Origin of the sequence: Streptomyces sp. NPDC048504 (assembly GCF_043200035.1) — a bacterium.
Taxonomy (GTDB): Bacteria; Actinomycetota; Actinomycetes; order Streptomycetales; family Streptomycetaceae; genus Streptomyces.
In genome coordinates this window covers 112421-169540 of the sequence record NZ_JBICXA010000012.1, presented here as the reverse complement: position 1 = coordinate 169540, position 57120 = coordinate 112421, and the positions used below count along the sequence as shown (strand labels likewise).

Below are 57120 nucleotides of genomic sequence, written 5' to 3'. Positions count from 1 at the left end.
GACCACCCGGTCGCGTTCCTGGCCGCCGCGCGGACCGGAGCGGACAGTTTCTGCGACCAACTCGACCTGCCCGTACACGAGATCGGACCGCTGGCCGAGCGAGCGGCAGCCGAGCTGCTGGACGACCGATGGCCCGGGCTGGGGCCGTCGGTACGCCGCCGGATGCTGGCCGAGGCCGCGGGCAACCCGCTCGCGCTGCGGGAGCTGCCGACCGCGCTGAACGGCCGACAGCGCTCGGGCCAAGTCCCGCTTCCCACACTCCTGCCCCTCACTGGGCTCCTGGAATCTGCCTTCGCGTCCGCCGTCGAAGGGCTGCCCGCGCCGACCCGCAGGGCACTGCTGATGGCCGCCCTGAATGCCGACATCGGCCTGACCGCGGCACGCAGGGCGGTACGGGACTCCGCGGGCGAAGACGCCCTCGCCCCGGCACAGGCGGCGGACCTGCTCCATGTCGACGAGGCCGTCGGCCTCATGTCGTTCCGCCATCCGCTGATCCGCGCCGCGATCGTGCACCTGGCATCTCCCAGGGAGCGCAGGAGCGCCCACCACTCCCTGGCCAAGGCTCTGGCCAAGTGCCCCGAGCGCCGGGCGTGGCACCTGGCCGAAGCCGCGACCGGACCGGACGAGACGGTGGCCCGCGCGCTCGACGAAGCGGCCCTGTCCGCCTGGCGGCGCGGGGCGTCGCCCACCGCCGGGGCCCGGGCACCGGACGAGGCGGCCGTCTCCGACCGTCGGCGCGTCGCCGCCTCCGCCGCCGTGGCCGCGCTCATGCGGGCCGGCGAACTCAGCCCGCATCCGGGCGACCGCTCCCGCCGACTGGTCGAGGCCGCCTACCTCGCCACCTTCACCGGTCAACTCGAAGACGTGTCAAGGCTGTTGGCCGAAGCCGGCCAGGCCCCCGACACACCGACCGGACTGGTCTTCGCCGCCACCGCCCACCTCCTCACCAACGACGAGGGCGACGTCGACGCCGCCTACCGGCTCCTGGCCCGGGCACTCGACGACCGCACGGCCACCGCGAGAAAGGACGACTGGGGCCAGTACGGCATCCTGTACGCGCTGCTCCTCGTCAGCCTCTACACCCTCCGCCCCGAGCCGTGGCAACTCCTCAAGACCGCGATGGCCCGCTTCGAAGCCGCCACAGTGGCACCGATCAGACTCTGCTACGACGCGTACGTCGACCCCACGCACGGCTCCGACGCGCTGCGCAAGGACCTCGCCGACGCCTTCGCGACGCTGCCGGCCGACGCGGCCCCCTGGGAACTGATCCCCCTGGGCTTCGCGGCGGTCGCGATGGACGCCCTGTCGGACTACCGCTACCTGGTTTCCCGCATGATCGAACGCGAACGCGACGGCGGCGCGATCGCCATGGTCATCCCCGCGCAGCTGCTGCTCTGCCACGACTCCTACGTCCACGGCCGCTGGGACGAGGCCGAGAGCCTGGCACAGGAGGGACTGGACCTGGCGGCGGTCCACGGCTACCACTTCTGGGAGCGACAGATCCGGGCCCTGCTGGCATCGGGCGCGGCCCTGCGCGGCGACGCGGACCTCGCCCGGACCCGCAGCGAGGAGACCACGACCTGGGCGGCACCCCGCGGCATCGACGTGACGGAGGCCTACGCCCGGTCCGCCCGCCACCTCGCGGCCATGGGCCAGGGTGACTACGAGGAGGCCCATGTCCAGGTCGGCAGGCTCGATCCATCCGGCGCACCGAACCCCGGCATCCCGGGCCGGTGGATGGTCCTGGACCTGGTCGAGGCGGCGGTCCGCACCGGCCGCACCGAGGAGGCCCGTGCCCATGTCACCGCCGCGCGGAAGGCGGGCATCCACCGGATCTCGCCGCGCACAGCGATGATCTCCGCTGGAGCCGAGGCCGTGGCCGCCGACGAGAACGAAGCCGGGCCCCTGTTCGAGGCAGCCCTCTCCCTGCCCCAGGCGGCCCGCTGGCCGTGGGAACACGCGCGCATCCAACTCGCCTACGGGCAGTGGCTGCGCCGCACCCGGGACCACCGAGCCCGCCTGTACCTGAGCGCCGCTCTCGAAACGTTCCACCGGATCGGCGCGAAGGCCATGGCACAGCGGGCCCGCAACGAACTGCGCGCCACCGGCGTCGCCAGCACCAACGGGCCCGCCGCGCCGACCGTCGCGTTGACCGTGCAGGAACGGCAGATCGCCGAGCTGGCGGCCGTGGGCCTGACCAACAGGCAGATCGGCGAGCGGCTGTTCCTCTCCCACCGCACGGTCGGCTCCCATCTGCACCGGCTGTACCCCAAACTCGGCATCACCTCACGCGCCGCGCTCCGCGTCGCCCTGGAGGCGGTGTGCGAGTGAACACCCGGCGCCCGCGAGGCGGTGGTCCCGTGCCGAGGCGCGGGCTGCCGGTCCGGCGGTACCGTGGACACGAGACCCCTTGAGCGGCGAGTCGGAGAAGACATTGGTCGACAAGGAGATCAGAGTCCTGGCGACCGTGCTGCTCGAACGCGTCGGGGAGCTGGCGAAGGAGATGGCGGCACGGATCCGCGCCGGCTCACGGGAGTACCACTACGACGCGGTGCCCGAGGAGGACCTGGAGGAGGCCTGCCGGACCCACGTGAGCAACGCGCTCCAGGCGCTGTCCGGACAGGTGCCGCTGGACACCGAGGCCGCGGCCGACATCGGCCGCCGACGCGCCCGGCAGAACGTGCCGCTGCCCACCGTGATGACGGCCTACCGCGTCGGCGTGAAGTACTTCTGGGAGTCGGTGGTCACCGAGGCCACCACAACTGCCCTGGTGGGCAACGACATTCTGGTCGCGGCCGCCTCCGCCATGTGGGAGATCCAGGACGGCATCACCGAGGCCATGGTCACCGGGTACCACGACGCCGTGGCCCAACGGCTCCTCGCCGGCGACCAGGAACGCTCGGCGCTGGTGGAAGCCCTCCTGGAGGGCAGGAGCATGGACGCCGACGCCGTGTGGTCCGCGGCGGAGGTCCTGCGCGTGCCGCGCGGCGGTCCGTTCACCGTGATCGCCGCCGAGGTGCCGCAGATCGGCCGACAGGCCCTGCCGGACATCGCGGCCCTCCTGACCCGGCGCGGCATCCGCTCCGCCTGGCGACTGCGCCCCGACCTCCAGCTCGGCATCGTGCACCTGCGCACCCCGCGCGATCTGCCCGACCTGGTCGAGGTGTTGCGGGACCACGCGGAGCGACGCGTGGGCGTGAGCCCCTCCTACGACGACCTCAACCGCACCGGCGACGCCCTGCGCTTCGCCAGGGTCGCGATGCGCGGCGGCGACGCGGAGACCGGCGCCGTGACCGTCTTCGACGACTCACCGCTCGCGGTCGCCACAGCCGGCGCACCCGACGTCATGGCCCGCGTCGCCGCCAAGGTCCTCGGCCCCATCGAGTCGCTGCCCGCCGACGAACGCGCCCTGCTGCTGGACACGTTGGACGTCTGGTTCGACTGCGGCGGATCCGCCGAGGAGGCCGCCAAGCAGCTCTACGTCCACCCCAACACCGTGCGCACCCGCCTGCGCCGCATCGCCGAACGCACCGGCCGCTCCCTGACCGACCCGCGCGGCATCACCGAACTCGCCCTGGCCCTGCGGGCCGTACGCCAGACTCCGAGGCCCCCGACCTCGGAGCCGACAGACGCCACGAGGAAGTCCTAGGCGGCGGTACCGCCCGCGTAGTCGCTCTTGAAGGTGGTCTCGATGGTGGTGGCGACGGACTGGGCCACTCCCGTGCCGGTGAGGATGATGCCCAACTCCCGGTTGTTCGACAGGGAGTTGCTGCTGATGTTCATCGAACCCGCCTCCACCTCCTGGGTGGACAGGCCGTAGTCGGCGACCATGGCCTTGGCGTGGATGTAGAAGCCGTCGGGGTCGGAGTAGCCGACGACCGTGCCGCCGGCCGCCTTGATCGCGGACACCTCGCTGGAGTAGTCGCCCGGGGTCTCCAGCACCACCCGTACGGTCACGCCCGCCTTCGCTCTGGCCACGATCGCGTTGACCACCGTGCTGTCGCTGAACTCCAGCTCCTCGACGTCCAGCGTCGTGGTGGCCGCGTTGATGACGGTCAGCAGACGGCTGCGGGAGTCGGTGGGGGACCAGAGCAGGTGGTCGCCGTCGGTCGGGGTGACCGAGGTGCCGGCGTAGTCCGCGTTGAACACCTTCTCGATCGCGGCGACATCGCGGGTGTCGTCGGTGAAGACGCCGTAGTCGCGGCCTGTCGAGTAGTACTGCGAGGTCAGATTGCCGGTCAGGACAAGGGACTTGGTGGCGTCGACCGTGATCGTCTTCTGGTGGGTGTAGACGAAGCTGGACGGCGACCACACCACGCCCACGCCCGCGTTCGTCAGCGCCGTGTACGCCGAGCTGTTGGCGGACTGGTGCGCGCGGTCCAGGACCACGCGCACGGTGACGCCCTTCTTCTCCAGGGCGATCAGGTCGTTGACGGCCGTGGTGTCCTCCAGCTCGTACATCGTCATGTCGAGCGAGGAGGTGGCCGAGTTGATGAAGTCGTAGATGGTCGGCTGGGTGGTGCCGGCCTGCGAGAAGGCGAAGGCGGTGTAGGTCGCGGCGTTGGCGGGGACAGCCGTGACGAACAGGGTGGCGCCGGCGGCCAGCGCGACACCCGCGCGGCCGAGGAACGTCCTCAACATGCGTGACTCCTAGTCGAGTTGATGCCCACGTGGGGGGTGGCGGGCAGGTGCATGACACCACGCGCGTAGAACGCGGTGGAAGAGCAGCTCGGTGAACTCGGCGTTGCCTGCCGTGAGTACGGCCGGACAAAGGGGACTTCGTGCAGGTGGGACCCGGTTCATGAGGTCCCCGCGAGTTAGCAAAAACTTCGTAGCCGGTGAATTTGGCGGTGGGGAGTGTGGGGCTCTGGGCGGGTCGGTGAAGTGAGCCGCGCGTCGGCAGCGCCCAGGCTCGGCAGTGCCCCAAAGGGGCGCGGGGAACTGCGCGCCCAGCCACGACGGCGCGGCAGCGAAACGATGGCATATCGGGGCACTTCCAGCGGAGCGCTTAGGCTGCGCCCCGACACCCCGCATCGACCATAGGAGCGCCCTCGTGTCCAACCCTCCGTACCCGGATGCCCACCACCCGGATGAAAAACCCGCCCCCCACCCCCTGCTCACCCCCGTACTCGCCCTCCTGGGCCACTGGCACGGCCGAGGCAAGGGCGAATACCCCACCCTCGACGGAGACTTCACCTACGCCCAGGACGTCACCTTCACCCACGACGGCCGCCCCTTCCTGCACTACGAGGCCCGAGCCTGGATCCTCGACGCCGAAGGCACACCACTCCGCCCGGCCGCCCGCGAGAGCGGCTGGTGGCGCCTGCAACCCGACGGCCGGATCGAGGCACTGATCACCCAGCCGACCGGCATCGCGGAGATCCTCGTAGGAAGCGCCTCCGACGGCACGGTCGACCTCGCCACCCACGAGGTCGCCCTCACCCCCACCGCCAAGAAGGTCACCGCCACCCGCCGCCGCTACACACTGACCGACGCCGCCACACTCACCTTCGCCCACGACCTGGAAGCCGTAGGACAACCGCTGCAACACCACCTCGCGGCGCAGCTCCACCGCACGGGCTGAAATGGACTGATCAGAAAGCCTGTTCACGGCGTTGCTTTCCGAATATCCGATCGTTGATCTCCTCAGGCAGTGAGCGGTGCCCGAGCGGCATGGAGGCGTGGATCGACAGTGGTGCCCGGCGGCCTCCCGTGGGCAGGCGAACGGAGAGCCCTGTGCGCATGAGTGACCTTCAGCGGTGCGAGATCCGTCCCGGACGACTCGTCGAGTGGACGCTGCACCCGACGGCCGTGGGGGCGGCGCGGGAACTCCCGGACGACGCGCGGCCACCGGCGTACGTGCAGGAGTCCCACATCCGTACGGCGCGTTCCGTGCGCGAGGACGGGCTGTTCGTGCCCACCTGGCTCGGTACCGCCTTCGACATGCCGGGGCGGATCGAACTCGACGTCCTCCAGGGCGCGTTGCGGTCCTGGATGCTCCGGCACGAGACGCTACGCAGCGGCTTCCGGTGGGCCGGTGACGAGATGCGCCGCTTCACCCTGGACGCCGACGCCGTGGCCCTGCACCGCGAGGACGTGGGGGAGTTCGCGGACGCGGCGACGCTGACCCGGTACCTGCAGGACCGTTTCGATGTGACAGCGGACGCGCTCACCTGGCCCAACTTCCTGTTCGCGGCGGTCGTCCGGGACGACGGCACGAGCGTCTACCTGGCGTTCGACCACAGCAACGTCGACGCCTACTCGCTGCATCGCATCGCGGGTGAGGTCCACGAGCTGTACGCGGCCGGCCTCGCCGGGAAGGCCGCCGAGTCGGCGCCCGTCGCCAGCTACATCGACTTCTGCGCGGGCGAGCGCACCGACGCCGACCAGATCGACGACACGCACACCGTCGTCTCCCGCTGGCGCGAGTTCATCGCCCGCTGCGACGGCAAGCTGCCGAACTTCCCCGTCGACCTCGGCCTCGACCCCGAAGGCCCGCTGCCCACCCAGAAGTTCCTCCAGGAGATGCTCGTCGACGACGTGGACGCGGCGGCCTTCGAGGCCTACTGCCGCCCCTACGGCGGAAGCCTTGTCGGCATCCTCGCGGCCGTCGCCCTCGCCGCCCGCGAGATCAGCGGCCTCGACGTGTACCGCACCGTCGTCCCCTTCCACACCCGCGCCAAGTCCCGCTGGGCCGACTCGGTCGGCTGGTACGTGGGCGGCGCCCCGATCGAGATCCCCGTCCAGCACGCCACGGACTTCGACCACGCCCTGCGCATGGTCCGCGCCACCCTCCGCGAGAACCGCCCGCTGGCCCGCATGCCCATCGCCCGCGTCCTGCGCCTGCTGGGCGCCGACTTCAGGCCCACGTCCCCCGACCTGTACTCGATCGTCTCCTACGTCGACTCGCGCGCCCTGCCCGGTTCGGAACGCTGGCATGAGCTGAAGGCGTACGGACTGATCAGGGTGTCGTACGGCGACCAGGTGTGCGCGTGGGTGACCCGGGTCCACGAGGGCCTGCAGTTCGCGTGCCGCGTCCCCGACAACGTCATCGCGGACAAGAACATGCGGCTGTGCATGGAGCTGGTGCGGGAACGGCTCGTCGAGGTGGCCCGGCAGGCGTCGGCCGTCCGTCTCTAGCTCCTCCTCGTCCAGTTGGCGAGGCCGCATCCGACCTGGGGCACGTGTACCGACCTGCGCACGCGCGCCCCATGTCCGAACAAACATGGTGCAGCACCGTTGACCGACCGGACGGACGGGACCTACGTTCTCTGCAGGCGAAAGCGCTTGCCATACCCCCGCCGTTCATCCAGCACGGCCCGATGGGTCGCGCTCTCGTGCCACGTCGTCCGTCCGTTCCCCCCCACTCACCCCCGGACCGGGCAACAACTCCTGACCTCAGACAACGATGTCCACGCCCCACTCAGGAGGCATCGCCATGACGCCACCCAGCTTCCGGAGACGAGCTGTCCTCGGCGCCGCCGCGGGCGCCCTGTTCGCCCCCCTCCTCGCCGGCTGTTCCGACGGCAGCGGAGCGAGCACGGCGGCAGGCGGGAAAGTGACACTCACCTTCGCCTGGTGGGGCAACGACGACCGTGCGCAACGCACCAACGCCGCCGTGGCCCTGTTCGAGAAGCGTCACCCGAACATCACGGTGCGCACCTCCTTCGCCGGCTACCCGGCGTACGTGCAGAAGCTCGCCACCCAGGCCGCGGGCGGCGACCTGCCCGACGTGGCCCAGCTCGACTACCGGCAGATATCCCAGTACGCGGGCAGCGGCACCCTCCTCGACCTCGGCCCCTACGTCAAGAACGGCACGCTCCGGACTGCCGACTTCGACACGACCCTGACCCGCACCGGCGTCTATGACGGCAAGCAGTACGCCCTCCCGATGGGCAAGGGAACGACCGGAATCGTCTACGACACCGCCGTCTTCAAGAAGGCCGGAGTCGCGACGCCCCAGCCGGGCTGGACCTGGGACGACTGGGCGGAAGCGGGCAAGAAGATCACAGCGCTCGGCATGAAGGGCCCCAACGGGCATGCCTACACCGGTCTTTCCGACCTCGGTGTGAACGAGGACGCCTTCGAGACCTGGCTGCGCAGCCGCGGCAAGGAGTTGTACGCCTCCGAGCACCGACTCGGCTTCACCGCCGACGACTTGACCGCCTTCTGGACCTTCACCGACAAGCTGCGCCGCGCGGGCATCGTCTCGCAGGCCAGGGACACCGCCCAGATCGGCGGCGCCGTCGAGGACACCCCGATGGGACGCGGCATCGCGGCGACCGACTTCAACTGGGACGCCCCCTTCCTCGGTTACCCGCCCCTGCTCGGCGACCAGGTCCACTTCGCGCCCGTCCCCACGACCGACGGCAAGGTGGGCCAGTACTTCAAGCCGACCATGCTCATCGGCGCGGGCGCCGGGACCCAACACCCCAAGGAGGCGGCCGAGTTGATCGACTTCCTGCTCAACGACCCCGCCGCGGGCAAGATCCTCGGCGTCACCCGCTCCACACCCCCCAACGAGAAGATCGCCGCGGAGATAGGCAAGACCCTCACCGGCCCGGAGAAGGAGGTCTACGACTACGGCCGCAAGATCGCCGCCCACGGCACGGACGCGCCACCGATGGCACCACCCCGGGGCGACGTAGTCCTCCAGGTCTCCTTCCAACGCGACTACCAGCGCGTCTCCTACGGCATGGAGAGCCCGCGAGGCGCCGCAGAGGAGTACGTCGCCGAGGCGAAGCGGGAGCTGCGATGACCACCACAGCGACCCCACCGCCCCGCACCGCACCCGCCACCGCGACACCACAGGTGAGCCGGAAGCGGGGTCAACGCGGCGGCCCCGCCTACATCTTCCTCTCGCCATGGATCCTCGGGGTCGTCCTCCTGACGCTCGCCCCCATGGCCGTGTCCCTGTATCTGTCGTTCACCGACTACAACCTCTTCGACCCGCCCAAGTGGGTCGGACTGCGCAACTACAGCGACATGTTCACCGCGGACCCGAGGTACTGGCGCTCGGTGGGCACCACGCTCCTCTACGTCGTGGTCGCCGTCCCCCTCAAACTCGCCATCGCACTCGGCGTCGCCCTGCTGCTCAGCAACACCCGCAAGGCCAAAGGTTTTTACCGCTCGGCCTTCTACGCCCCGTCGCTGCTCGGCGCGAGCATGGCGGTCGCGCTGGTGTGGCGGGCGCTCTACAACGACGGTGGCACCGTCGACGAACTGCTGTCCTCCATCGGCATCCACACCGGCGGCTGGGTCTCCGACCCGCACCTCGCGGTGTTCGTCGTCGCACTGCTCTCCGCCTGGCAGTTCGGCGCCCCGATGGTCATCTTCCTCGCGGGGCTGCAGCAGATCCCGGCCGACCTGTACGAGGCCGCGGCACTCGACGGCGCGGGACGCCGGCGGCGGTTCGTGTCCGTGACGCTGCCCATGCTGTCCCCGGTGGTCTTCTTCAACCTCGTCCTGGAGACCATCCAGTCCTTCCAGGTCTTCACCCCCGCCTTCGCGATCAGCGGCGGCAGCGGCGGACCGGCCGACTCGACCGAGTTCTACACGCTCTACCTCTACGAACGAGGCTTCACCGCCTCGCACATGGGCTACGCCTCCGCCATGGCCTGGGTCCTGCTCCTGGCCATCGGCGCGGTCACGCTCGTCCTCTTCAGGACCTCGCGTTCCTGGGTCTTCTACGCCAACGAGGGGGCCTGATGGCCACGACCGCGCCCGACTTCAAGAGCGCCGCCGGCCTCAAGACCAACGCCGGCCGCACACGCACCGCGGCGATCGCGAAACATGTCGGCCTGGTGGCCGTACTCCTCGTCCTGCTCTACCCGTTGGTCTGGCTCCTCGCCACCTCACTCAAGCCGGCGAACGAGGTCCTCACCAGCCTGAAACTGCTGCCGAGCCACATCGAGTGGTCGAACTACACCACCGCCCTCGACGGAATCAGCGGCGTCTCGATCACCCGCCTTCTCCTCAACTCCCTGCTGATCAGCGTCGGTTCGGTCATCGGGAACGTCGTGTCCTGCTCGCTGGCCGCCTATGCCTTCGCCCGGCTGCGCTTCCGTATGCGGGGCCCGATGTTCGGCTTCATGATCGCCACGATGATGCTGCCGCACCACGCCGTGCTGATCCCGCAGTACATCATCTTCAACAAACTCGGCATGGTGGACACCTATTGGCCGCTGATCCTGCCCAAGTTCCTTGCCACAGAGGCCTTTTTCGTCTTCCTCATCGTGCAGTTCATGCGCGGCCTGCCCCGCGAACTCGACGAGGCCGCCCGCATCGACGGCTGCGGACCGTTCCGCATCTTCTGGTCGGTCGTCCTCCCGCTGACCCGGCCGGCGCTGATCACCACCGCGATCTTCACCTTCATCTGGAGCTGGAACGACTTCTTCACCCAGCTGATCTACCTCTTCGACCCGGAGAAGTTCACGATCACCCTGGCCCTGCGCAACTTCGTCGACCAGTCCAGCACCTCCGCCTACGGCCCGATGTTCGCGATGTCGGTGATCTCGATCGTGCCCATCGTGCTGTTCTTCTTCGCCTTCCAGCGCTACCTGGTGGAGGGCATGGCGACCTCCGGACTGAAGGGCTGAGCCGATGAGTTCCTTCGCACCCCAACGCCGGGAACCCAGCGAGCTGTTCGGCCCCCGCTTCACCCTCTTCGCCGACATGCTCGCCGTCGGCCTGGCGGCGGCGGTCGCCTCCCTCCCCCTGATCACGGCGCCTACGGCGTTCGCCGCGTCCTGCGCGGTCCTGCGCCGGTCGATCCGCGAGGACCGGCCGGTGACCATGGGGGAGTACGTCGCCGAGTTCCGCGCCCATGGACTCCGCCGCGTGCTGCTGGCGGGCGTGACCGTGTTCGCGGCGGTGACCTTGGTCGTCCTCGATCTCGCACTCGCGGGGGCGGGACTCCCGGGCGCCCGGCCGGTGTCGTGGGCGCTGATCGCTGTCGCGGTGGCGGGACTCGTCGCGGCCCTGCGTGCCGCCGCCGATCCGGAAGTGGCACGCGGTTGGCGCCCGGCCCTGAGCAGGGCCGCGGCACGGTCAGTCACAGATCCGAGGGGCTGCGCGCTGATCGTGACGGCGGTCGGGCTGTGCGTCGCGTTCGTGTGGATGCTGCCGCTGCTCGGCCTGCTGCTGCCCGGGCCACTGGCCTTCGCGATCACGGCCGTGGAACTGCGTATCGAGCCTCCGGCCGACCTGGATCCAGGAAGGTGACGGGCGGTGGCGGGATCCCGTCGGCCCCTGTCACCGAGTCCTCTGGTTGCCTCTCTCACCCCCTTCTACCGTCGAAGGAGAGGCCGGTGGTCCGCCGGTGTCGCCCTTCTACGGAAGACGCCATATGCACGTCCAGATCGTTCTCTTCGACGGCTTCGACCCGCTCGACGTCATCGCCCCCTACGAGGTCATGTACGCGGGGGGCAGCGCCTCGGACGGCGCTGTCACCGTGGAACTGGTCTCGGCCGAAGGCCCACGGGACGTCGTCAGCGGTACCGGTGGTCTGGTGTTGCGGGCCACCGGCGCCCTCGACCCGGCCCGCTCCGGCTTGGTACTCGTGCCGGGAGCGTCCGGCCGGGTGGGGGAGCCGGGCGAGGTGCCCGACATCGACGCCGGTGGTGAACTGGTGTGGCGGCAGGACGAGTTCATCCCCGTGCTGCTCGGCCGCACGCTGACCACCGAACTGCCCGGGCTGCTGAAGGCCGCCATGGACAATCCGCGGATCACCATGGCCGCGGTGTGCGGTGGCTCGCTGGTGCTGGCCATGGCCGGACTCATCGAGGGCCGCAACGCCACCACCCATCACCTGGGCCTGGACATGCTCGAAGCCACCGGCGTCCGGGCCGTTCGCGCCCGTGTCGTGGACGACGGCGACCTGGTCACCGGCGCCGGCGTCACCTCCGGTCTCGACCTGGGCCTCTATCTGCTGGAGCGCGAGATCGGTCCGCGGATCGCCCACGCCGTGGAGGAACTGTTCGCACACGAACGCCGGGGCACCACCTGGCGGGCCCAGGGGCCGACACCTGCCGCCCTGTAATTGCCGCCCAACACGAGAAAGAACCACTCATGCCCATTGAAGGCGTCTGGGACCTGACCATCGCCACACCCGTCGGCCGCATCAAGCCCGTCGTCGAACTGAGCCGGGAGGGCGACGAGTTCACCGGAGTCGCCCACGGCGTGGGTGAGGAAGTGCCCCTCCGTGACGTCGTCGTCGACGGCGACCGCGTCAGCTGGAAGCAGGCCGTCACCAAACCACTCCTCCTCAACCTGACCTTCGCGGTCACCGTCGACGGCGACGCCCTCACCGGCACCTCGAAAGCCGGTCGCCTCCCGGCCTCCAAGGTCACCGGCCGACGCCGGGTCACCGGGACGGATTGACCTGCTTGGCCCAGCCGCTCCAGTCGGGGATCGCCTCGCACGCCTCCCGCCACGCGGACGGTATGCCGCCCGTGCCGGTGCGGGCCGCGACGACACCGCCCGCGATCGCGCAGGTCGTGTCCCGGTCGCCCCACCCGGCGACGGTCTGCCACAACGCCTCGGGCAGATCGTCCAGTTGACCGGCCGCGGACCACAGGGCGAACGGCACGGTGTCCGGAGCGGAGATGAGCGTCCCCGAGCCCAGCACGGACGCCGCGTGCCGTACGGACGTCCGCCCGGAGAAGTTCGCGGCGACCAGCAGACCGGAGCGGACATCGCTCTCCGGCACGTGTGAGGCGACCTCCCGCAGGAACTCGGCGCGTGGGGCGGCCTGGTGACCCGCACCGGCGGCCACCAGCGCGGCGGCGACCGCCACGGCCACCGCCCCCGCGACGGCCTCCGGGTGAGCGTGAGTGGTCAGCGCGGACAGCCGGGCCTGCTCGGCGGCGGTCACCACATCGTCCCGGAACCAGGCTCCCAGCGGCGCCACCCGCATCGCGGCACCGTTGCCGTAGGACCCCTGCCCGCCGAACTGGCCGGTGGTGACCGCCTGCCAGTCCTCGCCGTCGCCGATCCGGCGCAGGATGCCGTGCATGGACGGGCCGTACCCCCGACTCGGGTCCCGCTCGTACCCGGCGGCGAACTCCCGTGCCAGCGCGTCCGGTCGGACCTCGCCATGGGCCACCAGGTGGGCGAACAGGACGAACGCCATGGCCGAGTCGTCCGTCCACAGCCACGGCGCGGGGCGCAGTTCCCGCGCTGCCCACAGCTCCTCGGCGGGCTCGTCGGACCGCGTGAACCAGCCGTCGCCGAAGGCGTCGCCCATCACCAGCCCGTCGAGGGAGGCGTGGGCGTGGTGCGGACTGCTCATGGCGGGGCTCCTGCTGATGACCGGTGGGCTCGGCACATCGTAGTTAAGGTGCGTGGATGGAGCGGATCTTGGTGGTCGGGGTGACAGGCGCGGGCAAGTCGACGCTCGCGCGGGCCGTGGGCGAGCGGCTCGGCGTGCCGTACCACGAGATGGACGCCCTCTACTTCAGCGGCCCCGACTGGACCGTCAACGAAGGCCTGGCCGACGACGTCCTGCGCCTCACATCGGAACCATGCTGGATCATCGACTCGATCGGCTCCCCCGAAGTACGCGATCTGCTCTGGGAGAAGGCCGACACGGTGCTCTGGCTGGACTACGCGAGACGCGTGATCATGCCGCGCGTCCTGCGCCGCTCACTCCGGCGCACGGTCACCCGCGAGAGCATCTTCGGGGGAAACAGGGAGACTTGGGCGGGCTGGTTTAGCCGGGAACACCCGGCCTGGTGGGCTTGGGCGCAGTACGCGGACCGGCGCCGCGAGATCGAACGCCGGACCGGTGACCCCCGGTTCGCTCCGCTCACCACACACCGATTCGCTCAACCCGCCGGCACCGAGGCCTGGTTGGCAGCCCTGGGCTGAAGCTCACAGGAACGGTGTGCCCGCGTCGAGTCCGGCCAGCACGCGGCCGTACAGCTCCAGGTTGGTGGCGGGGTTGACGAAGGAATGCAGGTTGAGAGCGTGCAGGTCCCGTACCGCACGCTGGACGGGGACCTCCCGGTGGAGGGAGGACGCCCCGGACGCGGATGCGACGAGGTCCACGGCTTCCTTGCACAGGCGGGCCGTATAGCCGCTCTGCGCCCGGATCCTGGCCCGGTCCGCCTGGGTGTACGGCTCGTCGTGCTCGGCCCCGGCCTCGATCCGGGCGACGAACTCGCGGGTGAGCAACTCGGCGCAGGAGATCTTCATCGCCGCCTCGGCGGCCTGGAGGTGTGTGACGCCCGCCTCGTACTGCCGCTCGTGGAACGTGTAGGTGATGCCCCGATGGTGGATGCGCTCGGTGAACTCCGCGAGGGCCGCCCGGGCGAGCCCCAGCGCGTTCGGCGCCGTCCAGGCACAGAACAGCAGCAGGACCGGCATCCGGTAGAACGGGTCGTCGGCGTTGGCCTTGGAGGCCAAGTCGCCGCGCAGCAAAGGCCCTACGGGCAGCACGCGGTGCGCCGGCACGAACACATCCCGTGCGACGACGCTGTTGCTGCCGCTCCCCGCCAGCCCCGAGACGTACCAGTCGTCGAGGATCTCCAGATCGGACATCGGTACGGCGGTCCACAGCACCTCGGGCGGGCCGCCCCCGGACTCGACCCGGGTGGTCAGGAGGTGCCAGTCGGCGTTCTGGCAACCGGTGGCGAAGCCCGAGGTGCCGTTGACGACATAGCCGCCGTCCGTCGCGACCGCGAGGGCATCCGGGATGAGCGTGCCGCCGACCCGCACGTCCGGACCGGTGAAGATCTCGTCCTGCGCCTCGTCCGGAAAGAGCGCGGCTATGTACGAACAACCGGCCTGGATCAGCGCCATGAACCCGGTCGAACCACACCCGGCGGCGATCTCGCTCAACACCTCGACCTGCGTACTCAGCCGAGTCTGGTAACCGCCGTACCGCCGTGGGACGTTCATCCGGTAGACCCCGGCGGCCGTCAGCGCCGACACCACTTCCCCCGTCACCCTTCTCTCCTGCTCGGTGCGCAACGCGTGCTCGCGGACGAGGGGTTGGATCTCCCGCACGCGCTCGACGAGACCGGCATCTGACGGGGGCGCTGCGGACGGAGCCATGGACGACCTCCGGGCACGACGGGCCCTCACCGTGACGCGGATCGTGTGAGGTGTCAACGCCCTTGTGCACATGGGTTGTTCACGGGGGAGGAGTTCAGGGAGCGGTAGAAGTCGAGGTGGCTGCGGGCCGCCGCGTCCCAGGTGTGGCGGGCGGCGAGGGCACGTCCGGCGGCGGCGCGGGCGGGGTCCTCGGTCGCGAGCGCGTGGGCGAGGTCGGTGGCCAAGTCCTGGGGAGTGGCGGCGAATTGAGCCGCCGCGCCGAACACCTCCCGCAGCACGGGCAGATCCCGCACCACCAACGGAACACCCGCCGCCAACGCCTCCATGGCCGCGAGACCGAAGCCCTCCTGGAGAGAGGGGAACGCGAACGCGTCCGCCGCCGCGACCAGGGACGGCAGCTCGTCCTCGTCCACCTGCCCCAACACCACCGGTTCCACGGCGAGTTCGGCGACCCGCGCCTCCCAATCCGCCCGGTAGTCGCGGTAGTCGAAGAGCGTCTCGCCGCCCGCGATCACCAGCCGGACGTCGGGACGGGCGGCGCGCAGCAGGGCGTAGGCCTCCAGGAGGTCCAGTGAGCCCTTGCGGGGTTCGATGCCGCCGACGGTGAGGATGTACGGGCCGAGGCGGGAGCGCCAACTTGCCTGCGCTGCCGGGTCGGTGGCGGCGAAACGGTCGTAGGCCACGCCGTTGGGAATGACCTGTGCCTCGATGCCCCAGCCGGCCGCCAGTTCACCGGCGACGGCCCCGGAGACACAGACGTGCGCGTACGGCTCGACGATCGCGCGTTCGTGACAGGCGGCCAGTTCGGGGGTGGTGAAGTGGTCGAGGTGGTGGACCGTGCGGACGCAGCGGCCGGCCGCGTTGGCGCTGATGCAGTCCTGGGCGTGGACGACGTCGTAGGGCGTGGGGTCGAAGGCGGTGCGGAGGGTCGCGATGGAGCGGAGGATGCGTTCGCCGACGGTCTCCGCGGGCGGGCCGTCGGGAAACGGGACGATCTGGAGGCGGACCGCCGGGTGCACCGGGCGGAAGAAGCCCGCGTCGCCGCCTCGGCCCAGCGTCCACACCGTGACGTCCTCGCCCAGGGCCGCGAGGGCCTCCGCGAGGGCGAGCGTGTGGACGACGCCGCCGCGCGGCTTGGTGGAGTAGCTGAGCAGGGCGATCTTCACGTACGGGACTCCCGGTAGGCGTCGGGGCGGCGCTCGTCGAGGTGGCGCAGGACGCGCCGGGCGCGGTCCGTCTCGGCGGCGACGTCGATCTCGGCGACCGCGAGACCGGCCTTGGACCAGGTGCGGGCGAGGATGTCACCGCCGGGGCCGACCACCTTGGCCTGGCCGAGGAAGCGCATGCCGCCCATCGCGCCGGTCTGGTTGGAGGAGGCCAGGACGACCTGGTTCTCGGCGGCGCGCGACTGGTCGTACAGGTCGAAGAGGCGGGCCTGGCGGTCCTGGGCCATGCGCGGGGCGCGGTTGGTGATGCTGGTCGGCCAGGCGGAGAGACAGGCGAGGATCTCGGCGCCGTCCAGGGCCAGCGAACGGGCCGACTCGGGGAAGGTCTTGTCGTAGTCGATGAGCATGCCGAGGCGGCCGACAGGGGTGTCGAAGGCGTCGAAGCGGTCACCTGCCGTGTACGCGGCCACCTCGCCGGCCGGGAGGTGGACCTTGCGGTGCCGGCCCAGGATGCCGTCGCCGCTGACGCAGACCGCCGCGTTGTAGCGCTCGGTTCCGCCGTCCTCGCAGTAGCCGACGCACACCACCATCTCGGCTGCCAGACGGGCGACTTGGAGGATCAGCGGGTCGTCCGGCTTGAGGGCCGGGGGCAGTGTCTGGGGGTCGGGGTGGCGCAGGTCGGCGAGGTAGCCGCCGAGGGTCGCGTCGGGCAGGACCAGCAGTCCGGCGCCGTTGCCGCGGGCGTCGTCGATGAGTTTGGCGACGCGGGCCAGGTCGAACTCCAGGTCGCGGCCGAAGTGGGCGGCCGCGGCCGCGATCCGGATGGTGCTCATGCGGTGACTGCTCCCGGGGCTGGTCCGTAGGTCTCGGGCCGCCGGTCGCGCAGGTGTCCCATCGACCGGCGGGCGGTCTCCAGGGCCTGTGCGACGTCGAGTTCGGCGACGGCGATGCCGGCCGTCACGCCCGTGTCGGCGAGGATCTCGCCGCCCGGGTCGACGACCTTGGCACTGCCCACGAAGCGTAGCGACCCGAACGTACCCGACTGGTTCGCGGACAGCCACACGATCTGGTTCTCCAGCGCGCGGGCCCGGTCGAACAGGTCGAAACGCCGCTTCCAGCGGTCCTGTTCGAGATCGGCGCTCGCCTTCGTGCGAGCGCCCGGCCAGGCCGACACGCACACCCCGATCTCGGCGCCGTCCAGCGCCAGAGCCCGCGCCGACTCCGGGAACGCCTTGTCGTAGCAGATCATCATCCCGAGCCGACCGACCGGTGTGTCGAAGGCGTGGAAACGGTCGCCCGAGGCATAGCTCGCGTCCTCGCTGAGCGGCTGGTGGACCTTGCGGTGATTGCCGAGGACACCGTCGCCGGTGACGCAGACGACGCTGTTGTAGCGGGCATCCCCATCTGCCTCGCAGTATCCAGCCACGACCGTCAACTCCCCGGCCAGGGCGGCCAGTCGGCGGATCTCCGGGCCGTCGAGGGCGAGCGCGGGCGGGCCCTCGTCCAACGCGCTGTCGTCGTCCAGGCTGAGCAGATAGCCGCCCAGGCAGGCCTCCGGGAGCGCGAGAAGTCGTACGCCCTGCTCGCCGGCCTCCTTGATCAGGCGTTCGGCGATCGCGAAGTCCTCTTCCAGGTCGCGGCCGAACTCGGCGGACACGGCGGCCATCCGCAGCGTGCTCATGCCGTCCCCATTCCGGTCACCGCGGAGGCGACCGCCTCGGTGATCTCTCCGTCGGGCCAGCGCAGCCCGACCCCTCGCCCAGCGGTCAACTCCCCGCACACAGCGCCTGTTGCGGGCCCGGCGGGCAGCGGCGGCGCGTGCGGCTCGTCGGCGGTGAGCATCGCGAAGCCCGGGAAGCAGGTCAGCCAGTCACCCATCGAGGCGTTCGTGGGACGCGGCACTTCGGCCACGTCGAGCACCGCCCCGCAGCCGCTCGCCTCGACGAGCATTCCCAGCGTGCCGGCGATCCCGGCCATCGACACGTCCTTCGCGGCGGCCGGTCGCGCGGCGCCCACCGCCCTTGTCATCGTGAGGAGTTCGTCGGTACGACGACGGGTGGTCGAGTCCCACTGGCGGCCCCGGTATCCCGCGCGCCAGCCGCCGCCGAGGTCGGCCGTGAGGCGTACGGCGTGCCCTGGGCGCCCGCCGCCACCGGGCACAGGCCGGTCGGTGCGGCCGAGGGCGGTCACCGACAGGGCGGCGGGGACGCCGAGTTGGGTGTGACCGCCGAGCACCGGGACGCCGTAGGCCCGCGCCGCCCGGGCCAGTCCGGCGAGGACCAGCGCGGCGTGCGCCGCATCGCGTGCGCCCAGCGCGTCCAGCAGTCCGACCGGTGAAGCACCCATCGCGGCAAGGTCGTTGACGTTCACCAGGACCGCGCACCAGCCCGCCCACTCCGGGTCCCGCTCGACCATCGACGGCATGATCGCGTCGCACGCGGCGATCACGTCGGTACCGGGGACGGGCGCGCCGTCGTCACCGATGAAGCCGGGCGGTGCGGGGAGTTCGGCGAGCAGGAGACCCAACGCGGCTTTCATGGCCGCGACTTGGGCCGCGATCCGCGTGATGGGCCGGTGCATCAGGACGTGTGGCGTACCGGCGACTTCCGTGGCCCGTACCGACTGCCAGCCGAGCCGTCGGAAGAGCACCTCGTTGCTGGCCTGTACGGTCGCGTCGAACCGCAGGACACCTTCCGCCTCGGCGCGTGCGCAGGCCGCCCGGACCAGTGCCGCGCCGATTCCGTGCGGGCCGCGCGCCTGCGGGGCGACGACCAGTCGACCGCCCTGCCACCAGCCGAGGTCCGGACCGTTGTCGACGGGGCTCAGCCGCACCCCGCCGATGACCGTGCTGTCCGGGGCCCGGGCGACCAGGACGACGGTACGGGCGTCGGCGTCACGGTCGTCGAGGTCGTCGCCGGTGAAGAGCCCCTGTTCGTGGACGAAGGTCTCGGTGCGCAGGCGTCGGTAGGCGGCCAACTCGGCTTTGTCGACGGCCTGTTCGATGTGGAACGCGGGGCGGCGGGCGAGGGTGCTCCGGTCGCCGAGCAGCGCCAGGATGTCGACCGGCCCGTCCGTCACGAGGGGTGCCGCGGAGCCGTCCAGGTACATCGACATCACCCGCCCGCCGACTGCAGGACACTGCACGCGCCACAGGCCGCGCAGCCCGCCTTCTGGTCGGCGCCCGTCATCCCGGCGGCGCGAAGTTTCGCCGCGACGCGCTCGGTGACGTACGTGAGGAGTTCGGCGCTCGGTGCGGGGATGCCGTCGCGGGCGGCGAGCGTGCCGGCCATCGGGCGGAACGGGACGACGAACGGGTACACGCCCCGGTCGATCAACTCGCCCGCACCCGCGACGAGTTCGTCCGGGTCCTCACCGAGTCCGACGAGCAGATACGTGGAGACACGGTTCGGCCCGAAGACCCGCACCGCCTCGTCCCACGCGGCCTCGTACTCGGTCATGGGGACGGTCGACTTGCCCGGCATCCAGCGCCTGCGTACCTCCTCGTCGAGGGACTCGACGTGGATGCCGATCGAGGTGGCCCCGGCGTCGTGCAGTTCGCGTATCCAGGCGAGGTCGCCGGGCGGTTCGCACTGGACCTGGATGGGGAGGCCGGGCACCGCTTCGAGGACGGCGCGCACGGAGCGGACGAGATTGCGCGCGCCCCGGTCGGGACCGGTCGTCGTGCCCGTCGTCATGACCATCTGCCTGACGCCGTCCAACCGCACCGCCGCTTCGGCGACTTCGGCGAGCTGCGCCGGGGTCTTGGCGGCGACCGCGGCGCCCGAGCGCAGGGACTCCTCGATGGTGCAGAAGCGGCAGCGGTCGGACTCGGCGTAGCGGATGCAGGTCTGGACGACGGTGGTGGCGAGGACGTCGGCGCCGTGGAGGCGGGCGATGTGCTCGTAGGGGGTGCCGTCGGCGGTGGTGAGGTCGTAGAACCTCGGGCGGCTCACGGCCGTCAGGGCCAGGCCGGTGTCCTGGTCGCCCAGCCACACACTGCCGTCGCGTACGCGGTAGGGGCTGGCCGGGTTGGTGGGCAGTGCGGCGTTGGCACCGTCGACGAGGACGTGGCCGTCGCCGCTCGGACCCGCGCCGTCGGGCCGCCGTACGGGGGCGTCCAACGCGACGCCGTGCAGGGCGAGTTCGGCGCGGGTCATGATGCGCACATCCACCGCCGTACTCGTCGATTCGGTGCCAACGCTCACAGCGGCCCCCTTACAGCTGGTAGGTGGAGTTGATGATGGCGCCCTTGCGCGCGTAGTGGATCAGCGCGTCCTGGACGTCCAGCGGGTGGGTCGGGATGACACCCTCGATGAGGTCCTCCTCGCGAGCCCCGTGCAGGGACAGGCCGAAGCGGCAGCAGAAGACCTTGCCGCCCTCCGCGATGAACGTCTTGAGCTGGTTGTTGATGTTGTGCTCGCCGGGGAACGCCGAGTTGCCGGTGGTCGGGAAGCCGCGTGTGGCAAGGCAGTTGAGGGAGCCGGGGCCGTAGAAGTAGATGGCCGTCTCGAAGCCCTTGCGCAGGGCGCGGGTCGCCTGGAGGACGGCGACGAAGGAGACCGAGGACTCGTGGGCGATGCCGTGGACGAGCGTGAAGTACGTTTCGCCGTCCTCGGCCTTGTAGTCGGGGAAGACCTTGGTGGCGCCGTAGATGCTGGTGCCGTCCGGGAGGGACGGGTGGGGGATCTCGTTGAGGGACTGCTGCTCGATCTCGCTGAGTTCGACGGTTTCGGACATGGCTGTCTCCTTGTGCGTACCGGACTTGAGAGGGGAGTCGGTCAGTCGTAGAGCGTGGCGAAGGTGTCCCGGAAGACCAGGTCGCCGAGTTCGCCGCCGCCGGTCGCTTCGGCGAGGCGGGCGTACTCGCCCGTGAAGTCGCCCCACGGCTGGTCGCTGGCGAAGAGCACCCGGTCGTGGCCGGTGCCGCGGCGCTCGATCTCCCGGGCCAGCCAGCGGGGAGTGAAACCGATGGCCCAGGAGAGGTCGGTGTAGACGTGCTTGCCGGCGGTGATCCAGTCGAAGAACCGGGAACCGGCGAGCTTGATGTGGCCGCTCATCCCGCCGCCGAAGTGCACGAGATGGACGGGGACCTGGTCGGCGTACCAGTCGACCAGGTGGCCGACCTCGTCGATGTCGGAGGCGGCCCCGGGGGAGGTGTGGACGTGCACCACCAGCCCGTGCCGGGCCGCCTCGGCGAAGATACGGTCCAGGTGGGGTCGGCAGGCCGGGTCGGTGGGTCGGCCGCCGAGCAGGAAGCTCAGCTTGAGGGCCTTCACGCCCCGCTCGCCCGCCAACTCCAGTGCCTGGGCGGTGAGGTGCTCGTCCTCGGGGCGCGGGGAGACCCAGAGCCCGGCCCGGATGCGGTCGTCGATCTGGGCGGCCTCGATCGCCAACTCGTTGAAGGAGAAGGCGATCGCGGGGTCCGGTACGCCGTAGTTCGGGATGACCAGGGCGCGTTCGGTGCCCTCCGCGTCCAGGTCGGCGATCAGCTGCTTCACGGTGGCGCGGGCGGTGGTGTCGGGGTTGACCGGCGGGCCGCCGTAGAAGGGATAGGCGGGCAGGACGCCGATGTGGCGGTGTGCGTCGTAGACCATGTGTCGTCCCGTTCCTTGTCCTCTCCTCTTCCTCCGCCTCAGCCGATCGGGAGGGCGGAGGCGAGGTCGGTGGGGGCGCCGGTGAGGGTGCCGCAGACGTCGGCCACGCGGCGTGACGCCTCGATGTGGTTCGCGAGGAACTCCGCGTCCCTGCCCACCGCTTCGAAGCGTCCCGAACCCCACGAGTGCTGCCAGGGCAGACCGAGGAAGTACAGGCCGGGGACGCTGGTGGCGCCGCGCCAGTGCATCGGGTAGCCGCGGCCGTCGAAGACCGGTGCCTCTATCCAGCGGTGGTCGCGGCGGAACCCGGTCGACCAGACCACGGACGTGATGCCGGCCTGGGCCAGGTCGAGTTCGCGCGGCTGGTCGTCCGGCTCCCACACGGGTACGTAGCGGGGCTCGTCCGGTGCCGCGATGCCCTGGGCGGTGATGTGGGCGTCGATGGCGTCCTTGATGCCCTCCGCCACGGCGTCCGCGTGGTCCAGGTTGACCTTGAGGTCGTCGGCGAACTCCAGTGCGCTGCCGCCGACTTCGGTCAGCCGGCCGTACAGCCGCATACCGTCGCGGGCGAAGGCGCGCAGGTCGATGTCGCGACCTCCGTCGCGTCCGGTGACGTAGTGGTTGACGCGCATCCGGACCGCGCCGGCGTCGTCGAAGTCGTCGATGCTCTTCGCGTAGTGGCCCATCTCGTCGAGCCACGCCACACAGTCACGACCGCGATAGAAGCGGGCCACGCGCGGCGCGCTGCCGACGGCCAGATGGACCTGGCGTCCGGCGAGGTGCAGGTCCTCGGCTATCTGGCAGCCGGACTGGCCGGTGCCGACCACCAGGACGGCGCCAGCGGGGAGTTGGGCCGCGTTGCGGTAGCGGGAGGAGTGGACCTGGGTGAGGGAGTCGGGCAGCCGCTGGGCCATCGGCGGGAGGGAGGGGGTGTGGTAGGGGCCGGTCGCTATGACCACTTGGTCGGCGCTGAAGTCCCCTTCCGTCGTGGCGAGTTCGAAGACTCCGCTCGGGGAGCGGCGCAGCCGGGTGACTGTCACGCCCTCGACGAGCGGTGGGCGGAAGTGGGCGACGTAGCCCTCCAGGTACCGCACGATGTCGTCGCGGACCATGAAACCGTCGGGGTCGTCGCCCTGGTAGGGGTAACCGGGCAGCCTGCACTGCCAGTTGGGGGTCACCAGACAGAAGGAGTCCCAGCGGCGCTCGCGCCACTCGTGCCCGACCCGGTGGGCCTCGATCACCACGTGGTCGATGCCGCGTTCGCGCAGCTCGTGGCTGACGGAGAGTCCCGCCTGGCCACCACCCACCACGGCCACCGAGTAGTGCGCGCCGGCCAGCCGTGTCGCCGGGCTCATCGGGGGCTCCCGTCGGCTCCGGTGAGGGCCTCGACCGTGACCTTGGCGCCGCCGATGTCGCCGTACGCGGCGGCCGTCCGCTCTATCCGTGCGAGTTGGCCGGAGGCGCCGGTGCAGAGGAAGCCGAACTTCTCCCGTACCCGCTCCCCGGCGATACCCAGCGCCGTACGGCTGCGCTCGACGAATTCGGTGAGCTCGTATTCGGCGCCCGGGGTGAAGTAGTCCTCGACTATCGTGGAGGGTGAATAACAGCGCTGGGTCAGTCCGTCGGGCCAGCGCACATCGAAATACATCTCGGGCATGACATCCTCCATGCCGCGCGCCGAGGTCTTGCCACCTCGCCGCTCTCCATGGCGACCAACTTCAGCCCTGCGGATTTCCGAACGAAGTCATCGGGAACAAAGGGGAGTTGCGAAAACCTCACCGCGGCTCGGGGGCGGTGTCAGCTATTTGTCGCCGCCCGTCGACGTTTCGGCGGGCGGCCAATGGGCGAGCGAGATCATCCCCATCACCCGGCGTATCAGGTAGAAGGCCAGCGGCAGTTCGACGAACAGTGCCAGCGCGGCCGACCACCAGACCTCCGACGTGCCGAAGGCGAGGGACACGTCGAACCACGCGTCGCAGATCAGCAGGACCGACGTGGTGAGGGCAGCCAGGATGACGGCGCGGTGCCGCCGCCAGCCGAGCAGCGCGGTGGACGCCATCGCGACCACGAGCAGGGTGTCGAAGCCGACCCAGGTCAGGCGCCACTGATGGACCTCGTACCCGGACGGCAGTGTCACCGCCAGCAGGACTGTCCACGGGATCAGTCCCACGGCGCAGACGGTCAGCAGCTCCAGGGTGTGGCGCCGGTGCCGGCGTACCCGCTCCAGCACGTCGGGCGTCGGAGAGGGGGCCTCGACCCGGTTGCGGGTGTCGGCGTTTATGGCGTCGCTCACCTCGACTGCTCCGTTCTCAGACGTCCGCTGGTGATCCAGTACTACTTCCAAGCCAACGCCCCCTTCGGCGTCGTTTCTTCCCGAGGCGGCGGGTGCGGATTCCACGCTTCCGGATCCCGTCAAAACGGATGGATCGTTCCGATAGCGGAGAAAGTGGGCTGCGGGCTAAACTCGCGCAACCAACGATCCGGGGAAGGTCCGGCATGCGACGGTGGGCCGAATTCGTTCTGCGGCATCGCAAAGCGGTGGTGGCGTTCTGGGGCCTCGTGCTGGTCGCCGGCATCCTGCTGGCCGGTCGCACCACGGACCGGCTGACGATCGACTTCTCCCTGCCCGGCCAGCCCGGCACCGTGACCGCGCACAAGATCGAGGACGCCTTCGGCAGCGGCGGCGACACCAATCCCTATCTGGTCGCGGTCACCCTGCCGGCCGGGCAGACGATCACCGGTCACGAGTCGGACGTCGGGAAGGTGTTCACGGCCGTGGGCACAGCGGTACCGGGCGTGCGGCTGATCGATGAGGCGAACACCGGGGACAAGGCCTTCCGGACCAAGGACGACCGCACCGCGTACGCGCTGGTCTTCTACCGGTTCAACCCGTCACCCAGCCAGAAACCGCTGACCGATCCGATCCGCGCGGCGGCCGAGCAGGCAGGGCCGGCGGGCGCGGTGGTCGGGGTGACCGGCGAGGACCCCCTGGCCTCCGGCGGCGACAACGGTGGTGGACCCGGGGTGCTCGGCGAGACGCTCCTCGGCGCCGTCGGCGCACTCGCCGTCCTCGCCTTCGTGTTCGCCTCCTTCCTCGCCCTGCTGCCGCTGCTCGTGGCCGCGGTGTCGATCCTCGCGACCTTCGTGATGCTGCTGCCGCTCACCTACGCCACCGACGTGTCGTTCATCGTGCAGTTCCTGGTCGCCCTGATCGGCCTGGGCGTGGCGATCGACTACTCGCTGCTGTTCGTCACCCGCTGGCGCGAGGAGCGCGACCGCGGCCGGGACAACCACGAGGCGGTCGTGGTCGCGATGGAGCACGCCGGGCACGCGATCGTGTTCAGCGGCGTCACGGTCGCCATCGGCCTGCTCTCCCTGGTCGTCCTGCCGGTCCCGTTCCTGCGCAGCATGGGCTACGGCGGCGCGCTCATCCCGCTCGCTAGCGTGCTGACGACGCTCACCCTGACCCCCGCGATCCTCGGAGGCATCGGGCCGAAGGTCGACTGGCCCAAGATCCGGCACGAGAACCGGGCGAGCCGGTTCTGGAGCCGCTGGACCGCCGCCGTCGTACGGCGCCGCTGGATCGCGGCCGCCGCCGCACTGGCCGCGCTCGCGGCCCTCGTCGGCGTCTTCCTCGGCATCAAGATCGGCCTCGCCTCCTCGGAGTCGCTGGCCAAGAACGGCCCGGCCTACGACACCCTGCAGACGCTGGAACGGGGCGGCGTCCCGACCGGCGCGCTGACCCCGATGGAGGTCCTGGTCAGCACCGACCAGGCGAAACCCGTCGCCGCCGCACTGGCCAAGGTCGACGGTGTGACCAGCGTGCTCGTGCCGACCGGGCCCGCGGGCAGCCGGGGCGGACAGAGCATCGTCGTCGTGATCCCCGACACCGAGACGGTGAACTCGAAGAGCGTCGACGTGGTCAGACGGGTCAAGACCGCCACCGAGCACCTGCCCGGAGTCGTCGGTGTCGCCGGTGTCGGCGCGGCACAGATCGACTTCCTGCACGCCGTCTACGGCAACTTCCCGCTGATGCTCACGATCATCGCGCTGCTGACGTACGTCCTGCTCGTGCGCGCCTTCCGATCCCTGCTGCTGCCGCTGAAGGCGGTGCTGCTCAACCTGATCTCGCTGGCGGCGACACTGGGCCTGATGGTGCTGTTCTGGCAGGACGGCCACGGCTCGAACACGATCTTCGGCATCGCCGCGACCGGGGCCGTCACGTTCTGGATCCCGATCATGATCTTCGCGTTCCTGTTCGGACTGTCCATGGACTACGAGGTGTTCATCCTCTCCCGCATCCGGGAGGAGTACGACGCCGGCCTCTCCACCGACGACGCGGTCGTCGAGGGCATCGGCCGCACCGGCCGACTCGTCACCAGCGCCGCCCTCATCCTCTTCCTCGCCTTCGCCGCACTGGCCTCGGGACCGGGCACCGACCTCAAGACGCTGGCGACCGGCCTCGGCATCGGCATCCTGCTCGACGCGACCGTCGTGCGGATGCTGCTCGTCCCCTCCCTCGTCTCCCTGTTCGGCGGCTGGAACTGGCACCTGCCCGCCTGGGCGGCGCGCCCGCTGCGGGTACAGCCGTCCTATCCGCACCCGGAACCTTCCGCGCCCGAGCCGACGCCACCCGCGGACTAGGCCCCTGCCCAAGACCCCCTGCCGAAGCGGAACGGCGTGAGTGCCTCGGGGCGGTGGCCGGTGCGGACGTACTCGGCGAGCCGGTGCCCGGTGACGGGCCCCAGGGTGACGCCGAGCATGCCGTGCCCGGTCGCCGCGAGGCCGTGTCGTGCCCGGGGACGCGGTCGATGACCGGAAGCCCGTCGGGGAGGAAGGGCCGGCCGCCCACCCACGGGTCGCGGATGAGGCTCACCAGGTCGTCGGGGTCGTCGAACCAGCGGCCCAGATAGTGCCGGCTGGCGAGCGCGACGGCGACGATGCGGCGCCAGTCGAGGCGGTTGTTGTTGCCGCTCAGCTCCATCGTGCCGCCGACGCGGGTGGTGGGGCCGATCGGCGAGGCGACGGCCCTGCGCTCGCCGAAGTACAGCGTGTGCCGGGGCTCCGGGTCCAGGTCGACGGAGAAGCTGTAGCCCTTCCCCGCCTGGAGCGGCAGGGGATGGCCGAGCGACCCGAGCAGATCCGAGGAGCGCGTGCCGGCCGCGATGACGACGGCCGAGCAGGGGATCTCGCCGGTCGCGGTGCGCAGCGCGGTGACGCGGTCTCCCTCGGCGCGGAACCCGGTGGCCTCCATGTTCTCGTGGATCTTCACGCCGGACGCGGCGAGCGCCTCGCCCAGCGCACGGGCGAACGCCTCCGGATCGACCACGCCCTCGCCCTCGACCAGATAGGCGGCGCGGACGCGAGGGGACAGCGCCGGGTCGAGGAGGCGGGCCTCGTCGCCCGTGACCACGTCGTCGGGCAACGGGTAGCGGCCGTGCGCCATCTGCCGCTGGACGGCGAGGTGATGGCGGGCCTCGGCGGGGGAGAGGAACGCGTGCACCATGCCGGGCCGGGTCAGACCGGTCTCGACCCCGGCTGCGCGCAACCCGTCGAAGAGGTCGAACGTGGTGCGGTTCAGCTCGGCGATCGCCGTGTAGCCGCGCCGGAACGCGGCCGGTGTGCTGCTGCGCCAGAACCGCCACAGCCACCGTACGAACGCCGGATCGGGCAGCGGCCGTAGGTACAGGGGCGAGTCCGGGCGGCCCAGGGAGCGGAGCGCGTAGCGCACCACGCCGGGGGCCGGGACCGGTGTCGAATGGCTGAGGCAGACCCAGCCCGCGTTGCCCCGGGACGCCCCGGAACCCAGGGCGCGCCGCTCGACGACCTCCACCTCCAGGCCGGCCTCGGCCAGGTAGTAGGCCGTGCACAGGCCCACGACGCCGCCACCGACCACGACGACCGGACCGCCGTGCCCGGTCATGACGTCGATCCGTAGGAGGCGAGGAACTCGCGGGTGCGGGCCTGTTCCGGGCGGTCGATGACCTGGTGGGGACGGCCCTCCCCGACGATCCGGCCGCCGTCGACGAAGACGACGCGGTCCGACACCTCGCGGGCGTAGGGGAGTTCATGGGTGACCAGCAGCATCGTCCTGCCGTCCGCGGCGAGTTCGCGCATCACGCTGAGCACCTCGCGGGTGGCCTCCGGGTCGAGGGAGGAGGTGGCTTCGTCGAAGAGCAGCACCTCGGGCCGGAGCGCCAACGCGCGGGCGATGGCGACGCGTTGCTGCTCACCGCCGGAGAGCCGGTCGGGCAGGGCGAGGCCGCGGTGGGCCACCCCGACCCGGCGCAGCAGGGCACGGCCCGCTCCAGGGCCTCCGACTCCGGTACGCCGGCCTTGCGTTGAGCGACCACGACGTTCTCCACGGCCGTGAGATGGGGGAAGAGGTTGAAACGCTGGAAGACCATGCCGACCGTGCGGCGCAGCCCGGGCAGGTCGCGGCAGACGATGCGGCCGTCGCGGTGCACCACCTCCCCGGCGACCTCCACCGTGCCCCGGTCGGGGCGCTCCAGCAGGTTCACGCAGCGCATCAACGTCGTCTTGCCGCCGCCGCTCTGCCCGATGACGCTGACGATCCGGCCGCGGCCGACCTCAAGACTCACGTCGTCGAGCACGAGCCGGCCGTCGAAGGACTTGCTCAGCCCCTCGATCCGAACGATCGCTTCGGCAGGGGCAGTTGGGGTGGTCTTCGCCGTGGTGACGGGTTCGGTCATACGGTCGGCTCCCTCAGGTTGGCCCCCGTGCCGAGCTCAGCGGCGAGCAGCGCCCGCGCCGTACGCATCCGGCGCCGTCGCCAGGGGGACAGCGGGACGCCCGCGCGCACCTTGCGCTCCAGCAGCAGAAGGAGTTGGGAGAGCGGATAGCACAGGGCGAAGTAGATGGCCGAGATGACAGGTACACCTCCAGCGCCCGGAAGGTCACCGGCCGCTCCCTGCGGGAGTACCGGACGGCCATGGCGCTCTATCTCGCGTGCCTGGCCGACCGGTTGGGTGGTGGAGCGGTCCGCTGAGCGCGTCAGGCCGACGTGCTCCGGGTGCGGAGCATCCGGCTCACCTCGTCCGAGCGCTCCAGGAGCGTGAGACGGACCACCGGGACCGCCTCACGGGAAGCCTCACGGGCCCGCTCGATGTACGTCGGGTCGATGCCGTGCAGCGGGAAGAGGCGGTGCGTGTAGCTCATCGCCAGGATCATTCCGCCCTGGTGCAGCTTCGGGACGGCCTCCAAGTAGCGCTCGGCGTAAGGCGCGAGCAGCTCGTCCTGGCCGGGGCGCCAGAAGGCCGCCGCGACCAGGCCGACCGAGTTGATGGGGACCGTACGGTCCACGACCAACTGCTGCCAGACCTCCGCCTTCGTGGCCGCGTCGGGCAGGGCGGCCCGTACGGTGAGGGCGCGGAGCCAGGCGTCGGGGTCCGGGTCGCGGGCGAGCAGACGGCCGGATTCCGCCGTGACGTCGCCGCCCAGTTCCGCCTCGCGGATGAGCGCACGCCAGTGCAAGTCGACGTCGTCACCGGCCTGTTGGCGCAGCCAGCGGAGATCGTCCGCGGTCGTCGCGGTACGGGCGAGCCCGCGCAGCGCGACCTGACGGCGGCCGGGGTCTCCGGCGAGGCTTCGGCAGGCGGCCGCCACCGCCGCCGACAACTCTTCGCGCTCGGCGGGCGGCGCCCACAGTTCCGCGACGTTCGCGGCGAGGGTCAGATACGGCTCGATCACCGCGTCGGACGTCTCGGCCGTCAGCACCGAGGTGAGGCACCGCCCGGCCTCCGCCGCCGTGGCCTCGCCGGTCGTCAGCATGTCCCACACGGTGGCAGCGGCCACACCCCGGGAGATGGCCGTGGGCAACTGCGCCGCCGTACGGAAGAGGGCGTCCCTGGTCGTGGGATCCGGGCGGGTCGTCGCGAACGTCAGATCGTCGTCGTTGATCAGCAGGACGTCGGCGTCGGACGGAAGGCCGGTGACCGCGGTGCGGGGCTCCGTCACCTCGACCCGGACCAGCGCCCGGCGTTCGAGCGCGTCGCCGTTCCTGTCGTAGGCGCCCACCGCCAGGACCTGCGGACGCGGGTCGGCGGCGGCCACCAGGGTGACCGTGTCGCCGTCGCGCTCCAGGGTGAAGCGGTCGGTGCCCGCCGTCTCCAGCCAGGCGGTGCGCCAGCTGTCCAGATCGCGGCCGCCGGCCTCGGACAGGGAGTCGATCAGGTCCTGGAGTGTGGTGTTGCCCCAGGCGTGGCGGGCGAAGTAGGCGGCCATGCCGGTCCTGAAGTGCTCTTCGCCGACGTACGTCTTGAGCTGCTGGAGGACGGACGCGCCCTTGGGGTAGGTGATGTTGTCGAAGATCGACGCGGCCTGGGCGACGTCGTGGATGGGCTGGTGGATCGGGTGCGAGGCCGGGCCCTGGTCGGACAGGTACGCGCTGATCTTGCCGATCATCAGGTGGCTCGCCCACGCGTCGGTGTGCCGGGTGGCGCGCTCGGCCGCCCAGTGGCAGGCGAACTCCGCGAACGCCTCGTTCAGCCAGAGGTCGTCCCACCAGCGCATGGTGACGATGTTGCCGAACCACATGTGCGCCATCTCGTGCAGCAACACCCGTGCCAGCAGCCCGTGTTCGGCCGGGGTCGGCGCGGCCCGCCGCAGGAACACGTCCGACCAGGTCACACATCCGTAGTTCTCCATCGCCCCGCCGAACTCCGGCACGAACACCTGGTCGTAGCGGCGCTGCGGGAACGGCATCGCGAAGACCTCGCCGTAGAAGGCGAGGCCCTGACGGGTGAGGGTGAAGATCTCGTCGGCGTCGCGGTCGAGGACCTCGGCGAGTGAACGGCGGGCGTACAGGCCCAGGTTGTGGCCGTCGGCCTCGCGGCGGACCTCGTGGAAGGGGCCCGCGTTGATGACCGTGTTGTAGACGGACAGGGGCGGGGTGTCCGGGAAGGTCCAGCGGCGGGCCGCGGCCAGCTCCTCGACCTCCGCGTCGCCGGAGTTGCTGGTGACGGTCCACGCGGAGGGGGCTGTGACGGTGAAGGCGTGCGGGGCCTTGAGGTCGGGCTGGTCGAAGCACGCCCACACGAAGCGGGCCTCGTCCGGTTCGAAGCTCATCCACACGTACACCTCGCCGTCGGCGGGGTCCGTCGCCTTGTGGACGCCCTCGCCGGCTGTGGTGTCGGCCTGCACGCTCTCCACCCGCAGCACGTTGCGCTCGGCGAGGTCCGGCAGTTGGATCCGCCCGTCCTCGGCGGGAGCGAGGGCGATGCCGTTCAGCGTGGCGCTCAGCACCTGTGCCGCACAGTCCACGAACGTCTCCGCGCCCGGCTCGCGACAGGTGAACACCACGGTCGATACAGCGCGGACCTCCGGCCCGTCGGGCAGCGCGGTCAGATCGACATCCACGTCGTACCGCTCGACCGCGATCAGTTCGGCCCGGCGCTCAGCCTCGATGCGGGTCAGGCTTCGGATCCCCATGCGTCCTCCCTCGGCAGACAGCGGCCGTCAGCGTACGACGGAGATCGACGGGGGGTGCAAGGGTTTTCGGCGGCCTTTGACTTCGGCCACCGTCGGATCGGCGCGCGTCCGGAGCCGGGGCCGTTGACCGGCCATGACGACCGGACAGCGGCCGACCGGCCACGCCGAACGACACGCCGGGCGCTCGTCCCCCGCCCGAGCGCCCGGCGTGTGCGAGGACGGGGCCGGCGGCGCGGTGGGTGCTCGTCCCCGCCCGAGCGCCGCGCCGCCGACCCCGTCGTATCACCGCCCCCGCAACCCCGCGCTGATCACCCGCCCCGTCCGGCGCGCGGTCTCCGCGAGCCGTTCCAGGTGGTGCGCCGGGTCGGTGAGGACGCACAGGGCCGCCACGGGAGTGCCGCGCACCCCGAGCAGCGGAACTGCCGCGCAGCACACGCCAGTCACCACTTCCTCCGGGTCGAACGCGGCACCGCGCTCCCGTATCGCCTCGGCGTCCCGCGCCCAGGACGCGGGAAGCGGCCCCAGCGGGGGTGCCGGCGCGGCCGTGGCCACCAGGACCTTGCCCGCCGCTCGGCGGAGGGGCGCGTGCTGGAGGTGGGCCCGCCCCAACGCCGCACCGTGATGGCCACGTTGGCCGTGGACGTCGGCCGGCCCGTCGACGTGGTCATCGAGCGGGTCTGGGGCCCGCACGCGCCGGACGGCGCGCGCGGCGCGGTGCACGCCCATGCCGCCGCCCGGATACCGCGGATGTGCGAGCAGGCCGCCGAGACCGCGCGGGAACCCTTATGGGCGATACGCCTCCACGACCTGCTGCGCGTGTACGCCGGGGAACTCGTGACCGCGTACGACCACGAGTGGGAACGCCGGTCGGCGGTGCACCGGATGATGGACCACTACTTGCACTCCGCGCGCGGCCGACGTGCTGGTGACCCCGCAGGCCAATCCGGTGGAGTCGCCCGCGCCCAGACCCGGCGCGAACGCGGTCGAGTTCGAGGACTACGGCCGTGCGCTCGCCTGACTCGTCGCCGAACACCCGGTGCTGCTCGCGCTCGTACGGCAGGCCCAGCCCGGCTTCGACGCGCACGTGTGGCGGCTGGTCACCGTACTGACCACGTTCCTGGACCGGCACGGATACTCGCAGGCGCTGCTGACCGCCGGGCATCGCGCGCTGGCGGCGGCCGAACGGGTGGGCGACCTGGCAGGCCGGGCGGGCGCCCACCGCGGACTGGGCCTGGCCCTGGGCCGGTTGAAGTGCCCGGAACCCGCCCGGGAACACTGTCTGCGGGCCCTCGAACTCCTCGCTGCGGTCGGCAGCGACGCCGGACAGGCCCGCACCCATCAGCATCTCTCGCGGATGCCGGGGGCCAGGGCAACGCCGAACTCGCCCTGGAACACGCCTACCGGAGCCTGGAGCACTACCGGGCCGCGGGCGACCGGGCAGGGCAGGCCGCCGCGCTGAACCACATCGGCTGGCGGCAGGCACACCTCGGCGACCATCTCCGCGCGCTCGGCCACTGTGAGCAGGCCCTCGAACTCGCCCAGGCGGCCGGTGACGCGGACGGGCAGGCCCACATCTCCGACAGCCTCGGCTACATCCACCATCAACTGGGCCGCTATCAGCAGGCAGTTGACCGCTACCGGCAGGCGGCCCAGTTGTTCCACGCCACCGGGGAGCGGCACAGCGAGGCTGCCTGTCCGACCTGCCTCGGCGACAGCCATCGCAGTGCGGGCCAGTCCGACGCGGCCCACGAGGTGTGGACCCGCGCGCTCGCCCTGACCGCCGAACTCGGCCTGCCCGACGACGATCCCATCCGTGCGGGGCTGCGGGAGCGTGTCGGGGACGGTCCGCTGTCGTAGCGGCTGGTGCTCTCGACTCAGGTGCATGGTGCTGCCGTTGGGTCCGGTACCGGGGCTTTGACCCGCGGCCTCAGGCGACGGCTGAGGGCGATGCCCGCGGCTGCGCAGGCACAGGTCAGCCACCAGGTGGAGTGCCAGTCGCCGGTACGGGTGGCCAGCCATGCGGCGGCGGTGGGGCCGACGAAACTGCCGGTGTTGAACAGCTGTTGGATCAGGCCCATGGTGGCGGGAGCGGAACCGCCGGCCGGCGTCAGCTCACCGATCATGCGCAGCAAGGTCGCCGGTATCGCACCGCCGGTCAGCGAGAAGACCGTGACGCACCCGAACTGCCCAGCGGTACCTGCCGGGAGGCCGTGCCAGTCGACGGCGAACGCCAGCACGGACGTGACGGCCATGAGGACGAACGCGGGGACGACGAGGGCGCGGGTGGGCAGGCCGCGTTTCATGAGCGCCGCGGTGGCGACCGAGCCGACGGCGTTCGCCGCACCGACCACCGCACTGAGGACGCCCGGCCAACTGCCCGACATCCCGCCGTCGCGGTAGATGGTGGGCAGGAACCCCACCACGGCCATCCACGGCAGCGTGTAGCAGGCGAACACGAGCCCGGCCGTCCACGGACCCGGCGCCCGGACGGTACGACCGATCCGGGTCAGGGCGTTCGCCGCGCCCCGCACACCACCCGCGTCGTCCCGGGGAACCCTGGCCAGGACCCACGCCAACGGCAGCAGCGCGATCACGGCCATGCCCCACCACCACACCCGCCATGGCATCACCTGGAGGGCCAGCGCGCCGATGATGAGACCGGCGAAGGTGGAGATGCCCTGGTAGGCGCCCCAGAACCCCATCGCCGTGGTGAAGCGGGTGGGTGGAGCGGTGCGCCGGATCAGCCCCGGCCCGGTTACCGCCACCAGGATGAAACCCGCCCCCTCGACCGCTCGCGAGGCCAGCAGAGGCGCCGCCGACCAGGCGAATCCACCGCCCGCCGAACCGAGGAACAGCAGGACCAGCCCCGCGCTCAGACAGCGTCGCTCACCGATCAACTCGGCCAGCAGCGAGACGGCAAGTCCCCCGAGCATCCCGGCCAGTTGGACGATCCCCAGCAGGGTCCCGGCCTGGACGAGACTCAGCGACAGGTCGTGCCGCAGGAACGGGAGCGCGGGCGGCACCTTCCAGACCTGCAGCCCGGCGGCCACTCCGGCGGCGACGATGACGCCCCAGGAGCGACCGGTACCGGAGGGGTGCGAGCTCAAGGCCATGGCGGGTGGTCCTTCATCAGGGCGGAGGCGTGGAACGGCTCACCACCTTGACCACACGGCAGGGCATCAGCGCAATACAGGTTCTACTCGCTGCGACAGATGCTCAATGGTTCAGGGATCTGGTGGCAGAATGCATGTCATGACGCTGATGGACTCCTTGGACGCCCGTATCGTCCTGGCACTGGACGACGACCCGGACGCGACGATCCTCGCCCTGGCTCAGACCCTGGGCGTGGCCCGGAACACCGTTCACGCGCGGCTGCGGAGGATGGCCGCCGACGGCGTGTTCAAGCCCGTCAGCCGACGCGTCGACCCCGCCGCCCTCGGCTACGGCCTGGTGGCGTTCATGTCGCTCGCCGTGAGCCAGGCCGAGCCCGAGAGTGTGCACGAGGGACTGCTCGACCTCCCCGAGGTCATCGAGGTGCACTACACCACCGGCGACGCCGACCTCCTCGCGCATGTCGTCGCCAAGGACACCGCGGACCTGCACCGCGTCACCAAGGCGATCCTCGCCATCGACGGAGTCGACCGGACCAGCACCGCCATTTCCCTGGCCGAGGTCATCCCGTACCGGCCCCGGGCCCTCCTGCACCGCCTGGCGAAAGGGCGAACCACCTAGAGGTCCAACTCCAGCACGGGGGAGTCGCAGCGGCTCACGCAGATCATCATCGTGGTGGCGGTGGGGCGTTCGGACGGCTCGATCACCGTGTCGCGGTGGTCCGGGACCCCGGCCGTGACCCGGGTCTCGCAGGTACCGCAGTAACCCTCCTCGCAGGAGAACGGCACGTCCGGGAGTTTCTCCCGGACGACGTCCAGCACGGAACGATCGGCGGGCACGGTCAGCCGCAGGCCAGAACGGCTGAGCACCACCTCGAACTCCCCACTCGTGGCGGCGAGTTGATCCAGGATCCCGTCGGTGGCCGCGGTCGCGGTGAAGCGTTCCAAGTGCAGTGATCGCGCCGGGTCGGCCGAACGGCACAGGGCCGACACCGCGTCGAGCATCGGTTGGGGGCCGCAGGCGTAGACGGCGTGCGTGGGCGGGGTGGCGGCGAGTTCGGCGGCCAGGTCCGGGAGGCCCGCCTCGTCCTGTGGCAGGAGCAGCACGCGGTGGCCGCCCAGCGCCACCAACTCCTCGGCGTACACGAGCCGGGACCGGTCGCGGGCGCCGAGGACCAGTCGCCAGGGCAGGCTTCGGGCGGTGAGTTCGCGGGCCATCGGCAGCAGCGGGGTGACGCCGATGCCGCCGGCCAGCAGCAGATAGCCCGGCGCGGGCACCAGCGGGAAACGGTTGACCGGTCCGTGGATTTCCAACTGTCTACCCACCAGGGCGGTTTCGTGGATCTCCCGGGAGCCGCCACGTCCCTCGTGCACGCGGTGCACGGCGATCGTCCACGTCTCGGTATCGGTCACGTCGCCGCACAGCGAGTAGGCGCGCCGCCGCCCCGAGGGCAGGGTCAACTCCACATGCGCGCCCGGTTCCCAGGTCGGCAGGGCGGCGCCGGTGGACCGGGTCAGCCGGAGTTCCAGCACGTCGTGGGCGATCCAGCGGGACTGTCGGACCAGGAGCCGTTCGGTCGTCGCGCTAGTTGTAGAAGGCGGGGCGAGGTCAGAAGACACGGAAGTACTCCCGCTGTTCCCAGTCGGTCACCTCTTGGCTGAAGCGGGTGATCTCGGCTCGCTTGATGCTCGTGTAGTACGCGACGAAGTCCTTGCCGAGCCGGTCGGCGAGCATGCGGTCGGACTCCAGCGCGTCGAGGGCCTCGCCCAGGGAGCGGGGGAGTGGTTCGGCGCGTGCCGCGTAGGGCTCGTCGGCGGCCGGTCCGGGTTCCAGGCCGCCCGCCACGCCCTCGAGTCCGGCGGCGAGTTGGGAGGCGAGGTAGAGGTAGGGGTTGGCGGCCGGCTCGCCGATCCGGTTCTCCAGACGGGTGGATGACGGTCCGTCACCCAGCACCCGCACCATCGCCCCGCGGTTGTCGCGGCCCCAGACCGCACGGTCCGGTGCCAACGACAGCGAGCGGAAACGCTTGAAACCATTGAGAGTTGGCGTCGAGAACGCACTCGTGGCCCGCGCGTGCCGCAGCAGCCCACCGAGAAACGCCGTCCCGTACGGCGACAACGGCGGCCCGGACGCGGTGCGTTCGGCGCTCTCCGGTGCGAAGACACCCACCCCGTCCCGCAGCATGCTCTGGTGCAGATGCCAGCCGCTGGAGAAGACGCCGGGGAGATGGGGGCGGCACATGAAGGTGGCGTGGTGGCCGTGGCGGGCGGCGACCTGCTTGACGGCGCTGCGCAGCAGCACCATCGCGTCGGCCGTGCCCAGGCCGTCGGCGGGCTGGAGTGTCAACTCGACCTGGCTCGGGCCGAATTCCACCTCCAGGCTGCGCAACGGGAGGCCCAGGCCCTCGATGTTGGAGCGCAGGACGTCGAGGATGGGGTCGAGTTCGTCGTAGCGCAGCTCGCTGAGGTACTGGTAGCCGTGGTTGAGCATGCCGACCTCGGGCGCGGCGCCGGGCTGGCCCTGGTCGCCGGGGCCCAGACGGGGATCGTCGAGCCGGAAGAGATGGAACTCCACCTCAAGACCGGTGCGGTAGGTCAGCCCGTCGGCCTGGTCCAGGACCGAGCGCAGCAGCCCACGCGTGCACAGCGGGACCGGCGCGCCGGTGGTGAAGCGCAGGTCGCACAGCAGCCAGCCCGTGCCCGGGGACCAGGGCAGCATACGGAAGGTCAGCGGGTCGGGCACCATCACCATGTCGGCGGCGCCGCGCAGTTCGGGCAGCCCGAGCGGCGTCTCCTTGGTGAACAGCGGGAACACGGTCCGCCCCGAGGTGTCCTTGGCGAGCAGGGACGAGGCGATGCCGCTGCCGTCGCGCAGTACGTTGGGGAGTTCGCCCATCGTGACGGTCTTGCCGCGCAGCAGACCGTGCTGGTCGGCGAAGACCAGCCGTACCACCGTCATGCCGCCGCTCTCGGCGCGCTCGCTTATCTCCCGTGCGGCGGCGGCCTGTTCGGCGTTCCACAGGCCATGCCGTTCGATGAATCCCACGCGGCTCAGCCGTCCGTTCCCAGCGGCTGCGCCCAACTGCTGTCGGCGCGCTGCTTGTCGGTGACGGCCGTCCAGTGCTCCAGCCAGCCCTCGGTCGGACCGATCCCGTCCAGCGCGACCGGCCCGTGCAACCGCCCCGCCTCCTCGGCCGACAGCACCAGCGGCGGGTCCTCCCCGCGCTCGACCGCGCCGATGGCCTCGCCGAGCATCCGCCGGTACATCACAATGGCCTTGTCGGAGCGGCCCAGATGCTCGCGGGTACGGTCCTGGACGGCTCCCTGTCCCTCGACTGCCCACTGGTCGTGCACGTTGATGTCGGTGCCGAGCCCGGTGTACGTCGTCGTCCGCTGCTCCATCGGGTCGTAGCCGTAGCCGTTCGCGCGGCCGAAGCGCGGCCGGTAGTCGGGCAAGGTGACCGCGCCGACCCGCTGCCGGCGCATCTCCGCGTGGTCCACGGGGCCGCCGACACTGGTGAACAGGGCATACCAGTAACTGGAGTTGTCGTCGATCGGCACATGCCACTGGGTGATCGCCGTCTCCGCGTCGAGCGGGATGTGGAAGGCGTGCGGGAACACCTGGTGGGTGATGCGGACATGGGTACGGCTGCCGTCCATCGGCAGGCCCTGGGTGTCCGTGCCGTCGAGCGTGCGCCGGGCGGTGATGCGGATGCCGTACGGGGTACGGGCGGCGTCGATGTCGGGGCGGCCGTACTCGCGCAGGATCTTCGTCATCGGGAGGTCGGTGCCCTGGGAGGCCGCGCGGAACTGTTTGCCGTAGCTGTCGGCGGGGTCCTCGTCCTGGAAGAAGCGGTGGAGGTAGGAGGCGTGGGCGGGGTCGATGCCGACCTCCAGGGCCTGGAGCCAGTTGCACTCCAGCAGGCCCTTCCAGGCGAAGGCGTGGTCGGCGGGTGCCTGGAAGCAGTCCAGGGCGGGGAGTTGGGGCGGTTCGCCGGGGCCGAGGTAGCCCCAGATGATGCCGTTGATCTCGCGGACCGGGTAACTGCCCAGCCGGACACGGGACTTCAGCGGACTGTCGACGGGCTCGGCGGGCGTGTCGAGGCAGGAGCCGTCGCGGGCGAAGAGCCAGCCGTGGAAGCAGCAGCGCAGTCCGCCGTCCTCCAGCCGGCCGAGGGCCAGGTCGGCGCCGCGGTGCGGGCAGCCGCGGTCGACGAGGCCGAGTTCGCCGTGCTCGTCGCGGAACAGGACCAGGTCCTGGCCCATCACCTTGGGCGCCACCAGCGGCCGTACGCCGTCGAGTTCCTCGCTGAGGGCGATCGGCTGCCAGTAGCGGCGCATCCACTCACCGGCCGGGGTGCCGGGCCCGGTCCGGGTGAGCCGTGTGTTCTCTTCCTCGCGCATGGGACGCCTTTCGTGGGAGGGCGGCGTGGTCAGCCGCAGCAGTGGTCCGGCGCTGAAGGACTCGGCGTATGGCAGGAGTTGGGGGCGGGCACGTCCAGGGCCGGGTTGCGGTCGAAGAAGCCGTCCGGCTCCAGTCGCAGCCGGGCCTTGGCCACCGGCATCACCGGCCACTCCTCGGGGCGCGGGAAGTGGTGCGAGCCGACGGTGGCCCACAGCACGAGGTCCGTGCCGTCCAACGACCGGTTCTCCTCCTGCCACTTGTGGACGCCGTCCGCTCCCGGCTCGGCCTGGTTCGGGTACTCGCCGCCGACGAAGCGCCGCTCCGCGTCGTAGGCCGTGGCCCACAACTGCCGCCCCACGAACGGGGCTCGGCGGGCGCACACACTGTCCTCGCGCACCGGCAGCACGGCCGCGTTCTCCAAGTGCACGCGGTACGCGGTCGGTTCGCCCATCCGGTTGCGGGACTCGGTGCTCTCCACCCGCCAGTGCAGCCCGCGGGACGGATCGGTGCGTCGGGCGCCCTCCGCCTCGCTGAGGATCGGACGCAGCACGGTCCGGGCCGCGTTGCCGTACGGGTCGAGGACCGGGTCCGGCTCGTGCTCGGCGGTGACCTCGACCAGCCGGTTGGGATCGCCGTCCACCGCCATGTCCAGGCGGACGCTGAAGAAGTGCTGGTGATTGGTGACCGCGACGTTCGGCGCGACCCGGCGCGCGTACGGTGTCGCCTCGTCCTCCTCGACGCCGGTGGCGGAGAGGATGCCGGTCATCTTGATCTCCAGCATCACCGAACCGTCCTGGTACAGCGACCAGTAGAAGCCGTAGTCGTAGTTGGCGACGGTGGCGAACGCCGAGATGATCAGCCGGCGCGAACGGCGCACCTCCGTACGGCCCGTGCGCCCGTCGTGGTGCTTCCAGAGGATGCCGTCGTCCTCCTCGTGCACGCACACGGCGTTGGGGATGAGCCGGGGGACGCCGTCGCCGCCGAGCACCGCCGCGTCGAAATACTGGATGACGCCGAGGCAATCGCAGCCCAGGGCAAGGGAGTTGGTGAGCGGGCCCGCGCCGTACTCGCCCCAGTCGAAGAAGTTCTTGCGGTACTGGGTGGAGGCGGTGTCGAAGTACGGGACGTACATCTCGTTGACGGCCGCACGCCGGATCACCTGCCGAGGACCCTTCCCGGCCGCGGCGAAGGAGAGGTCGTGCAGCACGAGCCCCTCGCGATGGCTGAAGCCGACCCGCACCGACCACCCCTGCCAGTCGATGCGCTGACCGGTGACGGTGAAGCTCGGCCCCTTCGGCTGGACGACCTCCAGCGGCTTCAGCCCCGGTCGCTCGGCCACCGTCCCGGCCGCGAACACGCCCGACTCCTCCGACAGCGGCACCACCCCGTGATCCTCGATGCGCAGGATCTCCATGGTCTCCATGTCGATGATCGGCACCACTCCCTGCACCGGGCGGGCGTAGCCGTTGTCGTCCTCGGAGGTCCGGTGCCAGACACTGCCCCAGGTCAGCCGGCGTCCCGCGTACTCGGGCGGCTCGAAACCGCCGATCGACTCCGGGTCCACCATCACCAGCGACACGTCGTGGATACCGCGCAGTGCCAGCGCCTCCCGGAAACGCGGATCAGCCCGACAGGCCGCAGCTGCCTGCCGGGCCTCCTCGGAGGAACAGCCCGGACTGCGTACGTCCAACTCCCGCCAGGCGGTGGTCTGCGGCTTGTCGCCGAGTTCGAGATCGACCTCGAAGGCGTGGCGCGCGGAGGTGGAGAACACGACCGCGCGGGCCCGCCGGTTGTCCCCCGGCGCGGCACGCCGGGCGTGGTCCTCGTCCAGCGCCACACCCCAGAAGCGCGCGTCGTCGGGAACCCGGGTGTCGGCTCTCAACACGCTTACGGCGGTGGCCAGTTCGGTGACGGTGAGGGGGTCCAGCGGGTGGGGTGCGTCGGCCGGTGCGGGTTCGGGGGCGAGAGTGCTCACAGCGGGTTTCCTTCCAAGGTGGTGCCGCCGTCGGCGCGGGGATCGGAGGCGCCGTCCAACTGACCGGTGGCGGACAGTCGTACGGCCTGGGTGTGACCGGCCAGATCGGTACGGACCGGTGCCACGACGACCGGAACCACCGACGGGAACGCGCCCGCCGGAACGGACCCGGGCTCGGCCAGCAAGGTCGGCGCCTCGAAGCCGATGTCGCGAGCGCCGATCACCCAGCGCGGCCGGTCGAGGACGGCGACCGGATCGGCGGCCGGGTCCATCAGGTCGGGCACGGTCTGGGCGAGGATCTGCGGCTGCGCCCGGCCGCCCTGGCAACCGGCCGCGAGCAGCAGCTCGGCGGACCGGCCGAGCACTGGGCACAGGGTGTGCGGGGGCCGCAGTCCCGGTCCGATCAGAGCCGGATGGCCGGGCAGCAGACTGAACGCCGAGCCCCGGTTGTGCAGCACGATGCCCGTCTCCGGTTCGCAGATGCCGGAGCCGAAGGTCTGGTAGATGCTCTGGATCAGCGAGACGGCCAGCCCGGACGCGTCCACGGCGGTGATCGCTACGGTGTCCCCGGCGGGCCGGAAGGACGGCTCGGGCGCTCGCGCACCGGCGAGGGGGGCCGGGCGCAGCAGTCCGTCCAGGTCGACGGGCGAGGGGCCGAGCGGGTCACCCAGCAGCAAGTCCCGTGCTGCAGAGGCATCTTGGCAGCGAGCGGCCAGCGCGCCGGTACGCTCCGGCTCGGACAGCTTCGCCGCCGACGCGGCGGTCTCCAGTACGGCCAGCAGACTCGCCCCCTGGCTCGGCGGCGGCGCGGTCCACCAGCGAGTTCCGGCCACGTCCAGCGTCAACGGCTCGACGCTCTCCGCCTGATGGGCCGCGAGATCGCTCGCGGTGAGCGGACTTCCGGCCCGGCGCAGCCCGGCTGCCAGCGCCTCGGCGACCGCGCCCCGGTAGAAGGACGACGGATCGTCGGCGAGTGCCCGTAGTACGGCGGCCAGTTGGGGCTGGGGGAGGGAGTCGCCTTCGTCGAGCGGCGCGCCGTCGGGGCCGGTCAGCAGAGTGGTGAGCCCGGGGTCCGTGCCGATCTGCGGGGCCCGCTCACGGATGGCGCGCGCCAGACCGGCCGACACGGTGGCCCCGTCCTCGGCCAGTTCGGCGGCGTCCCGCAGCGCCTCGGCCAGGGCACCTGGCGTGCCGTGGGCGTCGGCGAGCGCGGCCCAGCCCGCCACCACACCGGGCACGGTCACCGTCTGCGGCCCCTGCGCGGGCATCCGAGCGTCGGCGGCGCGCAACGCTTCGACGTCTACGGCCTCTGCCGCGGCCCCCGCCGAGACCACCGCGCGCACCGAACCGCCGGGCGCGTGCACGAGGGCGATCAAGTCGCCGCCCAGGGAACACTGGTGGGGGTAGACGACGGTGAGGGCGGCGGCCGCCGCCAGCGCAGCGTCCACGGCGTTGCCGCCTCGCTCGGCCGCGCGGCGGGCCGCTGTCAGCGCCGCCGGGTGCGGCGCGGCCAGGATCAGCGGGGAGGCGGCTGTCACGCGGCGTCCCTCGGGAGGAGCACGGTGCGGGAGGGGGCGGCTTCGGCGCCCTGGAGGGGCAGGGGGAGGGAGAGCATGTCGTAGACCCCGGCGGGTGTGTGGAGCAGGTCCACGACCTCCAGGATCAACACCTCTGCGGCGCACAGGAGTTGGTGGGTCTCCCAGTGGGTGGTGTAGGCGACCGCCTCGATGCTCAGATAGTCGATGCCCGCGGTGCGCACCCCGGCCTCGATGAGGCGTTCCGCGCCGTCCGGGGCCAGTCCGACCCACTCGCGGGCCTTCCACGGGCTGCGCAGGACACCCTCGGAGTTGCTGGTGCGCAGCAGCACCCGTTCCTCGGTGCCGAGGCCGGCCGCGTCGAGGTCGGCGGCGGTGATCCGCTCCTTGACGTGGGTGAGGTCCAGCACCCGCGCGGTGCCGTTGAGGGCGGACAGGTCGAGCCGGTCGACCGTCATGCCGCCGTCGATGAAGTGGGCCGGAGCGTCGATGTGGGTGCCGGTGTGGGCGCCGATGCGCCAGCGGCTCACGTTGGAGGGATCGCCGGCGGTACGGGACTCGACGATCTCCACCTCGGGGCGGCGGCCCCAGTGGAGCATGCCGGGATGGATGGGAACGGACACGTCGATCGCCTTGGCGAAGTCCAGATTCATGCGGCCCTCCTATTGGATGCGGATATCATGGAAGTGGATCCAAAAATGAGCGGCTGTGGACGACCCCGGCCGCGTGGGAAACTGCTCCACCACCGCGCAGCCCCCGACCGCCCCCGAGAAGGGTTTGACCGACTCCGATGACGCCTCAGACTGACGAGAGTCCCCTCGTCGACGACATCGCGGCCCGCATCCGCGCGCGGATCATGAACGGCGAGCTGGCGATCGGCAAACCGCTGCGCCAGGCGGCGCTGGCCACCGAGTTCGGGGTCAGCCGCACACCGGTGCGCGAGGCGCTGCGCCAGCTGCAGAACGGCGGGCTGATCGAGATGCAGCCGAACCGCGGTGCGGTGGTGCGGGTGCCCGCGCCCTGGGAGGTGCGCCAGGCCTACGAGGTGCGGGCCGAGCTGGAGGGCATGGCCGCCAGGCGTGCCGTTTCCCGCATCACGGAACGCGGGCTCGCCGCGCTGCGCGAGCACAACGCGGTTCTCTGCGAGGCGGTGGGGCGGGCCGAGGACGGGGTGAGGGGTGCGGGCGGACTCACCACCACGGCTGCCAACGACTGTTTCCACACGGTCATCTGCGAAGCGGCCGACAATCCCTGGCTCACCCGGATGATCGACCGGATCAACGAGAGCTTCCCGCGCAACGTCTCCTCGCTCGCCCTTGCCGGCGACGAACGACACCGGCAGCTGAACATCCGTCAGCACGAGGCGGTGATCGACGCGTTGGCCGAGCACGACGCCGACCGTGCCGACGCGTTGATGCGCGAGCACGTCATCAGTTCCGGCGAGCATCTGACGGCCTGGTACGAGCGCCGTTCCCAGACGGTCTTCCACGGCTGAGCGGCGGGCCCTCACAGGGTACCACCGGGGAACAGGCGGGCCGGGGAGAGGAAGTCCAGGTCCGGGCGGGCGATTCCGCACACGAGGTCGGCCAGCGCCTCGCCGATCGCCGGTCCGAACTTGAATCCGTGGCCCGAACACGCCGACGCGACCAACGCCTGTGGCACGCCCGGCACTTCGCCGACGATGAAACGCCGGTCGGCGGTCATCGTGTAGAGGCAGGTCAGGCTCTCGGTGACTGGTCCTGCGCCGGGCAGCACTTGGGCCACCGCCTCGGCGAGCAGGGCCAGTTCGTCGGCGGTCGCTTCGGGGCGGGGGGCCTGTGGGTCCCAGGGCGGGCCGCTGTCCAACCCGGCCTTGAGGCCGCGGCCGTCGGCCGCGGGGAACCCGTACAGGAGGCCCTGCGTCAGGTCGACTGAGAAGCTGCCGAGTCCGGAGGCGCCGAGCGGTCCCGCCGGGTCGGCGGCGAAGTAGGCGTTGACGATACGAGTGACCGTCAGATGCGGTGCCAGGGACGGGACGTGGGCCGCCGTCCAGGGGCCGGCGCACAGCACGAGGCGCCGCGTGCGCAGGACGGCCTTGCCGGTGCGGACCACGACCTCGTCGCCGTCCGGTTCCCAGCCGAGGACGGGGGCGTGGTCGTGGATGTGCGCGCCGGAGCGTTCGGCGAGGGTCAGTTGGGCGCGCAGTGTCTCCTGCGCGTCGATGATGCCGGCGTGCGGGTCGTGCACCGCGGTGAATCCGATGGGGAGCCGCAGTCCCGGGAAGATCCGTGCCGCTTCCTCGGCATCGACTTCACGGCAACCGGGGCCGCGTAGAGGATCGGGTCGGTCCTTCGGCGCCGCGTACAACCCGCCGGTGATGTCGACCAGTTGGGCCTTCGAGGCGCCCTCCAGCTCCGCCCAGGCCTGGTAGGCCGTGTCGACCAGGGCGTCCCAGTCGGGGTGCGGATAGGCGCGGCGGATCATCCGGGTCGCCCCGTGCGAGGAACCCAAGTCGTGGTGCAGGCCGAACTGTTCGAGCCCGAGGACATCGAGCCCGCGCGCGGCCAGATGACGTAGAGCGCCGCTGCCGTGCACGCCCAGGCCGACCACGATCACGTCGTGGCAGCGGGAGTTGGGGCGTGGGGTGTGCGGGGTGGAGGCGGGGACTGGTCCGGTCGCCGGGGCTGGGGCTGTGGGCGCGGGCGCAGATTCCGAGGACGATCGTGCGGGCCCGATGCCTGGTGCCGCGTCCGGCGTGGTCGCGGGTGAGGGGGTGGGAGCTGCTGGGTTGGTGCCCTGCGCCGGGTTCTCCGAGTTCGTGGACGTGGGTGTTGCGGTGCTGTGGCCGGGCGGGTTGTCCGGTGTGGCGGTGGCGGGTGTTGTCGGGCCGGTGTCCGATTCCTGGGCCCGCGAGTCGGTGGGCGTGGGCTCAGTCCGGGATGACGCGGGCGATGGTCTGAGCGCTGCGGGGTCAGAGCTCGGCGCCAGGCCCTGTGCGCTCGTGGGCGTCAGCGTGGGCGTGGGTCGAGGAACCGGGAGCGACGGCACGGGTGTTGAGGGATCGCTGCCCGGCTTCGAGGCCTCTGAGCCTGAATTTCCTGACCGCGAAACCTCCGGCCCTGAACCTTCCGACCCTGAGGTCTCCGCCCCCGCATCCCTCGACCCCGTATTCCTTGCCCCCGCGTCCTCCGCCCCGGAGCCCCGCCGCCCCATGGCCGGCGCCGTGCCGCGTCCGTGCAGGCAGACGATCTCCCGTACCGCCTCCACCAGCGCGTGCAGATCGTCCTCGTCGTTGTAGACGTGTACGGACGCCCGGATCACCTTGGTCAGCCCCCGGTGGTCCATGTCCCAGCGGCCGTGGCCCGCCGGGACGGCGATCAAGTGGACACGGCGGTAGGCGAGTTGGCGTTGTACCTCGGAGGCGTCCAGACCGTCGATCACGAAGGTGACGATGGCGCCGCCCGCGGCGGGCGGGTCGGTGACGTGGACGCCAGGGAGGGCGGAGAGATGTTGCCGCAGGGTGGCGGCGAGGGTGGCCAGGTGGCGGGCGACGGTGTCGACGCCGAGCGTGCCGAGGTCGGTCAGGGCGGCGCCGAGGCCGAGGCGCAACGCGTGGGCGGCTTCCCAGAGTTCGAAGCGTTTGGCGTCCGGGACCAGTTCCCAGCTCCGCTCGGCGGTCCATCGGGCGCCCCGGACATCGGGTGCCTCGGGGGCGAGCCGGTCCAGGAGCGGGCGGCGTACCGCGAGCAGGCCCGTGCCGCGCGGGCCGCGCAGGAACTTGCGGCCGGTGCCGATGAGCAGGTCGCAGCCGATGACGCCCATGTCCACCGGCAGTTGGCCCAGCGACTGGGTCGCGTCCAGGAGGTAGGGAACCCCGTGGGCAGTGGCCAACGCGCCTATCGCGGCGGCGGGTTCGACCAGCCCAGAGGAGGTCGGCACATGCGCGGCCGTCACCAGCGCGGCCGGTCCTGCCCGCAGTGCGGCCTCCAGGGCCTCCAAGTCCACTGCTCCGTCAGAGCCGTTGGGCAGCAGCTCGACCAGGACGCCGTGGTCGCGTTCGACCGACAGCAGATGCAGCGCGCTGCTGACGTAACTGGAACGGGCCGCCAGCACCCGGTCGCCGGGCCGCAGCCGCAGCGCCGACACGGCCCGCTGCCAGCCTGCCGTCGCGCTCTCGACGAGGGCGACCTCCTCCAGCCGGGCGCCCAGGAGTTCGGCCGTACGCGCGTAGACGGCCTCCAGGGCGGGAGCCGCGTGTCTCGCGGCCTCGTAGCCGCCGGACAGGCTCTCCGCGCGCAGGTGGTCGATGACCGCCTCGACAGTGCCGTTGGCGAGCAGGGCCGCACCCGCCGAGTTGAAGTGGTGGCCGGTGAACGAGCCCGGCGTACGGGCGCGTTCGGCCGCGACGTTCAGGGTGCGCGGGGGCGGAGGGTTCGGGGGCGAGGCGGCCGTCCCGGCCGTCACGGGCGCGCTCACAGGGCGATCGTCACGCTCTTGAGCTCGGTGAACCCGTCGACGGCGGCGTCGCCGAGGTCCCTGCCGAGGCCTGACTGCTTCATCCCGCCGAAGGCCACGGCGGGGTCGAACTCGTTGTACGTGTTGACCCACACGGTCCCGGCCTCCAGCGCGGCGGCCGTGCGATGGGCCCGGGCCAGACTGCCGGTCCAGACGCCGGCGGCGAGGCCGTACTCGCTGTCGTTGGCCAGCGCGATCGCCTCCTCCTCGCTGTCGAACGGCATGATCGTGGCGACCGGGCCGAAGATCTCCTCCCGGGCGATCCGCATGTCGGGGGTGACCTCGGTGAACACCGTCGGTGGCACGAACCAGCCCGGGCCGTCCGGGAGTTCACCGCTCACGGCCACCTCGGCTCCCTCGGCGCGCCCGAGTTCGACATAACCCGTGACGCGGTCGAACTGCTCCTGCGACACCAGAGGACCGATGTTGATACCGCCCGAGAGCCCGGGACCGATCCGCAGTGCCTCCACTGCCGGCACCAGACGGTCCAGGAACTCCTTGACGATCGTGCGCTCCACCAGCAGCCTGCTGCCCGCAGTGCACATCTGCCCGGAGTGCCCGAACACCGCGCGCACGGCGTTCGGTACGGCCGCGTCGAGATCGGCGTCGGCGAAGACGATGTTGGGGGACTTGCCGCCCAGTTCGAGCGTGAGCCGCTTCAACGACGGTGCCGCAGCGGCCATGATGTGCCGCCCGACCTCGGTGGACCCCGTGAAGGACACCTTGGCGACACCGGGATGCGCGACCAGTTCGGCCCCCGTACGGCCGTCACCGGTAAGGACGTTGACCACGCCCTCGGGCACGCCCGCCTCCAGACAGAGCGCGGCCAGCCGCAGCGCGGTGAGCGGGGTCTGCTCGGCGGGCTTGACGACGACCGTGCAGCCGGCGGCGAGGGCCGGAGCGAGCTTCCACGCGGCGATCATGAAGGGGAAGTTCCACGGCAGCACGGCGGCCACCACGCCCACCGGTTCCCGGACGCTGTACACATGCCGGTCGGGCCCGGCCGCGTGCACGGTGCCCTCCAGCCGGGTCGGGGTACCCGCGAAGTGACGGATGGCCTGCAGACCCAACTCCACATCACCGCGAGCGCGTTCGATCGCCTTGCCGTTGTCCAGGGTGTCCAGCACCGCCAGTTGCTCGGCGTCGCGCTCCACCAGATCGGCGAGACGCAGCAGGACGTCACGGCGCTGCCGGGGCGGCAGCCCGCGCCAACGGCGGTCCCGGTGCGCGGCGTTGGCGGCCTCGACCGCCGCCGACACCTCGGCGGAGCCCGATTGGACGACGGTGGTCAGCTGCTCCCGGGTGGCGGGGTCGAGCACCGGGATGCGTTCCGTCGCGGTACCGGTGGTCCACTCGCCGCCGATGAGCATGGGCTCGCAGTCCGGCAGGTGGGGGATCACGATGCTGGGGTCCACGGTGTTCTCCTTCACGCCTGGCGTCCGGGACGGTGAGTGGGGTCGGGCCACGGCTCGCGCACCGCCGTGGACACCGCCCGGGCTGTGGTCAGGACGCAGCGGTCGAACTCCGCCTCGCCGTGCTTGGAGTTGGCGTCGGTCACGTCCCTGCCCCAGACCCCGGTCTCGCTGACCTGGTCCATGCGGTAGTCCCAGAACGAGTCGACGTCGACATGGGAGGTGGCCCGTTCCATCCGGACCAGCTCCGGCGCGAGGTGCAGCATCACGGACGTCTCGAAGAAGTTGGCGTGCATCAACGCCCGGCCGTAGGTGACGTGTCCGTCGACCTCGGGACCCGGGTACATCGTCACGTACCCCAACGCCCTTACCCGGGCGTCCCGATGACGCACCCTCAGTTTTTCAGCGGACACGTCGAGCGCGCCGTTGTTCCAGATGTGCCCGTTCAGCAGCACGAACTGCCGTACCCCAGAGGCGTAGAGCGAGTCGATGACGTCCTCGACGACGGCGATCATGGTCTCCGGCCGCAGCGCCACCGTCCCGGCGAAGTCGCCGTGCGACGCGGACACCCCGAAGCTCAGGGGCGGGACGACCGGCACTCCGGTCAGGGCGGAGACGCCGAGGGCGACCGCCTCGCAGATCCTGGTGTCCACGGCGAGCGGGAGATGCGGGCCGTGCTGCTCGGTGGCGCCCACGGGGATGATGACGGCGTCCTGGGCCGCGGCCGTGGACTCCGCCTCCGCCCAGGTCAACTCCTCCCACAGCACCGGCGATCCGGAACCGCCCAACCGCGCGGCGAGTTCGGGGACATCGAGCCCGGTGGGGACGGTTCGTCCGGACGGACCGGTGACGAAGACGGACGACATGGCTCTCCTCTCCTCGGGACCGATGGCATTCGTCATCGGCGTGCACTCTTCTCGGGAGCGACGGCGTTCACCATCGGCGTCGGCTCTTCTCGGGCAGCAGATCCAGGGCACGCAGCGGGACGGGCTCGTCCCCGTCGACCGTGGTGACCCACACGGTGGCGTCCGGGCAGTAGTCGCTGATGAGTTCACGGCACACCCCGCACGGGGCGATGATCCGGAACCACCCCGCCGGCTTGATCTGCACCGAGACCACCGACGTGATGTTCAGCTCCGCCCCGGCGGGCAGGGCGCCCCGGGCGGTGCCCATGGCCACCCCCTCGGCACAGATCGAGCTGCGCCGGCAGGACCCCTCCACATGGACCCCGGTGTGCACCCGGCCGTCGGCCGTACGCAGCGCGGTCGCGACCTCGTGGCGGCCCGACTGCCACACCTTGGCCAGCAAGTGCTGTGCGACGGCGAGGAGTTCGACGTCGTCCTCGTCCATCGACGCCGGTACGGAAACGGGCCGCACATCCACGGCGCTCATACCGGCAGTCCCAGCAGGCGGGCCATGTTGCCGCCCTCGACCAGCGCCCGGTCCTTCTCGTCCTCGACCGCCTTCGCGATCTTCATGCGCTCCAGGTCGAAGTCGGAGCCGGGCCACTCGCTGCCCATCAGGATCTTCTCCGGCCCCAGGCGCGCATAGGCCCGCTTCACGTCGCTCATCAGCGTCGCCGACGTCTCCAGGTACACGTGCGGCTGCCGTTCGGCCACGATGATCGCCTCCGGCACGTTCCACACCGCCCCCATGTGCGCGATGATCGTGGGGACTTGAGGGTGGTCCCGGGCTATCTCCTCGATGGCCAGCGGCGCGCAGAACGCGTCGTCGAGCGCGTTGATCAGCACCAGCAGCCCGCGCCGCGCGCACGCCTCGAAGACCGGGTCCAGCAGGCCGTGGTCGGCGACGTGGTAACCGTGCAGGCTCGGGTGCAGCTTCAGCCCGACCAGGCCCGCGTCGGCCATCCGGTCGATCTCGTCGAGCGCGTCGTCGGCCTGCGGCATCACCTGCCCGAACCCGAAGAACCGGTCCGGGTACGAGGCCACCAGCGAGGCGATGAAGTCGTTCTCGATGCGCTGCGCGAGCGAGCACACCATCGCCATGTCCACCCCGGCCGCGTCCATCCGGTCGAGGATGCGGCGCGGCTCGAAGGGTTTGTACGGCGGCGGGGCCTGGCCCTTGCGGGCGCCTGTGAGGTAGTCGGAACGGCCGCGGACGTCCTGAGTGGTGTTGTACGCGTCGATGATCAAAGCGGTTCGTCCTTACTCGCTGCTCGCGACGTGCTGCTCGCTTGAGACCAGGGGCAGATGGCAGCGCACACTGCGGCCCGGCGCGATCTCACGCAGCTCGGGCGCGTTGGTCCGGCACCGTTCCGTGGCGATCGGACACCGGGTGCGGAACAGGCACCCCTCGGGCGGGTTCGCCGGATCGGGCAACTCGCCCTCCAGTACCTGCTGTTCACGGATCTCTCCGGGACGCAGCACGGGAACGGAGGACAGCAGTGCCCGGCTGTAGGGATGCGCGGGGGCGGCGAAGAAGGCGTCACGGGAGGCGACTTCGATGATCTGGCCGAGGTACATGACCGCGATCCGGTCGGCGATGTGCCGTACGACGCCCAGGTCGTGCGAGATGAACAGCATCGTCAGGCCCCGGTCGCGGACCAGGTCCGACAGCAGGTTCAGCACCTGCGCCTGGATCGACACGTCCAGCGCGGAGACCGCCTCGTCGGCCACCACGAACTGCGGTGACGAGGCCAACGCCCGTGCGATGCCGATGCGTTGACGCTGGCCGCCGGAGAACTCGTGCGGCCTGCGCCCGCCGGCCTCCGCGCCGAGACCGACCAGGTCGAGCAGTTCGGCCACCGCCTTCGCGGCCTCGGTGCGGGTGGCGCCGCGTGACCGCAGGAGCGGTTCGGCGACGATGTCGGCGATCCTGCGGCGCGGGTTCAGCGAACCGAACGGGTCCTGGAACACCATCTGCAACTCGGCCCGCGTACGGCGCAGTTGGCTGCCGCGCAGCCGGGTGAGCTCGGTGCCGTCGAACTCGATGCGGCCCGAGGCGGGTTCGATCACGCGCAACAGGGCGCGACCCAGCGTGGACTTGCCGCACCCCGACTCGCCGACCAGGCCCAGGGTCTCGCCCTGAAGGATGTCGAGATCGACGTCCCGCAGCGCCCTGACCCGGCCGCCCGCCCGGCCCGGGTACTCGACGCGCAGCTCGCGGGCCTGGATGAGCGCGGCGGTCATGCGATTCCTCCCTGGGAGCGGGCCGTGGCGCGGGCGGGGGAGGGCAGCACGCAGGCGTCGAGGTGACCGTCGTCGCCGTGCCGCCGGCGCAGCACGGGCCGGTCGGAACACGCGTCGTGGACGAACGGACACCGGGGCGCGAACGCACAGCCGGAGGGCCGGTCCACCCCGGTCAACGGGCTGCCCGCGATGGTCGGCAGCCGTCGTACGACAGGACCGTCGATCGGCGGGACGGAGCCCAGCAACCCCATGGTGTAGGGGTGTTGGGGCTGGAACAGCACTTCCTCGCGCAGCCCCTGTTCCACGATCCGGCCCGCGTACATCACCGCCACACGGTCGGCGACCTCGGCGACGATGCCCAGGTCGTGCGTGATCAGCAGCACGGAGGTGCCGTGGTCGCGCTGGACGCTTTTGAGTACGGCGAGGACCTGCGCCTGGATCGTGACGTCGAGGGCGGTGGTGGGTTCGTCGGCGATGAGTACGGCGGGGTCGTTGGCCAGGCCCATGGCGATCATCACGCGTTGGCGCATGCCCCCCGAGAGTTGGTGGGGATAGGCGCGGGCCGTGCGGTCCGGGCCGGCGATGCCGACCTCGCCGAGCAACTCCACGGCGCGGGCCGTCGCCTGACCCCGCGTCACATCGCGATGGGCGCGGATCATCTCGGAGACCTGGGCGCCCGCCCGGTGCAGCGGGTTGAGCGCGGCCAGCGCGTCCTGGAAGACGACCGCGATGTCCTTGCCGCGCACACTCCGCAACTCCCGCTCCGACGCGGCCACGAGGTCACGGCCCTTGAAGGTCGCCGCACCGCTGATGTGGGTGCGCGGACCCCGGTTCAGACCGACCAGGCTCATCGACAGGGCGGACTTCCCGGACCCCGACTCGCCCACCAGCGCGAGGACCTCGCCCTGGCGGAGGGTCAGGTCGACGCCGTCCACGGCGGGCAGCCGGCCGCCCGGGACGTCGAACTGGACGCGCAGGTCCCGGACTTCGAGCACCGGCGCCGACGTCATGAGCCCTCGCTCACGGCCACGGCAGCCGTGTGGATCAGGTCGGCGACACGCTCCGGCCACACGAGGGTCGTGTAGTGGCTGCCCGGCACGTGCTCGACGGTGGCCTTCATCCGGGCCGACATATCGTTCTGGATCTCGGGGCGGAGTGTGCGGTCGTCGTCGGCGACCAGGTACCAACTGGGCAGGGTGCGCCAGGCGGGTGTGCCGGTCGGCTGCGTGAAGATGAGGTTGTCCGCCTTGCGCCCCTCCGCCTCCACCACGGCACGCTGCTCCGGCGAGAGATCGGGGCCTATCTCCGCCCAGAACTCCTCGCTCGTCTCGGACTTCCACTCACCGTTCGGGCCGCGCCGCATGTACTTGGAGATCTCGGCATCCTCATACCGCTCGACGATCTCGCTGACCGTCTCGCCCTCGTCCGGCCCGAACGCGGCTATGTAGACAAGCCCCTTGACCCGCGGATCGCGCCCGACATTGCTGATGACCGCGCCACCGTAGGAGTGCCCTGCGAGCAGCACCGGGCCCGTCGTCTCCGCCAACACGGCCGCCGTGTTGGCGACATCGTCCTCCAGGGAGGTCATCGGGTTCGTGACGGTGAACAGCCGGTGGCCGCGGGCTGCCAGCAGGGGCTGCACCGCCGACCAGGTCGTCGGCCGTCCGCCGGCGCCGTGGACCAGCACGATGTCCATGCGGGTCATCCTTTCCGTAGCCGCGGATCGAGGACCGTGTACAGCAGGTCCACCGCGTGGTTGACCAGGGTGAAGAGGAGAGCGATGGCGAGGGCGGCGCCCTGCACGACGGGGTAGTCGCGTTGCAGGACGCCCTGCACGAGCAGGCGGCCGACCCCGGCGTACGAGAAGACGGTCTCGGTGATCACCGATCCGCCCAGCAGCGAGCCGAATTGGAGCCCGAGGACGGTCACGATGGGCAGCCAGGAGTTGCGGAGCACGTGGTGGCGGATCACCACGCTCTCGCTGAGGCCCTTCATCCGGGCGGTCCGCACGAAGTCGTCGTCGAGGACCTCCAGCACGGAGGCGCGCACGATGCGGGTGATGAACCCGGCCATCGACAGCGCCAACGTGACGGCGGGCAGGATCAGATGCTGGATCCAGGGCCACACCAGCTCGGGTCGGTTCTGCAGAATCGCGTCCAGGAGCACGAAGTTGGTGGTCGGGTTGTAGTCCAGAGAGCTGGGCAGCCGGCCCAGGACCGGGAGCCAGCGCAGCCACACGCCGAACACGACGATGCCGAGCACCCCGAGCGCGAACCAGGGCAGCGAGAAACTGACCGTGGCCACGGCCCGCGTCGACTGGTCGATCCAACTGCCCTTGCGCAGCGCGGCGATGACACCGGTGACGACCCCGAGCAGGACCGCGATCATCATTGCCGCGAGCGTCAACTCGATGGTGGCGGGGAGCGCGTCGCCGAGCAGACCCAGGACGCTGTTGGAACCGTAGAACGAGGTGCCGAGCCGGAGATGCACCAGGTCGTTGAGGAAGCTGCCGTACTGGACGATCAGCGGTCGGTCGAGGCCGAGTGCCTTGTTGACGCGTGCCTCGTTGGCGGCCAGTTGGGACGCGGAGAGATTGTTGCCGCCGGCCGCGAGCGAGGTCGCCGGTGAGCCGGGGAGCAGGCGCATCGCGAGGAACACCAGGCTGGCCAGCGCGAACAGGACGACGGGGATGACCGCGAGCCGTCGTAGGACCAACAGGGCTGTTCCCGCCGCCCACTTGGGCCGGGGGAGGGGGAGCAGGACGGTGGTCACGCCGGCCCCCGTACGTCGAGCGCGTCGCGGAGGTCGTCGCCGACGAAGTTGCAGGCGACGACGAAGAGGAGCGTGAACGTCGCAGGCAGGACGACCAGTCGGGGTGCCGTGTAGAGGAACTCCTGGCCCGCCTGGACCATGTAGCCCCAGTCGGGCTGCGGGGGTTGGATGCCGAGGCCGAGGTAGGAGAGACCGGCGGCGAAACCGGCCGCGATCGAGAGCGTCATGACGACCTGCGCGAGCATCGGTCCCGCGATGTTCGGGAGGAGTTCGCGGGCAAGGATGCGCGGGGTGCTGGTGCCGCCCAGCTTGGAGGCGACGACGTAGTCACGCGCCGCCTCGCGGGCGGTCAGGGCGCGGGCCAGCCGGGCCAGACCGGGCGCGAGGGACACCCCGATGCCGAAGACCAGACTGACCGTGCCCGGCCCCGCTGCTGCCACGAGCAGGATCACCAGCAGGATGGACGGGAACGCGAGCGCGAGGTCCACGATCCGCATCAGGACCTGCTCCACGACACCGCCCGCGTACCCGGCGACGAGTCCGATCCCGGTGCCGGCGACCGCCGCGAGCGCGGTCGCCGCGAACGCCACCAGCAGCAACGGGCGGGCGCCGTGCACGAGTCTGGCGAACTCGTCCCGGCCCAGGTCGTCCGTGCCGAACAGATGCCCCGCCGAGCCCATCGGCAACAGCGCCGACGAGGTCTGCCGCAGCGGATCCGCCTGCACGAGCAGCGGCCCCACGACGGCCACCAGGACCAGCGCGATCAGGACGAGCCAGGCCAGCACCGCTGGCCAGGACCGCGCCAACCGGCGGCGACGCCATACGGCGAGGACCATCCGCCCGATCGACGGGGACGAGGAGGTCCCTACGGTCGCCACGGGTGGTGGAGCCGTCGTGGTGTCAGACACTGGCCTTCTCCATGTAACAGCGGTGGTTGGCCAGCGCCGCCGTGTTCATGTGCTTCACGTGCGAGCCGCTGACCACGAGGTTGGCGAAGCAGGCCAGCATCGACAGCACCATGTAGTCCTCCGCCCACCGGCGCTGGATCTTCGTGTAGGCGGCGGTGCGCTGCGCACCGAGGGGCAGGTTCTTGGCCGTGTCCAGCTCCGCCTGGAGCGAGGCGGCGTCCTTGAGCGTGTCCATGCCGGTGATCGTCGCGCCGTAGAGACCGGTGGGGCTGGCCATGGCGCCGACCATGTCGTTGGCGTCCGGGACGTAGGTGTTGCGCTCCCAGATCATCAGGTCGTGGTAGTCGTCCTTGCCGTCGAGGAGCCGGGTGAAGTAGGTGGCCGGGTCGACGGAGGTGGTGAGCACCTTGAAGCCGACGTCGGTCAGGTTCTGGGCGACGATCTGTGCGGCCTTCGGGTGCCAGGAGTCGCTCGCCGCCATGAGCCGGATACGGCGGCCGCCCGCGCCCGCCTCGGCGACGAGCTTCTTCGCCTTGGCCGTGTCCTGGGTGCTGAGGTCGGCGAGGCTGGTGTCGTAGCCGCTCTGCGCGGGCGGGATGGCGTAGCCCCCGGGCAGCGCGCCGACGCCGTAGAAGGCCTGGTCGAGGATGGACTTGCGGTCGATCGCGAGGTTGATGGCCTGGCGGACCTTGAGTTCGGGGACGCGGCGGGCGTCGATCATCAGGATCGCGTTGGCGTTGTACGGCGTCTTGTAGACCGTCACCGAGTCGTCCTTGCGCAGCTGTGCGGCCGCGGAGTACGGGGTGAACTGGGTGGCCGAGATGTCGCCGCTGAGCAGGGAACTGACGATCGTCGACGGGTCCTGGACCTGGCGCAGCACCAGCCGGTCGACGGGCGGTCTGCCCAGGCGGAAGTCGTCGAAGGCCGTGAGGGTGATCGACTGGCCGGAGGTGGCGGCGGAGAAGGCGAACGGGCCGGTGCCGACGAGGTGCTTGCCGATGTCGGCGCCGTACTTCTTCAGCGCGGCCTTCGAGATGATGCGGCCGCCGATGTCGGAGAGCTGGCCCAGGGCGGTGCGGTCCGGCTTCTTGAGGACCATCTTGACGGTCAGGTCGTCCGGGGCGGTCAGCGAGGCGACGTTCGCGCCCAGGTCGGACAGCGGGCGGGTGGCGCCCTTGGGCAGCGTCTTGTCCTTCTCGTCGAACTGCCGTCCCAGGCTGGCCAGTACGTCCGCCGAGGTCAGCGTGGTGCCGTCGTGGAACTTGACGCCCTCGCGCAGGGCGAAGGTGTACGTGAGCTGGTCGTCGGAGATCGCCCAGCTCTTGGCCAGGTCCGGGGTGGGCTCGTTGGTCTCGAAGGAGATGAAGGTCAGGCCCCGGCAGATGCAGTCGACGGCCATCCAGTCGCCCAACGAGGTGTAGAACGACGGGTCGTTGACCGCGCTGGTCGCGTCGATGGCCAGGGTCAGCGTGCCGCCCTTGCTGCTCCCCTTCGCGTCGTCGGCCGCCGCACCGCAGGCGCTGAGCAGGGCGGGGAGCCCGAAGCCGGCTCCCACGCCGAGGAGCCCCGCGCCCCGGAGCATGGTGCGGCGCGACGCCGTCGACGGGGCGGAGCCGGGTGAGGACGATCCAGCTGACTGGTCCGGCATGTGGGCCTCCTTGGGCACCGATCCTCGAATAATGGATCTCAAAGTGTCGAGATTGGATCCAAAAACATGTTCACGGGCCACAAGGTCTCTCTCGTGTCCCGGGTGTTAAAGGCGTGTGAACCGAGCTGTGGTTCAGATCCGGTCACTACCGGCTACGCGCCGGACATTCCTCGACGACTCATCAACTCCGGCCAGACCACCGGGTCATGACCGGGGACGAGCTCGTAGTCGCGCTCGGCGGCGATGCGCTTGAGCCGGCGGATGGGCTCGACGGTGCTCTCCGGATCGACGCCGATCGAGGCGCCGATCGGGCGCTCGTGCTCGATGTTCTCGGTGAGATCGGCGGCGTCGAAGGCGAACACGAAGCCGCCGCCGTCCGCGAGATCGACGACGAAACTCTGGTGCCCCGGGGTGTGCCCGGCGGTCAGCATAGCGGTCACGCCGG

At 71.1% G+C, this 57120-nt stretch carries 50 protein-coding genes and 3 pseudogenes (2 of these 53 only partly in view); 15 read left to right on the top strand and 38 right to left on the bottom strand.

From position 1 onward, the window contains the following. On the top strand, positions 1–2331 hold the 3' portion of the coding sequence (locus ACGFY9_RS28575; protein ID WP_393758789.1) for an AAA family ATPase. The gene continues 477 nt to the left of window position 1, outside the view; the window shows 2331 of its 2808 coding nt (coding positions 478–2808); the start codon falls outside the window, past its left edge; it ends in the stop codon at positions 2329–2331. 79 nt (positions 2332–2410) lie between these two features. Then, positions 2411–3649: a PucR family transcriptional regulator gene (locus ACGFY9_RS28570; protein ID WP_393758787.1), complete on the top strand. Its 1239-nt coding sequence runs from the start codon at positions 2411–2413 to the stop codon at positions 3647–3649. On the opposite strand, the gene ACGFY9_RS28565 is transcribed toward ACGFY9_RS28570, so the two are convergent. After that, the gene (locus tag ACGFY9_RS28565) at positions 3646–4641 is read right to left on the bottom strand and encodes a phospholipase D-like domain-containing protein (RefSeq protein WP_393758785.1); all 996 of its coding nucleotides are present in this window, start codon (positions 4639–4641) and stop codon (positions 3646–3648) included. The two genes, ACGFY9_RS28570 and ACGFY9_RS28565, sit on opposite strands and share 4 nt — an antisense overlap. A gap of 412 nt (positions 4642–5053) precedes the next feature. Here ACGFY9_RS28565 and ACGFY9_RS28560 point away from each other — a divergent pair, with 412 nt between their 5' ends. The 8 genes from ACGFY9_RS28560 to ACGFY9_RS28525 all read left to right on the top strand — a co-directional run bounded on the left by ACGFY9_RS28560 (position 5054) and on the right by ACGFY9_RS28525 (position 12381). Next, positions 5054–5584, top strand: coding sequence for an FABP family protein (locus tag ACGFY9_RS28560; RefSeq protein ID WP_393758783.1), 531 nt, complete (start codon positions 5054–5056; stop codon positions 5582–5584). Between the two features lie 158 nt (positions 5585–5742). Further along, a complete protein-coding gene (locus tag ACGFY9_RS28555; RefSeq protein WP_393758781.1) occupies positions 5743–7140 on the top strand; it encodes a condensation domain-containing protein in 1398 nt (465 codons plus the stop codon). A gap of 298 nt (positions 7141–7438) precedes the next feature. Further along, a complete protein-coding gene (locus tag ACGFY9_RS28550) occupies positions 7439–8758 on the top strand; it encodes an ABC transporter substrate-binding protein (protein ID WP_393758779.1) in 1320 nt (439 codons plus the stop codon). Continuing rightward, positions 8755–9708 (top strand): carbohydrate ABC transporter permease, encoded by a 954-nt coding sequence (locus ACGFY9_RS28545; protein WP_393758777.1) that lies wholly within the window; start codon positions 8755–8757, stop codon positions 9706–9708. Before ACGFY9_RS28550 ends, ACGFY9_RS28545 begins: the two co-directional genes overlap by 4 nt. Beyond that, on the top strand, positions 9708–10598 hold the full coding sequence (locus ACGFY9_RS28540; RefSeq protein WP_393758775.1) for a carbohydrate ABC transporter permease: 891 nt from the start codon (positions 9708–9710) through the stop codon (positions 10596–10598). Before ACGFY9_RS28545 ends, ACGFY9_RS28540 begins: the two co-directional genes overlap by 1 nt. Positions 10599–10602: 4 nt before the next feature. Then, positions 10603–11223 carry a hypothetical protein gene (locus ACGFY9_RS28535; protein WP_393758773.1) on the top strand — a complete coding sequence of 207 codons (621 nt, stop codon included), beginning with the start codon at positions 10603–10605 and terminating at the stop codon, positions 11221–11223. 124 nt (positions 11224–11347) lie between these two features. Next, positions 11348–12040, top strand: coding sequence for a DJ-1/PfpI family protein (locus ACGFY9_RS28530; RefSeq protein ID WP_393758771.1), 693 nt, complete (start codon positions 11348–11350; stop codon positions 12038–12040). A gap of 29 nt (positions 12041–12069) precedes the next feature. Further along, positions 12070–12381 (top strand): hypothetical protein, encoded by a 312-nt coding sequence (locus tag ACGFY9_RS28525; protein ID WP_393758769.1) that lies wholly within the window; start codon positions 12070–12072, stop codon positions 12379–12381. On the opposite strand, the gene ACGFY9_RS28520 is transcribed toward ACGFY9_RS28525, so the two are convergent. Beyond that, entirely contained in the window at positions 12365–13291 is a 927-nt protein-coding gene (locus ACGFY9_RS28520) for an ADP-ribosylglycohydrolase family protein (RefSeq protein WP_393758768.1), read from the bottom strand. The two genes, ACGFY9_RS28525 and ACGFY9_RS28520, sit on opposite strands and share 17 nt — an antisense overlap. A 56-nt stretch (positions 13292–13347) precedes the next feature. On the opposite strand from ACGFY9_RS28520, the gene ACGFY9_RS28515 reads away from it, so the two are divergent. Next, the gene (locus tag ACGFY9_RS28515) at positions 13348–13869 is read left to right on the top strand and encodes an adenylate kinase (protein WP_393758766.1); all 522 of its coding nucleotides are present in this window, start codon (positions 13348–13350) and stop codon (positions 13867–13869) included. A gap of 3 nt (positions 13870–13872) precedes the next feature. Here ACGFY9_RS28515 and ACGFY9_RS28510 read toward each other — a convergent pair whose 3' ends face one another. The 11 genes from ACGFY9_RS28510 to ACGFY9_RS28460 all read right to left on the bottom strand — a co-directional run bounded on the left by ACGFY9_RS28510 (position 13873) and on the right by ACGFY9_RS28460 (position 24110). Beyond that, complete coding sequence (locus ACGFY9_RS28510; protein ID WP_393758764.1) at positions 13873–15057, bottom strand: acyl-CoA dehydrogenase family protein; 1185 nt, start codon at positions 15055–15057, stop codon at positions 13873–13875. A gap of 53 nt (positions 15058–15110) precedes the next feature. Further along, positions 15111–16223 carry an MSMEG_0565 family glycosyltransferase gene (locus ACGFY9_RS28505; protein WP_393758762.1) on the bottom strand — a complete coding sequence of 371 codons (1113 nt, stop codon included), beginning with the start codon at positions 16221–16223 and terminating at the stop codon, positions 15111–15113. Further along, positions 16220–17056, bottom strand: coding sequence for a carbon-nitrogen hydrolase family protein (locus ACGFY9_RS28500; protein ID WP_365302943.1), 837 nt, complete (start codon positions 17054–17056; stop codon positions 16220–16222). Before ACGFY9_RS28500 ends, ACGFY9_RS28505 begins: the two co-directional genes overlap by 4 nt. Then, complete coding sequence (locus ACGFY9_RS28495; RefSeq protein WP_393758760.1) at positions 17053–17904, bottom strand: carbon-nitrogen hydrolase family protein; 852 nt, start codon at positions 17902–17904, stop codon at positions 17053–17055. Before ACGFY9_RS28495 ends, ACGFY9_RS28500 begins: the two co-directional genes overlap by 4 nt. Beyond that, a complete protein-coding gene (locus tag ACGFY9_RS28490) occupies positions 17901–19367 on the bottom strand; it encodes an MSMEG_0567/sll0787 family protein (protein WP_393758758.1) in 1467 nt (488 codons plus the stop codon). Before ACGFY9_RS28490 ends, ACGFY9_RS28495 begins: the two co-directional genes overlap by 4 nt. Further along, complete coding sequence (locus ACGFY9_RS28485; protein WP_393758756.1) at positions 19337–20428, bottom strand: MSMEG_0568 family radical SAM protein; 1092 nt, start codon at positions 20426–20428, stop codon at positions 19337–19339. The genes ACGFY9_RS28490 and ACGFY9_RS28485 overlap by 31 nt, the downstream gene beginning before the upstream one ends. Before the next feature lie 10 nt (positions 20429–20438). Next, positions 20439–20960 (bottom strand): MSMEG_0572/Sll0783 family nitrogen starvation response protein, encoded by a 522-nt coding sequence (locus tag ACGFY9_RS28480; protein ID WP_033279770.1) that lies wholly within the window; start codon positions 20958–20960, stop codon positions 20439–20441. A gap of 41 nt (positions 20961–21001) precedes the next feature. Next, complete coding sequence (locus ACGFY9_RS28475; protein WP_393758754.1) at positions 21002–21817, bottom strand: amidohydrolase family protein; 816 nt, start codon at positions 21815–21817, stop codon at positions 21002–21004. A 38-nt stretch (positions 21818–21855) separates the two neighbouring features. Continuing rightward, entirely contained in the window at positions 21856–23172 is a 1317-nt protein-coding gene (locus ACGFY9_RS28470) for an MSMEG_0569 family flavin-dependent oxidoreductase (protein WP_393758752.1), read from the bottom strand. After that, positions 23169–23474, bottom strand: coding sequence for an MSMEG_0570 family nitrogen starvation response protein (locus ACGFY9_RS28465; RefSeq protein ID WP_393758750.1), 306 nt, complete (start codon positions 23472–23474; stop codon positions 23169–23171). The genes ACGFY9_RS28470 and ACGFY9_RS28465 overlap by 4 nt, the downstream gene beginning before the upstream one ends. A gap of 144 nt (positions 23475–23618) precedes the next feature. Further along, on the bottom strand, positions 23619–24110 hold the full coding sequence (locus tag ACGFY9_RS28460; RefSeq protein ID WP_393758748.1) for a hypothetical protein: 492 nt from the start codon (positions 24108–24110) through the stop codon (positions 23619–23621). Positions 24111–24313: 203 nt separating this feature from the next. Here ACGFY9_RS28460 and ACGFY9_RS28455 point away from each other — a divergent pair, with 203 nt between their 5' ends. Then, on the top strand, positions 24314–26461 hold the full coding sequence (locus ACGFY9_RS28455) for an MMPL family transporter (protein ID WP_393758746.1): 2148 nt from the start codon (positions 24314–24316) through the stop codon (positions 26459–26461). Between the two features lie 205 nt (positions 26462–26666). Here the strand turns inward: ACGFY9_RS28455 and ACGFY9_RS28450 are convergent. From ACGFY9_RS28450 to ACGFY9_RS28425, 6 genes and pseudogenes are all read right to left on the bottom strand, one after another. Next, positions 26667–27740, bottom strand: a pseudogene (locus ACGFY9_RS28450) (NAD(P)/FAD-dependent oxidoreductase); the annotation flags it as partial. Continuing rightward, positions 27737–27934 carry a hypothetical protein gene (locus tag ACGFY9_RS28445; RefSeq protein ID WP_393759071.1) on the bottom strand — a complete coding sequence of 66 codons (198 nt, stop codon included), beginning with the start codon at positions 27932–27934 and terminating at the stop codon, positions 27737–27739. The gene ACGFY9_RS28445 and the pseudogene ACGFY9_RS28450, both read right to left, overlap by 4 nt. 96 nt (positions 27935–28030) lie before the next feature. Beyond that, positions 28031–28093: pseudogene (locus tag ACGFY9_RS28440) on the bottom strand (amino acid ABC transporter ATP-binding protein); the annotation flags it as partial. Between the two features lie 116 nt (positions 28094–28209). Next, positions 28210–28530, bottom strand: a pseudogene (locus tag ACGFY9_RS28435) (ATP-binding cassette domain-containing protein); the annotation flags it as partial. Positions 28531–28831: 301 nt separating this feature from the next. Next, positions 28832–31267 carry an aminopeptidase N gene (gene pepN, locus ACGFY9_RS28430; RefSeq protein WP_393758744.1) on the bottom strand — a complete coding sequence of 812 codons (2436 nt, stop codon included), beginning with the start codon at positions 31265–31267 and terminating at the stop codon, positions 28832–28834. A 282-nt stretch (positions 31268–31549) separates the two neighbouring features. Beyond that, positions 31550–31993 (bottom strand): IclR family transcriptional regulator C-terminal domain-containing protein, encoded by a 444-nt coding sequence (locus tag ACGFY9_RS28425; RefSeq protein WP_393758742.1) that lies wholly within the window; start codon positions 31991–31993, stop codon positions 31550–31552. A 525-nt stretch (positions 31994–32518) separates the two neighbouring features. Here ACGFY9_RS28425 and ACGFY9_RS28420 point away from each other — a divergent pair. Continuing rightward, positions 32519–33124, top strand: coding sequence for a tetratricopeptide repeat protein (locus ACGFY9_RS28420; RefSeq protein ID WP_393758740.1), 606 nt, complete (start codon positions 32519–32521; stop codon positions 33122–33124). A gap of 17 nt (positions 33125–33141) precedes the next feature. On the opposite strand, the gene ACGFY9_RS28415 is transcribed toward ACGFY9_RS28420, so the two are convergent. After that, on the bottom strand, positions 33142–34380 hold the full coding sequence (locus ACGFY9_RS28415; protein ID WP_393758738.1) for a CynX/NimT family MFS transporter: 1239 nt from the start codon (positions 34378–34380) through the stop codon (positions 33142–33144). A 139-nt stretch (positions 34381–34519) separates the two neighbouring features. Between ACGFY9_RS28415 and ACGFY9_RS28410 the strand changes: the two genes are divergently transcribed. Beyond that, on the top strand, positions 34520–34999 hold the full coding sequence (locus ACGFY9_RS28410; RefSeq protein WP_393758737.1) for an Lrp/AsnC family transcriptional regulator: 480 nt from the start codon (positions 34520–34522) through the stop codon (positions 34997–34999). Here ACGFY9_RS28410 and ACGFY9_RS28405 read toward each other — a convergent pair. From ACGFY9_RS28405 to ACGFY9_RS28380, 6 genes are read right to left on the bottom strand one after another with little or no spacing between them, the layout of a single operon-like run. Next, positions 34996–35997: a PDR/VanB family oxidoreductase gene (locus ACGFY9_RS28405; protein WP_393758735.1), complete on the bottom strand. Its 1002-nt coding sequence runs from the start codon at positions 35995–35997 to the stop codon at positions 34996–34998. The two genes, ACGFY9_RS28410 and ACGFY9_RS28405, sit on opposite strands and share 4 nt — an antisense overlap. Next, positions 35987–37423, bottom strand: a complete 1437-nt coding sequence (locus tag ACGFY9_RS28400) for a glutamine synthetase family protein (RefSeq protein WP_393758733.1) — start codon at positions 37421–37423, stop codon at positions 35987–35989. Before ACGFY9_RS28400 ends, ACGFY9_RS28405 begins: the two co-directional genes overlap by 11 nt. Positions 37424–37428: 5 nt before the next feature. After that, positions 37429–38781 (bottom strand): Rieske 2Fe-2S domain-containing protein, encoded by a 1353-nt coding sequence (locus tag ACGFY9_RS28395; protein WP_393758731.1) that lies wholly within the window; start codon positions 38779–38781, stop codon positions 37429–37431. A 29-nt stretch (positions 38782–38810) separates the two neighbouring features. Continuing rightward, the gene (locus ACGFY9_RS28390) at positions 38811–40757 is read right to left on the bottom strand and encodes a primary-amine oxidase (RefSeq protein WP_393758729.1); all 1947 of its coding nucleotides are present in this window, start codon (positions 40755–40757) and stop codon (positions 38811–38813) included. Then, the gene (locus ACGFY9_RS28385) at positions 40754–42295 is read right to left on the bottom strand and encodes a gamma-glutamyltransferase (RefSeq protein ID WP_393758728.1); all 1542 of its coding nucleotides are present in this window, start codon (positions 42293–42295) and stop codon (positions 40754–40756) included. Before ACGFY9_RS28385 ends, ACGFY9_RS28390 begins: the two co-directional genes overlap by 4 nt. Continuing rightward, a complete protein-coding gene (locus tag ACGFY9_RS28380; protein ID WP_393758727.1) occupies positions 42292–42945 on the bottom strand; it encodes a cyclase family protein in 654 nt (217 codons plus the stop codon). The genes ACGFY9_RS28385 and ACGFY9_RS28380 overlap by 4 nt, the downstream gene beginning before the upstream one ends. 137 nt (positions 42946–43082) lie before the next feature. On the opposite strand from ACGFY9_RS28380, the gene ACGFY9_RS28375 reads away from it, so the two are divergent. Next, positions 43083–43787 carry a GntR family transcriptional regulator gene (locus tag ACGFY9_RS28375; protein WP_393758726.1) on the top strand — a complete coding sequence of 235 codons (705 nt, stop codon included), beginning with the start codon at positions 43083–43085 and terminating at the stop codon, positions 43785–43787. Between the two features lie 11 nt (positions 43788–43798). On the opposite strand, the gene solA is transcribed toward ACGFY9_RS28375, so the two are convergent. The 12 genes from solA to ACGFY9_RS28315 all read right to left on the bottom strand — a co-directional run. Beyond that, positions 43799–46747, bottom strand: a complete 2949-nt coding sequence (gene solA / locus ACGFY9_RS28370; RefSeq protein WP_393758724.1) for an N-methyl-L-tryptophan oxidase — start codon at positions 46745–46747, stop codon at positions 43799–43801. Continuing rightward, the gene (locus tag ACGFY9_RS28365) at positions 46744–48201 is read right to left on the bottom strand and encodes an aldehyde dehydrogenase family protein (RefSeq protein WP_393758722.1); all 1458 of its coding nucleotides are present in this window, start codon (positions 48199–48201) and stop codon (positions 46744–46746) included. The genes solA and ACGFY9_RS28365 overlap by 4 nt, the downstream gene beginning before the upstream one ends. An 11-nt stretch (positions 48202–48212) precedes the next feature. Further along, positions 48213–49064 carry a creatininase family protein gene (locus ACGFY9_RS28360; protein WP_366495851.1) on the bottom strand — a complete coding sequence of 284 codons (852 nt, stop codon included), beginning with the start codon at positions 49062–49064 and terminating at the stop codon, positions 48213–48215. Between the two features lie 67 nt (positions 49065–49131). Continuing rightward, positions 49132–49590, bottom strand: a complete 459-nt coding sequence (locus ACGFY9_RS28355) for a cytidine deaminase (protein ID WP_393758720.1) — start codon at positions 49588–49590, stop codon at positions 49132–49134. Further along, positions 49587–50351, bottom strand: a complete 765-nt coding sequence (locus ACGFY9_RS28350; RefSeq protein ID WP_393758718.1) for an amidohydrolase family protein — start codon at positions 50349–50351, stop codon at positions 49587–49589. The genes ACGFY9_RS28355 and ACGFY9_RS28350 overlap by 4 nt, the downstream gene beginning before the upstream one ends. Positions 50352–50363: 12 nt before the next feature. Beyond that, on the bottom strand, positions 50364–51347 hold the full coding sequence (locus ACGFY9_RS28345; RefSeq protein WP_393758716.1) for an ABC transporter ATP-binding protein: 984 nt from the start codon (positions 51345–51347) through the stop codon (positions 50364–50366). Next, a complete protein-coding gene (locus ACGFY9_RS28340) occupies positions 51344–52357 on the bottom strand; it encodes an ABC transporter ATP-binding protein (RefSeq protein WP_393758714.1) in 1014 nt (337 codons plus the stop codon). Before ACGFY9_RS28340 ends, ACGFY9_RS28345 begins: the two co-directional genes overlap by 4 nt. Next, positions 52354–53043 carry an alpha/beta hydrolase gene (locus tag ACGFY9_RS28335; protein ID WP_393758712.1) on the bottom strand — a complete coding sequence of 230 codons (690 nt, stop codon included), beginning with the start codon at positions 53041–53043 and terminating at the stop codon, positions 52354–52356. The genes ACGFY9_RS28340 and ACGFY9_RS28335 overlap by 4 nt, the downstream gene beginning before the upstream one ends. A gap of 5 nt (positions 53044–53048) precedes the next feature. After that, positions 53049–54119 carry an ABC transporter permease gene (locus tag ACGFY9_RS28330; protein ID WP_393758710.1) on the bottom strand — a complete coding sequence of 357 codons (1071 nt, stop codon included), beginning with the start codon at positions 54117–54119 and terminating at the stop codon, positions 53049–53051. Then, positions 54116–55027, bottom strand: coding sequence for an ABC transporter permease (locus tag ACGFY9_RS28325; protein ID WP_393758708.1), 912 nt, complete (start codon positions 55025–55027; stop codon positions 54116–54118). Before ACGFY9_RS28325 ends, ACGFY9_RS28330 begins: the two co-directional genes overlap by 4 nt. Further along, positions 55020–56675, bottom strand: a complete 1656-nt coding sequence (locus ACGFY9_RS28320) for an ABC transporter substrate-binding protein (protein WP_393758706.1) — start codon at positions 56673–56675, stop codon at positions 55020–55022. The genes ACGFY9_RS28325 and ACGFY9_RS28320 overlap by 8 nt, the downstream gene beginning before the upstream one ends. A 152-nt stretch (positions 56676–56827) precedes the next feature. Next, positions 56828–57120, bottom strand: partial view of an N-acyl homoserine lactonase family protein gene (locus ACGFY9_RS28315; protein ID WP_393758704.1) — the end only. The gene runs 511 nt beyond the window's last position; the window shows 293 of its 804 coding nt (coding positions 512–804); its start codon lies beyond the right edge, outside the window — the gene reads right to left on this strand; it ends in the stop codon at positions 56828–56830.

What these genes read in the sequence shown, in the direction of transcription:
- ACGFY9_RS28540 (WP_393758775.1), top strand. Translation starts at nt 9,708, where the DNA reads ATGGCCACGACCGCGCCCGACTTCAAGAGCGCCGCCGGCCTCAAGACC.
- ACGFY9_RS28335 (WP_393758712.1), bottom strand. Translation starts at nt 53,043, where the DNA reads ATGGACATCGTGCTGGTCCACGGCGCCGGCGGACGGCCGACGACCTGG.
- ACGFY9_RS28415 (WP_393758738.1), bottom strand. Translation starts at nt 34,380, where the DNA reads ATGGCCTTGAGCTCGCACCCCTCCGGTACCGGTCGCTCCTGGGGCGTC.
- ACGFY9_RS28445 (WP_393759071.1), bottom strand. Translation starts at nt 27,934, where the DNA reads ATGCGCGAACTCGCCGCGGACGGCAGGACGATGCTGCTGGTCACCCAT.
- ACGFY9_RS28500 (WP_365302943.1), bottom strand. Translation starts at nt 17,056, where the DNA reads ATGAGCACCATCCGGATCGCGGCCGCGGCCGCCCACTTCGGCCGCGAC.
- ACGFY9_RS28380 (WP_393758727.1), bottom strand. Translation starts at nt 42,945, where the DNA reads ATGAATCTGGACTTCGCCAAGGCGATCGACGTGTCCGTTCCCATCCAT.
- ACGFY9_RS28495 (WP_393758760.1), bottom strand. Translation starts at nt 17,904, where the DNA reads ATGAGCACGCTGCGGATGGCCGCCGTGTCCGCCGAGTTCGGCCGCGAC.
- ACGFY9_RS28520 (WP_393758768.1), bottom strand. Translation starts at nt 13,291, where the DNA reads ATGAGCAGTCCGCACCACGCCCACGCCTCCCTCGACGGGCTGGTGATG.
- ACGFY9_RS28340 (WP_393758714.1), bottom strand. Translation starts at nt 52,357, where the DNA reads ATGACGTCGGCGCCGGTGCTCGAAGTCCGGGACCTGCGCGTCCAGTTC.
- ACGFY9_RS28355 (WP_393758720.1), bottom strand. Translation starts at nt 49,590, where the DNA reads ATGAGCGCCGTGGATGTGCGGCCCGTTTCCGTACCGGCGTCGATGGAC.
- ACGFY9_RS28410 (WP_393758737.1), top strand. Translation starts at nt 34,520, where the DNA reads ATGACGCTGATGGACTCCTTGGACGCCCGTATCGTCCTGGCACTGGAC.
- ACGFY9_RS28535 (WP_393758773.1), top strand. Translation starts at nt 10,603, where the DNA reads ATGAGTTCCTTCGCACCCCAACGCCGGGAACCCAGCGAGCTGTTCGGC.
- ACGFY9_RS28555 (WP_393758781.1), top strand. Translation starts at nt 5,743, where the DNA reads ATGAGTGACCTTCAGCGGTGCGAGATCCGTCCCGGACGACTCGTCGAG.
- ACGFY9_RS28510 (WP_393758764.1), bottom strand. Translation starts at nt 15,057, where the DNA reads ATGGCTCCGTCCGCAGCGCCCCCGTCAGATGCCGGTCTCGTCGAGCGC.
- ACGFY9_RS28375 (WP_393758726.1), top strand. Translation starts at nt 43,083, where the DNA reads ATGACGCCTCAGACTGACGAGAGTCCCCTCGTCGACGACATCGCGGCC.
- ACGFY9_RS28360 (WP_366495851.1), bottom strand. Translation starts at nt 49,064, where the DNA reads ATGTCGTCCGTCTTCGTCACCGGTCCGTCCGGACGAACCGTCCCCACC.
- ACGFY9_RS28515 (WP_393758766.1), top strand. Translation starts at nt 13,348, where the DNA reads ATGGAGCGGATCTTGGTGGTCGGGGTGACAGGCGCGGGCAAGTCGACG.
- ACGFY9_RS28395 (WP_393758731.1), bottom strand. Translation starts at nt 38,781, where the DNA reads ATGCGCGAGGAAGAGAACACACGGCTCACCCGGACCGGGCCCGGCACC.
- ACGFY9_RS28530 (WP_393758771.1), top strand. Translation starts at nt 11,348, where the DNA reads ATGCACGTCCAGATCGTTCTCTTCGACGGCTTCGACCCGCTCGACGTC.
- ACGFY9_RS28565 (WP_393758785.1), bottom strand. Translation starts at nt 4,641, where the DNA reads ATGTTGAGGACGTTCCTCGGCCGCGCGGGTGTCGCGCTGGCCGCCGGC.
- ACGFY9_RS28545 (WP_393758777.1), top strand. Translation starts at nt 8,755, where the DNA reads ATGACCACCACAGCGACCCCACCGCCCCGCACCGCACCCGCCACCGCG.
- ACGFY9_RS28475 (WP_393758754.1), bottom strand. Translation starts at nt 21,817, where the DNA reads ATGGTCTACGACGCACACCGCCACATCGGCGTCCTGCCCGCCTATCCC.
- ACGFY9_RS28470 (WP_393758752.1), bottom strand. Translation starts at nt 23,172, where the DNA reads ATGAGCCCGGCGACACGGCTGGCCGGCGCGCACTACTCGGTGGCCGTG.
- ACGFY9_RS28525 (WP_393758769.1), top strand. Translation starts at nt 12,070, where the DNA reads ATGCCCATTGAAGGCGTCTGGGACCTGACCATCGCCACACCCGTCGGC.
- ACGFY9_RS28320 (WP_393758706.1), bottom strand. Translation starts at nt 56,675, where the DNA reads ATGCCGGACCAGTCAGCTGGATCGTCCTCACCCGGCTCCGCCCCGTCG.
- ACGFY9_RS28455 (WP_393758746.1), top strand. Translation starts at nt 24,314, where the DNA reads ATGCGACGGTGGGCCGAATTCGTTCTGCGGCATCGCAAAGCGGTGGTG.
- ACGFY9_RS28345 (WP_393758716.1), bottom strand. Translation starts at nt 51,347, where the DNA reads ATGACCGCCGCGCTCATCCAGGCCCGCGAGCTGCGCGTCGAGTACCCG.
- pepN (WP_393758744.1), bottom strand. Translation starts at nt 31,267, where the DNA reads ATGGGGATCCGAAGCCTGACCCGCATCGAGGCTGAGCGCCGGGCCGAA.
- ACGFY9_RS28550 (WP_393758779.1), top strand. Translation starts at nt 7,439, where the DNA reads ATGACGCCACCCAGCTTCCGGAGACGAGCTGTCCTCGGCGCCGCCGCG.
- ACGFY9_RS28425 (WP_393758742.1), bottom strand. Translation starts at nt 31,993, where the DNA reads ATGGGCGTGCACCGCGCCGCGCGCGCCGTCCGGCGCGTGCGGGCCCCA.
- ACGFY9_RS28480 (WP_033279770.1), bottom strand. Translation starts at nt 20,960, where the DNA reads ATGTCCGAAACCGTCGAACTCAGCGAGATCGAGCAGCAGTCCCTCAAC.
- ACGFY9_RS28465 (WP_393758750.1), bottom strand. Translation starts at nt 23,474, where the DNA reads ATGCCCGAGATGTATTTCGATGTGCGCTGGCCCGACGGACTGACCCAG.